At 68.3% G+C, this 45,790-nt stretch carries 36 protein-coding genes and 3 pseudogenes; 13 read left to right on the plus strand and 26 right to left on the minus strand.

Annotated features, from left to right (window positions below):
- Positions 1 to 214 precede the first annotated feature (214 nt).
- From ABTX78_RS33710 to ABTX78_RS33720, 3 genes are all read right to left on the minus strand, one after another.
- Positions 215 to 748: an SMI1/KNR4 family protein gene (locus tag ABTX78_RS33710; RefSeq protein ID WP_352210588.1), complete on the minus strand. Its 534-nt coding sequence runs from the start codon at positions 746 to 748 to the stop codon at positions 215 to 217.
- Positions 749 to 812: 64 nt separating this feature from the next.
- Positions 813 to 5,540: a putative T7SS-secreted protein gene (locus tag ABTX78_RS33715; protein ID WP_352210589.1), complete on the minus strand. Its 4,728-nt coding sequence runs from the start codon at positions 5,538 to 5,540 to the stop codon at positions 813 to 815.
- Positions 5,540 to 5,668, minus strand: coding sequence for a hypothetical protein (locus ABTX78_RS33720; protein ID WP_352210590.1), 129 nt, complete (start codon positions 5,666 to 5,668; stop codon positions 5,540 to 5,542). The genes ABTX78_RS33715 and ABTX78_RS33720 overlap by 1 nt, the downstream gene beginning before the upstream one ends.
- Between ABTX78_RS33720 and ABTX78_RS33725 the strand changes: the two genes are divergently transcribed.
- Positions 5,649 to 5,957, plus strand: coding sequence for a hypothetical protein (locus ABTX78_RS33725; RefSeq protein ID WP_352210591.1), 309 nt, complete (start codon positions 5,649 to 5,651; stop codon positions 5,955 to 5,957). The two genes, ABTX78_RS33720 and ABTX78_RS33725, sit on opposite strands and share 20 nt — an antisense overlap.
- Positions 5,958 to 6,030: 73 nt before the next feature.
- A pseudogene (locus ABTX78_RS36210) lies at positions 6,031 to 6,586 on the plus strand (transposase); the annotation flags it as partial.
- 128 nt (positions 6,587 to 6,714) lie between these two features.
- Here the strand turns inward: ABTX78_RS36210 and ABTX78_RS33740 are convergent.
- Positions 6,715 to 7,593, minus strand: a complete 879-nt coding sequence (locus ABTX78_RS33740; protein WP_352210592.1) for an SCO6745 family protein — start codon at positions 7,591 to 7,593, stop codon at positions 6,715 to 6,717.
- A gap of 117 nt (positions 7,594 to 7,710) precedes the next feature.
- Here ABTX78_RS33740 and ABTX78_RS33745 point away from each other — a divergent pair, with 117 nt between their 5' ends.
- Positions 7,711 to 8,313, plus strand: a complete 603-nt coding sequence (locus ABTX78_RS33745; RefSeq protein WP_352210593.1) for a TetR/AcrR family transcriptional regulator — start codon at positions 7,711 to 7,713, stop codon at positions 8,311 to 8,313.
- Positions 8,310 to 8,477, plus strand: coding sequence for a GntR family transcriptional regulator (locus tag ABTX78_RS33750; protein ID WP_352210594.1), 168 nt, complete (start codon positions 8,310 to 8,312; stop codon positions 8,475 to 8,477). The genes ABTX78_RS33745 and ABTX78_RS33750 overlap by 4 nt, the downstream gene beginning before the upstream one ends.
- Positions 8,478 to 8,810: 333 nt before the next feature.
- Here the strand turns inward: ABTX78_RS33750 and ABTX78_RS33755 are convergent, their stop codons facing one another.
- On the minus strand, positions 8,811 to 9,140 hold the full coding sequence (locus ABTX78_RS33755) for a hypothetical protein (protein ID WP_352210595.1): 330 nt from the start codon (positions 9,138 to 9,140) through the stop codon (positions 8,811 to 8,813).
- Positions 9,141 to 9,452: 312 nt separating this feature from the next.
- Here ABTX78_RS33755 and ABTX78_RS33760 point away from each other — a divergent pair, with 312 nt between their 5' ends.
- Together ABTX78_RS33760 and ABTX78_RS33765 are read left to right on the plus strand one after the other, a co-directional pair.
- The gene (locus ABTX78_RS33760; RefSeq protein ID WP_352210596.1) at positions 9,453 to 10,658 is read left to right on the plus strand and encodes a cytochrome P450; all 1,206 of its coding nucleotides are present in this window, start codon (positions 9,453 to 9,455) and stop codon (positions 10,656 to 10,658) included.
- A gap of 201 nt (positions 10,659 to 10,859) precedes the next feature.
- Positions 10,860 to 11,216, plus strand: a complete 357-nt coding sequence (locus ABTX78_RS33765) for a hypothetical protein (RefSeq protein ID WP_352210597.1) — start codon at positions 10,860 to 10,862, stop codon at positions 11,214 to 11,216.
- 14 nt (positions 11,217 to 11,230) lie between these two features.
- On the opposite strand, the gene ABTX78_RS33770 is transcribed toward ABTX78_RS33765, so the two are convergent.
- Positions 11,231 to 12,060 (minus strand): IS5 family transposase gene (locus ABTX78_RS33770; RefSeq protein WP_352210598.1). Its coding sequence is split into 2 segments (ribosomal slippage): positions 11,231 to 11,706 and positions 11,706 to 12,060, totalling 831 coding nucleotides; the frame shifts between segments, so codons are not numbered across the junction.
- Between the two features lie 393 nt (positions 12,061 to 12,453).
- On the opposite strand from ABTX78_RS33770, the gene ABTX78_RS33775 reads away from it, so the two are divergent.
- A complete protein-coding gene (locus tag ABTX78_RS33775) occupies positions 12,454 to 13,512 on the plus strand; it encodes a type III polyketide synthase (RefSeq protein ID WP_352210599.1) in 1,059 nt (352 codons plus the stop codon).
- 278 nt (positions 13,513 to 13,790) lie between these two features.
- Here the strand turns inward: ABTX78_RS33775 and ABTX78_RS33780 are convergent.
- Positions 13,791 to 14,224 (minus strand): annotated as a pseudogene (locus tag ABTX78_RS33780) (transposase); the annotation flags it as partial.
- Between the two features lie 398 nt (positions 14,225 to 14,622).
- Between ABTX78_RS33780 and ABTX78_RS33785 the strand changes: the two are divergent.
- Both ABTX78_RS33785 and ABTX78_RS33790 read left to right on the plus strand, forming a co-directional pair.
- The gene (locus tag ABTX78_RS33785) at positions 14,623 to 15,297 is read left to right on the plus strand and encodes a GntR family transcriptional regulator (RefSeq protein ID WP_352210600.1); all 675 of its coding nucleotides are present in this window, start codon (positions 14,623 to 14,625) and stop codon (positions 15,295 to 15,297) included.
- Positions 15,298 to 15,370: 73 nt separating this feature from the next.
- Positions 15,371 to 17,983, plus strand: a complete 2,613-nt coding sequence (locus ABTX78_RS33790) for a DEAD/DEAH box helicase (protein WP_352210601.1) — start codon at positions 15,371 to 15,373, stop codon at positions 17,981 to 17,983.
- 1,018 nt (positions 17,984 to 19,001) lie between these two features.
- Here the strand turns inward: ABTX78_RS33790 and ABTX78_RS33800 are convergent.
- The 8 genes and pseudogenes from ABTX78_RS33800 to phoU form a co-directional block, all read right to left on the minus strand.
- Positions 19,002 to 19,666 (minus strand): annotated as a pseudogene (locus ABTX78_RS33800) (hypothetical protein).
- A gap of 2 nt (positions 19,667 to 19,668) precedes the next feature.
- Complete coding sequence (locus ABTX78_RS33805; protein WP_352210621.1) at positions 19,669 to 20,127, minus strand: DUF2199 domain-containing protein; 459 nt, start codon at positions 20,125 to 20,127, stop codon at positions 19,669 to 19,671.
- Positions 20,128 to 20,445: 318 nt separating this feature from the next.
- The gene (locus ABTX78_RS33810; protein WP_352210602.1) at positions 20,446 to 20,841 is read right to left on the minus strand and encodes a hypothetical protein; all 396 of its coding nucleotides are present in this window, start codon (positions 20,839 to 20,841) and stop codon (positions 20,446 to 20,448) included.
- 162 nt (positions 20,842 to 21,003) lie between these two features.
- Positions 21,004 to 22,635 carry a hypothetical protein gene (locus ABTX78_RS33815; protein WP_352210603.1) on the minus strand — a complete coding sequence of 544 codons (1,632 nt, stop codon included), beginning with the start codon at positions 22,633 to 22,635 and terminating at the stop codon, positions 21,004 to 21,006.
- 381 nt (positions 22,636 to 23,016) lie between these two features.
- Positions 23,017 to 23,574: a telomere-protecting terminal protein Tpg gene (tpg, locus tag ABTX78_RS33820; RefSeq protein ID WP_352210604.1), complete on the minus strand. Its 558-nt coding sequence runs from the start codon at positions 23,572 to 23,574 to the stop codon at positions 23,017 to 23,019.
- A gap of 6 nt (positions 23,575 to 23,580) precedes the next feature.
- Positions 23,581 to 25,776 carry a telomere-associated protein Tap gene (gene tap, locus ABTX78_RS33825; RefSeq protein WP_352210605.1) on the minus strand — a complete coding sequence of 732 codons (2,196 nt, stop codon included), beginning with the start codon at positions 25,774 to 25,776 and terminating at the stop codon, positions 23,581 to 23,583.
- A gap of 205 nt (positions 25,777 to 25,981) precedes the next feature.
- Positions 25,982 to 26,650 (minus strand): DUF1707 SHOCT-like domain-containing protein, encoded by a 669-nt coding sequence (locus ABTX78_RS33830; protein ID WP_352210622.1) that lies wholly within the window; start codon positions 26,648 to 26,650, stop codon positions 25,982 to 25,984.
- 1,537 nt (positions 26,651 to 28,187) lie between these two features.
- Complete coding sequence (gene phoU / locus ABTX78_RS33835; protein WP_352210606.1) at positions 28,188 to 28,853, minus strand: phosphate signaling complex protein PhoU; 666 nt, start codon at positions 28,851 to 28,853, stop codon at positions 28,188 to 28,190.
- 360 nt (positions 28,854 to 29,213) lie between these two features.
- Between phoU and ABTX78_RS36215 the strand changes: the two genes are divergently transcribed.
- Positions 29,214 to 29,339 carry a hypothetical protein gene (locus tag ABTX78_RS36215; protein ID WP_502994046.1) on the plus strand — a complete coding sequence of 42 codons (126 nt, stop codon included), beginning with the start codon at positions 29,214 to 29,216 and terminating at the stop codon, positions 29,337 to 29,339.
- Positions 29,340 to 29,869: 530 nt separating this feature from the next.
- Here ABTX78_RS36215 and ABTX78_RS33845 read toward each other — a convergent pair.
- The 4 genes from ABTX78_RS33845 to ABTX78_RS33860 all read right to left on the minus strand — a co-directional run bounded on the left by ABTX78_RS33845 (position 29,870) and on the right by ABTX78_RS33860 (position 34,930).
- Positions 29,870 to 32,140 carry an ATP-binding cassette domain-containing protein gene (locus ABTX78_RS33845; RefSeq protein ID WP_352210607.1) on the minus strand — a complete coding sequence of 757 codons (2,271 nt, stop codon included), beginning with the start codon at positions 32,138 to 32,140 and terminating at the stop codon, positions 29,870 to 29,872.
- An 85-nt stretch (positions 32,141 to 32,225) separates the two neighbouring features.
- Positions 32,226 to 32,993 carry an ABC transporter permease gene (locus ABTX78_RS33850; protein WP_352210608.1) on the minus strand — a complete coding sequence of 256 codons (768 nt, stop codon included), beginning with the start codon at positions 32,991 to 32,993 and terminating at the stop codon, positions 32,226 to 32,228.
- Positions 32,983 to 33,966, minus strand: a complete 984-nt coding sequence (locus ABTX78_RS33855; RefSeq protein WP_352210609.1) for an ATP-binding cassette domain-containing protein — start codon at positions 33,964 to 33,966, stop codon at positions 32,983 to 32,985. Before ABTX78_RS33855 ends, ABTX78_RS33850 begins: the two co-directional genes overlap by 11 nt.
- Before the next feature lie 79 nt (positions 33,967 to 34,045).
- Positions 34,046 to 34,930, minus strand: a complete 885-nt coding sequence (locus tag ABTX78_RS33860; protein WP_352210610.1) for a siderophore-interacting protein — start codon at positions 34,928 to 34,930, stop codon at positions 34,046 to 34,048.
- A gap of 115 nt (positions 34,931 to 35,045) precedes the next feature.
- On the opposite strand from ABTX78_RS33860, the gene ABTX78_RS33865 reads away from it, so the two are divergent.
- The 3 genes from ABTX78_RS33865 (at position 35,046) to ABTX78_RS33875 (ending at position 37,001) form a co-directional block, all read left to right on the plus strand.
- A complete protein-coding gene (locus ABTX78_RS33865; RefSeq protein ID WP_502994047.1) occupies positions 35,046 to 35,888 on the plus strand; it encodes a TetR/AcrR family transcriptional regulator in 843 nt (280 codons plus the stop codon).
- Between the two features lie 226 nt (positions 35,889 to 36,114).
- Positions 36,115 to 36,762: an LmbU family transcriptional regulator gene (locus tag ABTX78_RS33870; RefSeq protein WP_352210612.1), complete on the plus strand. Its 648-nt coding sequence runs from the start codon at positions 36,115 to 36,117 to the stop codon at positions 36,760 to 36,762.
- Positions 36,763 to 36,794: 32 nt separating this feature from the next.
- Positions 36,795 to 37,001, plus strand: a complete 207-nt coding sequence (locus tag ABTX78_RS33875; protein ID WP_352210613.1) for a ferredoxin — start codon at positions 36,795 to 36,797, stop codon at positions 36,999 to 37,001.
- Between the two features lie 97 nt (positions 37,002 to 37,098).
- Here the strand turns inward: ABTX78_RS33875 and ABTX78_RS33880 are convergent, their stop codons facing one another.
- From ABTX78_RS33880 to ABTX78_RS33910, 7 genes are all read right to left on the minus strand, one after another.
- Positions 37,099 to 38,391 (minus strand): cytochrome P450 family protein, encoded by a 1,293-nt coding sequence (locus tag ABTX78_RS33880; RefSeq protein WP_352210614.1) that lies wholly within the window; start codon positions 38,389 to 38,391, stop codon positions 37,099 to 37,101.
- Between the two features lie 26 nt (positions 38,392 to 38,417).
- Entirely contained in the window at positions 38,418 to 39,458 is a 1,041-nt protein-coding gene (acmL, locus tag ABTX78_RS33885; RefSeq protein ID WP_352210615.1) for a 3-hydroxy-D-kynurenine methyltransferase AcmL, read from the minus strand.
- Between the two features lie 57 nt (positions 39,459 to 39,515).
- Positions 39,516 to 40,778: a kynureninase gene (locus tag ABTX78_RS33890; protein WP_352210616.1), complete on the minus strand. Its 1,263-nt coding sequence runs from the start codon at positions 40,776 to 40,778 to the stop codon at positions 39,516 to 39,518.
- Positions 40,779 to 40,851: 73 nt separating this feature from the next.
- Positions 40,852 to 41,694, minus strand: a complete 843-nt coding sequence (locus tag ABTX78_RS33895; RefSeq protein WP_352210617.1) for a tryptophan 2,3-dioxygenase — start codon at positions 41,692 to 41,694, stop codon at positions 40,852 to 40,854.
- Positions 41,691 to 42,584: an alpha/beta hydrolase gene (locus ABTX78_RS33900; protein WP_352210618.1), complete on the minus strand. Its 894-nt coding sequence runs from the start codon at positions 42,582 to 42,584 to the stop codon at positions 41,691 to 41,693. Before ABTX78_RS33900 ends, ABTX78_RS33895 begins: the two co-directional genes overlap by 4 nt.
- Positions 42,585 to 42,588: 4 nt before the next feature.
- Positions 42,589 to 43,221: a DUF6875 domain-containing protein gene (locus tag ABTX78_RS33905; RefSeq protein WP_352210619.1), complete on the minus strand. Its 633-nt coding sequence runs from the start codon at positions 43,219 to 43,221 to the stop codon at positions 42,589 to 42,591.
- 72 nt (positions 43,222 to 43,293) lie between these two features.
- A partial coding sequence (locus tag ABTX78_RS33910) for an alpha/beta fold hydrolase (RefSeq protein ID WP_352210620.1) occupies positions 43,294 to 45,790 on the minus strand: 2,497 nt, incomplete at its 5' end.

A 45,790-nucleotide genomic window follows, 5' to 3' on the forward strand; every position in this document is an offset into this window, starting at 1 on the left:
AGTGAGATCACCACGCCAACGACGAGGGGCCCTGTCCTGTCACGCCCCCGCCCACCAGGTCATTTCCCCCTGCGGGGCAGGATGAAAGAGGTTCAGTAACTCCATTTTCGCGAATCCTCATGCCGTCGTTCACCTACCTAACATCACCCCAGTGTTGACAATCAGCCCTAGCCCAAATTGGGCCGGCGTCCGGAAGCCGCTAGACCGGCGCTCGTCATACCGCGCGGAGCTGACGGAATTCATGTGTAGCGCGGGGGAACAGGGACGAGAGAATGTTCGACTGCAGCTCCCCGTCCAGGGAAGCCGCGAGAAACTGCGTGCAGGACACGGAGAAATGCTCCCATCGGTCGCCACGCGCCTCGTTCACCATGACGGTCCACTGGTCGGGCTCAAGGCCTGGCCGGACGAGCCAGTAGAGGCACTCTCCGTTGTCCGTGGTCGCCCAGGGGATGACTCGGGACCCTTCGACCTCCAGTTCCGCCGGTTTCTTTTCGAACTCCCACAAGTCTTCCAAGTCTTCGGCCTGGTTCTTTGCCCATGGGATCAGGTCGTAGTTCTCGTTGGGGCAAGCGGGTTCCAGGACGTACAGGTAGTCGTCCCAGTTGCTTCCTCCATAGGCGTGAATGAGCTCCTTGTAGTCGGCGGGAAGCTCGACCCCAAGGTTGCGTTCGACCTCGTTCCAATCTTTGTGGCGGGGCTCGCTCGGCGCTGGGGCGATTTCGAGAAGACGTGTAATGGCGTTGGTCATGGGTGGGGGTCCTGTTCTACGGGTCACTGAGCAGAGGGCAGGGAGGTGGCTTCAACTGTTCTCGTTAGCCGCCTCTCTTCTGGTTGGGTATGAATGCAGTGTTTCCCGGCTCGGTGATTCCGGTGCTTCTGTGCTGAGTGAATTGGAATCCGTCCGAGCCGTACGCTTCGATGTCTACTCCCATGGGGATTTTATCGGTCCCATTGTATCGAGGGGTGACGCTGTACTGGATGGTCTCCCCTGACTCGACTGCGGCCCTGACTTGGTTCTCAATGCGCCGCATGACGGGGGAATTGGCGTAGGCGTGCATGGTGACGAAGTTCGCAGGATTGTAGTTGGATCCGCCGAGCTGGGCACCGAGGAGGTGGGCCCGGTTGTAGCCCTTGTCTGTTTCCCAGCCGGGGGGATCACCGTGCGGGTCCGTGGGATTCTTCCCCATCATGTCGTCTCCCAGGGTGGCGTGCATGCCCGTCGGTCGGCCTAGTTCGTCCAGTTCGCCATAGACGACCCTGCCGTCCCATGTCGGGTCGTCTGGCTCGTTCCTCTTGCATCGTAGAAGGCCGAGAGGATCGGCCCACAGCAGAGGGTTGTGGACATACGCCGCTGGGTTGGGGGCTGGCGCGAGGCCGAGGGGGTCCTGGCTGAGGTAGCGGGCTGATTCCGGGTCGTAGTAGCGGAAGTAGTTGTAGTGGAGGCCCGATTCGGGATCGAAGTACTGGCCTGGGAAGCGGAGTGGAGTGTATGCCGTGGCGTCGCGATTCCACGTCGTCGTGCCCCACAGGGTGGTGCGGGTTCGCCACGCCAATTCGCCGCGTTCGTCGACGAGTTCAGTGGGGGTGCCGATCAGGTCTGTGACGATGGCGAAGAAGCGTTCGTCGTCCGTGTCTGTGCGGCGTTCCGTCTGAGACAGGGGTCGCAGACCTTCGTGGTCCCAGGTCAGGACGACGTTCGCGGTCGTCTGCTCGCACAGGGCCGTGCCGTCCCAGGTGAAGTGGACCGTCTCGAACGGGGACTGTTTGGATATTCGACGGCCCAAGGGGTCGTACGCATACCGCCACAACGTTCCGTCCGGTGTCGTCACCGCGGTGAGGCGGTCCTCCGCGTCCCACTCGTAGCGCCAGGTGTCCGGCTTCCGGGAAATTCGGGTCTTCTGGCGCAGGATGATCCGGCCCTGGCCGTCGTGTTCGTAGCGCACGGACCCCGCACTGGCGATCCGAGTGCCCTCGTAGGCGCGTGCGCCCGTCGCGGCATGGGACGGGTGCGTCGCCGGCCATGAGGCCTCGGTCTGGTTTCCGGCGTCGTCGTAGGCGTACCGCTCCGTCCAGCCCCGTGCATGGACGGCCGTAACGCGGCCGGCCGCGTCCACGTCGAAGCCACGGGTACCGGAAAGCGCGTCGGCGATGCCGACAAGACCGCCGCCAGCACCGTAGGTGTATGACCGGTGCTGGAGGCGACTGTTCCTGGAGGTGATCTCCTGGGTCGTCAAGCGGCCCATCTCGTCGAACGACGACGTGAGTGCCACGACGTCCGATATCGTGCGCTGCACTTCGCGGCCCAGGGCGTCGAACGAGAAGGCGATCTCGCGCCCGGATGTGGTGAGCTTGCTCTTGCGGCCTGCCGCGTCGTACGACCATTCACTGACCGCACCGCCAGGCGTCGTCCTCCTTACTCTGCGGCCCAGTTCGTCGTACGCGTACGTCAGCGTTCGACCATTGACCTTCTCAGACTTCAGTCGGCCTTGGCGATCGCGCAGGCGTTCCAGGCAGGCGTCCGGTCCCGTGGCCACCGCGAGGGCGTCGAAGATGTCGTACACGAATGTGGTGACCGCACCCGCGGCGTCCTTGCGCACCACCTGGCCAAGCTCGTTGTGTTCGAATCGCACGACCTGGCCGTCGCCGTTGGTCGTGGCGGCCAGTCGGCCCGCCTGGTCGTAGGCGTATGTCAGGACCCGGTCGTCGAAATCGGTCTCCGACACCAGCTGTCCGGCCGCGTCGTACGCGTAGTCCCAGGTCAGGCCCTGAGGGTTAGTGACCCGGGTCAGCCGGAGGTTGCTGTCGTGGCCGAACTCGTATCGCACGCCGTCCGGGCCGGTGCGGGACGTCAGTAGGTCGAAGTCGGTGTACGTGAAGCGGGTGGTGCCACCCATCGAGTCCGTGTAGCTGAGGCAGTTGCCCTCACCGTCGTACGTCCAGGACTCCATCGTGCCGTCGGGTGCGGTGCGCCGGGACGGCCGCCCCTCGACCGTCCACTCCAGTCGCGTCTCCGCGCCGAGGGGGTCGGTGACTCGGATCGTTCGGCCGAAGGCATCGTGTTCGTAGCGAGTCGTGGCACCGAGCGGATCAGTGATCTCCATGGGAAGACCCCGGCGGTCCAGGAGTAGCCGGGTGATGGCGCCGAGCGGGTCCGTCACCGAGGTGAGCCGGCCGGCCGTGTCATAGGCAAAGGCCGTCGTCGCGCCCGAGGGGTCGGTCACCGACGTGCGGTTGCCGCGCTCGTCGAAGGTCTGGCGGGTGACCTTCCCATCGGTGCCGACCAGGCGTATCGGCATCCCGATTGCGTCGTACTCGGCCTGCGCCTGCCGTCCGTCGGGACGCTCCAGCACGATCAGACGGCCACGCTCGTCGTAGCTGGAACGGCTGACGTGACCCAGCGGATCCGTGCGTGACAGCAGCCGGTTGTAGCGGTCGTACTCGAAGCGAGTAACCGCCCCAAGTGCGTCGATCTCGGCAACGACTTGGGAACGCTCGTCGACCATGAACCGCTTCGTGTGGCCGAGACCATCGGTGAGGGACGTCATGCGCAGGCCGGTGGCCGGGTCTGTGTCGTCCCAGGTGAAGCGTGATTCGATGTGTCCATTGCTACCCGACTGGTATACGCAGCGGTCGAGGTCGTCGTAGACGTATTCGTAGTGGGCGCCGTTGGTGTCGGTCCACGAGGTGATGCGGCCGTGTTCGTCGCATCCGAAGCACAGCGGGGGGCCAGAGGAATTGGTGACCTCGGTGAGGTGGCCGTCGGTGTACCCGTAGCGCAGGATCTCCTGGTCGGATCCGTCCGCGGCCGCTCCTGCGAGATGGAGTGCCACGACTCTGCCTGCGCTCGTGGTGAGCTTCAGGTGGTATCCGCCGTGGTGGACGATCGCGGTCGGGGCACCCGCTTCGTCGTGTTCGAAGCTGATCCACCGGCCGTTGCGGTCATCGATCTGGGCAAGGAGCGCCAGCTCGTCGCTGTGATCGACGAAGTGCCATACCGTGCCGGTCTCGGTGTCGGTGAGGGTGTAGCCATCCTCGACCCGGTCCAGGGGCCACTGCCGGCCGTGCGTGGGCATGACCGGGACGCCTGGGGCCGGGTGTGGATAGGCCAGGAGGCTGCCCTCGTCACAGCTGAAGACCACGCCTTCGGAGTCGATTTCCAGTCGCTGGTCCACCGTGCTCGACCAGGCCGGGCCGAACCAGCGGCCCGAACGGTGCGAGGAGTCAAAGGTGCGGCGAAAGACGAGGGGAAGTGATCCGGGCAGGGCGATGTCCGTCTGCGGCAGCAGCATACGACCGGTCGCCATGTCCACCGGGTCGCCTTCGCAGACGTTGTCGTGACACTGATTGCTGTTGTGATTGGGGTCCTTCTCGTGATCCCCGCGGCTACCGCCCGGCATCTGCCCGTCGGGCAGGTGCTTGGCACCGTTCAGCCCGGCACGCAAACCTCCCCGAACCAGGCCGGTGCCCTTCGTCCCGAGCACCTCCGGCACCAGCCGCCCGAAGAACTCGCCCGGGTCGCCCTTCGCCGCCTCCCACGCGTTCTTCAGCGCCCTGTCCGGGTTCGCCGCCGTCGAGGCCAGGCCCGCAAGCGTCGTGTTGAGGCCCTTCCAGTACTCCGCCGGGTGCGTGATGTTGTACGGGTCGATCGGGTTCACCGAGCGGACGAAGTTGACCAAGCCCGCCGTGCCCTTGATGACGCCGCCGCCGAAGTGGGCCAGCTCGACTCCCTGGCCCATGCCGTAGTCCGCGAGCTCGAGCGTCAGCTTCTCGCGGCCCGTCGGCTCCTTCGGCGCGTGCGCCATCGCCGCCGTGACCGCCGACTTCGCCGTGTCCGCCGCCTCGTTGCGGTGGCGGCGGGCCTCTTTGAGGATCTCGTGCGCCCGCTCGCGCTTGGCGACGCCCGGGTCGGAGAAGGGCTCGGGCCGCGGCGGCGGGTTGTCGCTGTTGCGGGCCGCGTTGTAGGCGTCGACCTTCTTGTTGTACGTGTCCGCCGCCGTCTTGGAGGACTCGTTGCCCTCCTTGTAGAGGGCGATCGCCTCCTTGGCCTTCCCCTGCGCGCTCGTGACCGCCTTCGAGTACGTCTCCAGCGCCTTCGCCGCATCCTCGAACGCGTCCGCCGCGCGCAGCCAGTCCGTGGGCAGGGTCTGGAACTTCTCCCGGAAGGTGTTGGCCGCCTCGCCCTTCCAGTGGCTGGAGTCGAGCTTCTTCATCCCGCCGCCGACCAGATCGAATGCCTTCTGGAAGTCCCGCAGGTTCTTCACGGTGGCGGCTATCTTGCCCGGGTTGCCGTGGACGAGCTCATTGGCCTCCTCGGTCTGGCCCAGCTGCTGTTCGCCCACATCGGCGCCGAGCGAGGAGGCGGTCTCATCGCCCCAGTCCTCGACGGAGTCCGCCCAGTCGTGCGCGCCGACCTTGTCCAGGCCGTCGCCGACCTTGTCCGTCGCCCAGTCGACACCCTCGCCGACCTTCTCCTTGGCCGTGTCGATGCCGCTGTCGATGACATCGATGCCCTTGTCGGCCCATGCTCCCCAGTCCGGCATCAGCGGTTGTCCCCCCAACGCGGCTCTTCGGCCTGGGCGATGGTCTGCTCATCCGGATCGAAGGTCTCCCGCAGATCCGCGTCGGCCGCGTCCCGCACCTTCGAGTCGATGAGACCCGATCGCTCCATCGAGTCCAGCTGGGGCATACCGTCGCCGGAGCTGGTGATCTCGGGCTTCGCCCGGTTGGCACCGGGGAAACTTGCCGAGCTGACGGCGGCCCACGCCTTCGTCTCCGAGGGGCCGGCCAATGACTTCTCCTCGTGGTTCGAAAAGCCGCTTAAGGGCGAGGGGCCGGGGAACCCGCAATGGGTTCGCTCGCCCGAGCTCGACCGTGACGGTAGCGGATACTCCACCTATCTGTGGTTCGACCGTCGCAGCGACACCGTCCGCTTCTGGGCACTCAACCCGTACGGCTAAAACGCCTATCGGGTGCGATCAGCTTGCTGGTTTCGCTCTCACGGTCGCGTCCTGATCCGACAGATCATGGTGTGTGACGCGAGTGCAACTGACCGATTCTGAAAGGGAGTCCATCGCGCCTTACCCGCCCATCGGTGGGTACGGTCCGTACCCTGAGCAGCTGCGGCAGCAGTTCGAGCGCGATCTGGCGGTCAGCACGGGCGGGCAGTAGCGGGAGATGCCGACGGAATTCGGGGCCTGGTCGACCGTCCACAACCGCTTCCGGCAGTGGCGTGACGCCGGCACCTTCGAGGCTCTGCTGGAGGGTCTGATCGCGGAAGCCGCAAAGCGCGGTGAGGTGGACCTGTCCCTGGTCAGCAGCGACTCCACCACCACCCGGCCCCACGCAGCCGGGATGCACCTCGGCGAGAACGTCGTCACCGCCTTGGAGAAGGTTGCCTCCGAAGAGGAAAAGGCCAGGTCAAAGGAGGCGGCCTCAACGAACAAACGGTCAAGATTCCGCGCGGGAAGAACGAAGGCGCATCCGACGACCGCACAAGCTCCGGCTAAAGGCCGCCCTTCTCGGACGCTCCAGAGGCGGGCAGACCAGCAAGGTCCACCTCGCAGCCCACCGCAAGTGCCGCTCACTGCGCCCGCCCTCGCCGCACACCGGGCTGCCATCCGGTAGACGACGGTGAACGCGCGCGGGTCCCTGCGGTGGGCTGAAGGCTGCGCCTCTTCCCGCAGTGCAAGTGGCTCCCGGCCCATACATGACCACTCACTCGTAGTCGTACTTCAGACCGATGCCGAGGGTGCTCTGCGACGGGAGGAGTCCAGCGCCAACGATGTCGAGCACCGGTGGCACGAGCAGTTCGGCCAGCCGAGCCGATTCGCCGGGCGTGAGCGCGTCCCAAGGGGTGGATGCGAGCTCGTCGGTGAGCTTCTCGACTGCAGTACGAACCCCAAGCCCCTCATCAGTGGCCCTGCCGTCCGCTTCCACCAGGCCGCGGGCGGCGAGGCGTTCGCGGGCGCAGATCCACTCTTCGTCGGTCCACTGTCTGCTGTTGAACACCTCCTGCGGCGCGGCGTTGACGGCGGCGTGCGAGACCAGGGACTCGGTGGGGCCGATGCTGTGGGCCTGGAGGGCGGCGATGTGGCCGTCGCCGCGGTGCTCGCGCAGTATGGTGGCGGCCTGCCAGAGCACCATGTGCGGCTCGTCGGGCCAGTGCAGTGCGGCGTTGGCGGCGGCTATGGGGCGGCCTTCGGTGTCCGCCGCCTCGGCAGCGCGGCGGGCCAATTCTGCGGCCTCGCACAGCTCCGGCGAGCCGATCCGGTCGCTGAACAGCTTCCGCAGCGCGCAGTCCACTGCCGCGCTCCGAGCCTCCAGGACCCGCTCGGGCGCGGCGGTCCGCCAGGCCGGTGCAATGTAGCGCTCCACCATCTGCGGACTGAAGCTGTAGAAAAGAGCGTTCACCAGCTGCGGGCCGGCCGGGCCGAGCGGCGCGGCGCGGTAGGCGAAGTAGCTCGGCCAGCGCTCGTCGGTGGCGTAGCCGAGGGCCGCAGCCTCCTGGAAAGCCTCCGGCGCGTAGTACAGCGTGGCATGTATCGGCTCAAGCAACTGCCACATCTTCCGGACCATGCTCAGGTTGTGCGTCATGTCGCTTCCTTCGCTGTCACGCATCAATGGAAACTTGACGTCGACTAGATTGTGCCGCTCCCGCCATCTTGTCAATGCCCACTTGTCGATGGCTAGATACGGGATAGCCTGCTGCCCATGGCTGCAACACGCTCTTACCACCACGGAGATCTGCGCCGGGCTATCGTCTCCGCCACGCTGGAGGTCATCCGGAGCGACGGCGTCGCCGCGATCAGCCTTCGAGATCTCGCCCGCCGCGCCGAGGTCTCGCACGCGGCCCCCGCCCACCACTTCAAGGACAAAGCCGGGCTGCTGACCGCGATCGCTACGGAGGGTTTCGAGCTGTTGGCTGACACTCTGGCCGCGGTGCCAGCCGACGCCGCACGCCGGCTGCGTGAAGTGGGCGCGCGGTACGTGGAGTTCGCCCTGAACTACCCGGCTCACTTCGAGGTGATGTTCCGGCCCGATCTGCTCCACGGCGACGACCCGGAGCTCACGGCCGCCAAGGAGCGCGCCTCTCGCGCGCTGTACTCGGGCGTCGAGGACCTCCCTGCCGACCGGCGCGGCCCCGATGTCCAGCGCACCGGACTGGCCGCTTGGTCGCTGGCCCACGGCTTCGCCACTTTGCAGCTCAGCGGTAGCCTCCCACCGCTGGACGACGATCCTGCCGAGACTTTTCGAAAACTCGTCGACGACCACCCGTCGCAAAGGTCCTATGGCCGACCGCCACTGGAGGGATGAGTGAGATCCAGGAGAGCCCGGCTGAACGGATCGCAGGTGACTTGGCGCTGGCGATCCACCAGGGCTTGATCCGTGGTGGCGAGCGGATGCCGTCCCAGAAGGAGTTGATGGCGGCCTACGGAGTGGCGATGGGGACCGCGGCGGCCTCTAAGCATGCCCAGTAGCGACTGCCCGACCTGTGTGGTGCGTTTGCTGGCCGCGCTGACCGCTTCCGGGGCACGGTGACAAGGTCGCCCGGGTGGCCTGTGGTGACTGTGGGCGGACCGACCCTCTTACCACCCGCACCGGCCCGGAGGGGCGGCTGTGTGAACGTTGCGCCGGCCGACCTGCCAAGAAAGCCGTGCGCCCGCTGCGGGTCTGCCTACCCGCGCAGCTCGAAATACCGCCATCATGGTCGCTCTGGTAGACCTGCCGCCCATGGTCTTCGCCGACCTGCTCGGCATCCACCCCGGGACAGCCGAACGCTGGGCCACGCTCGCCGGTGGGAACTGGTCCGACTACGTGGCGTCGAGGTGCAGGTCGGCCGCAAGCTTGAGGCGCTGGCACTGCAGCAGCGCGCCCTGGTTCAGGGACCTGGTGCGGTCGAGGAACGCGTCGAGGTCGAGGCTGACGGTCGTGCCGAGGCCCTCGCAGGTCGGGCACATGCCCTGGTGGTCGTTGAAGGAGAACGCGCTCGGTGGCAGGCCCGCGGGATCACCGGCCCGGGAGAACAGCAGACGCAGCAGCGGGTTGATGTCGGTAACCGTGCCCACGGTGGAGCGCGGGTTGCCGCCCAGGCGTTTCTGGTCGATGACGACGGCCGCGGAGATGTTCTCGATGGCGTCCATGTCCGGCCGCCCGTGGTCGGGCAGGAAGGTCCGGACGAACGCGCTGAAGTTCTCGTTGAGCTGCCGCTGGGCCTCGGCCGCGAGGGTGCCGATTGAGGCGTTCCCACTGTCCAGGGGTGGTTTCCCTCTGCGTGGCGGTGTCGACCAGCTTTCGCATCTCCGCCAAGCACCCGGGCCAGCCCCAACCGAAACAGCGAGGCTAGGCCAGATGGCCGAAGTGGTGCGTGCCTTTTCAGGTGACCGGGCACCCATTGTCCCGTCCGGTCCCGACACTCTGGACGGCCTATCAGATCCCCCCCTCGGGAGCCACTCATGGAACCTGTCGCCATCCCGCGAGACTGTCCGTTCGACTATGCCGAGGCCCTCGAGTTCGATCCCGTGCTCAAGCACTTGATGACCGAAGAGCCGGTCTCCCGTGTCCGGCTGCCCCATGGCGAGGGGGAAGCATGGCTCGTCACCGGCTATGACGATGTGCGCACGGTGACTACCGACCGGCGTTTCAGCCGCAGCGCCATCATCGGCCGCAACTTTCCGCGTATGACCCCTGAACCCATCGTTCAGGACGAGGCGATCAACGTGATGGACCCACCCGCCAGCAGCCGCCTGCGCAGCCTGATCTCCAAAGGTTTCGCGCCCCGCCACATGCAACGCATGCGGGTCCGCACCCAGCACGTCGTGAACGAACTGCTGGACGGGATGGAGGAGCACGGTTCTCCCGCAGACCTCATCGATCACTTGGCCGACCCTCTGCCCCTGGCCACCATCTGCGAGGTCCTTGACATCCCCGAGGCAGATCGGGCACAACTACGCGCGCACGCACGGACCATGATGGACACCGGCATCGACAACCGTGACAACGCCGTACGGGCAAAGGCTGATCTCCGCGCCTACTTCGACAGTTTGACGGGGCGTCGGCGCGCCAATCCCGGCGATGACCTGATCAGCGCGCTGGCCACGGCTCGGGACGGAGATGAACTCCTCAACGACCAGGAACTGGCTGTTATGGCCATGGTCCTGCTCATCACCGGTCAGGACACCACGACCTATCAGATCGGGAACATCGCCTACGCCCTGCTCACCCGTCCCAAAGAGCTCGCCATGCTGCGCGCCGATCCTGAGATGCTCCCGCAGGCCATTGAGGAACTGTTGCGCTTCATCCCCTTCCGCAAAGGCGTCGGCATTCCACGCGTCGCCATGGAAGACATGGAACTGAGCGGGGTGACGATCAAGGCAGGGGACATCGTGCACGTCTCCTATCTGACTGCCAACCGTGACGGACGGAAGTTCGATCGGGCTGACGAGCTGGATCTGGAACGCTCTGGACCGTCTCACATGACCTTCGGCTGGGGTGGACATCACTGTCTCGGTGCTCCGCTCGCCACCACGGAGCTCCACGTCGCACTTGGAACCGTTCTGGAGCGCTTCCCCGACCTGAAGCTGGCAAAGGCGGCCGAAGAAGTGCGCTGGAACCAATCGTCGATCTGGCGCTATCCGCTTGCGCTGCCCGTTACCTGGTGACCACGGCGCCTCGGATACCGCACGGAGTCTGGGCCTCCGAGGCCCACCCGTGGAACTGCCACGCCCCGCCCCGCGGCGGGGCGCGGCGTGAATCAGGGAACGCTCGGCGGGTTGTGCATCGCCGCTTAGACGTCGTTTCTTTTGGGGCGTCCACCTAGAAGGACTGGCGGTTTCGGTGCTGGTGACACAAGATCGGGTTCTATGTCCCAGGCTGCATATGTTCAGAACACAGACCTCCTGCGCACGAGCGCGTTCGGTCTCTGGAGGCGGCTCAGGAGCCTCCTCGAAGACCAGGGACTCGACCCGGCGACGACCGTGCTGGTCAATCTCTTCCCGGATGGGGGTGACCACGAGTTCGGCCAGTGCATAGATGAGGACGGCCGTGTCTACTCGTTCGACCTCGTCTACGACCGAGAGTCATCGACGGCGGAGAACAGGGCTGTCCTTCGCAACTGGACCGATGTCACCGACACATGGCAGCACCGTTCGTTCGCGGACGAGATCGCCGACGCCTTCATCTGGCGTCCGCCAGCACGCAAGACCGCCCTGCCTACCTGATAGCAGGCGACGTGTCACTCCGTGCCGCTCGAGCTCACTGCCTGGAGGCGGCGGTGGCAGATAAGAACCGCGGCTATGCCGACGAAGGCGAGAAAGTGTTCGGCCTTGCGTTCGTAGCGGCGGTGGAGTCGTCGGCAGCCGGCCAGCCAGGACACGGTTCTCTCGACCACCCAGCGGTGCCGGCCCAGCCGTTGCGAGGATTCAATGCCCTTGCGGGCGATGCGGTGGCGAATGCCGCGTTTGCGCAGCCATCGGCGCAGGCGGTCGTAGTCGTAGCCCTTGTCGGCGTGCAGTTTCGCCGGGCGCCGGCGGCGCGGGCCGCGGCGGGATCGGACGGGCGGGATGCCGCGCACGAGCGGCTCCAGGCCCAGACTGTCGTGCATGTTCGCACCGGAGATGCCCAACGACAGCGGCAGCCCGTTCCGGTCACAGATCAGGTGGATCTTCGATCCCAACTTGCCACGGTCGGTCGGATTCGGTCCCGTCAAAGGCCCCCTTTTGCCGCCCGCAGGCTGACCGAGTCGATCGCACACCGCGACCAGTCCAGCTCACCCCGCGCCCCGAGCTCGTCGAGGATCACACGGTAGAGCCGGGCCCAGACCCGCTCCCGGCTCCACTGGGCAAACCTACGGTAGACCGTCTGCCAGGCCGGCCCGAACACCGGCGGCAACTGCCGCCACGTGCACCCCGACGTCGCCACGAAGATGATCGCAGCCAGGGCCTCACGGTCACCCGTCCGACGTCGGCCACCGCCCTGCGGACGTATCACCTCAGTCGATGGCACCACCCGGCGAAACAGCACCCACAACTCATCCGGTACCAGCCGCTCAACCAGGTCCGTCATGCACGGATCAACGAACGATCATGCCATAAGAAACGACGTCTTAGTTTGACCTGGCGGGAACAAGCTTGCACCAAACAATGCGTGGCCAGGATGGTGCCGGCCTCTCTCGACCCGGGCCGTCTCGACATGCGCCCCTCACTCCCCCGTCGTAGCGTGGTGCGGACGGCTGACCAAGCCGTGGCGGATCACCTCCGCCCGAACGGGGAGAACTCATATCGACGGTCTGCCACGACCGCGCCCGTGCCGGGTGTCGAAACCAATGCCGGAGCTCACCAAAGGGCCGTTTCACGCCCTTTCCGCGCAGCCGGATCCAGGTGACTTCCACCGCAGGACAAACACCCGGTGCCTGGTTGCGGCCAGGCTGTGTGGACCACGTGCGTAGGGAGGCATTTCATGGCGGTTCTCTGCAAACCGGCCATCGAAGTACCCGAGTACGTCATTACCAACGAAGAAACACTCGAGCTGGCACAGCGGTTGCACGGCGACCATCCGCAGCTCGACCTGGTCCTCCGTCTGATCGAACACACCGGGGTACAGAAGCGGCATCTGATCCAGCCGATCGAGAAGGTGCTGCAGCACCCCGGCGTCGACGCCCGCAGCACCACCTACGAGGTCCACACCAAGGCCCGCGTGCCAGCCGTGGTGCGCCGGGCTCTCGAGCACGCGGAGTTGGAGCCGCAGCAGATCGACATGATCATCTACGTGTCCTGCACCGGCTTCATGATGCCCCCGCCGACCGCATGGCTCATCGACACGATGGGCTTCCGACCGGAGACGCGGCAGATGCCGATCGCCCAACTCGGCTGCGCAGCAGGCGGCGCGGCCATCAACCGGGCGCATGACTTCTGCACGGCGTATCCCAACGCCAACGCGCTTGTCGTCGCCTGCGAGTTCTGCTCACTGTGCTATCAGCCCACCGATATCGGGGTGGGGTCCCTGCTGTCCAACGGTCTGTTCGGCGACGGGATCGCTGCGGCTGTGATCCGCGGCAACGGCGGATGCGGGGTCCGCCTGGAACGGAACGGGTCGTACATCATCCCGAGCACCGAGGAGTGGATCTCTTATGCGGTCCGGTCCACAGGCTTCCACTTCCAGCTCGACAAGCGGGTGCCCGGGACCATGGAGCCACTCGCCCCGGCCCTGCAGGCCCTGGCGGAACAGCATCAATGGAACGCCAGCAAGATGGACTTCTACATCATCCATGCGGGCGGTCCGCGCATCCTCGACGACCTGAGCCTCTTCCTTGACGTGCCACCCGAGGCGTTCCGCTTCAGCCGCGCCACGCTCACCGAGTACGGCAACATAGCCAGCGCGGTGGTACTCGACGCGCTGGCCCGCATGTTCGACGAGGGATCAGCCCTTGACGGCCACCGCGGCCTGATGGCCGGCTTCGGGCCAGGCATCACCGCCGAGATGGCCCTGGGTACCTGGACATCGGAATCCGAAACCTGACGCCCTGAAGCTGAGTCAGTTGATCGCCTGCGCCCTGCGGTCCCCGCGAATCTGCGGGGGCCGCATTGGTCCAACTGTTCGGCTAGCTTCAGTTGGAACGTACTGCTCACGGGCCAGTAGCACAGGCCAGACCAACCGAGATTCGAGTTCCGCCGCAGGTTCAGCACCGCGCTGACGGCCCGCACGTCTCGGCCAGGCATAAGGAGCCTGGCCGAGGCCAGAGATTGCAATTGCCCTGTACGACCTGTGGGCTATCTCGTGAGGGCGAGGTCGTGAAGTCAGGCGATGCCGAGCATACCCAGATGGACGCCGTCGCCCTAGAGTCGGCAGTTCTGCACGATCTTCCAGTTCTTCAGGCGGGACAGTGCGTGCTCGACGCGGGCGCGTGCTCCGCGGTGAACCTCGTTATCGGCCTCCTGCTCGGCACTCAGGCGCTGTTGGCCTCGCCGTCTGCGGTGCGGGATGAGCGCATCAGTGCCCCGGTAGCCGCCGTCGGCGAAGAGCGGAGCTCCGCGACAGGCCCGGTCAACGCCCAATTCGGTGAACGCCCGGCAGTCATGGCGACCGCCGGGCAGCGGGAGGCCGATGGCAACCACAAGGCGGCAATGGGTGTCGATAACGACCTACAGGTTCGTCGAGTACCTGTAGTTCTTGCTCGATGCGGAGATGCTGCGGTCACGGTAGGTACCAGCGTGCCGTCCACGATGGACACGGGTGGACTTGCCTGCGCCAGACGCGCCGACGATCGCGGTCAATCCGCTGGCAGGCAGCTCGAAGCTCACATCGGACAGGGTCCACGTCGTAGCCGAACGTGACTCCCGCTTCCAGGAGCTGTGCAGGAGGCGATGTCCTCGAGGACGGCGGCGAACCGGTCGGCGTCTGCCCGGGTCTTGGCGGCGTAGGCACGCACGGCGTCGGCGTCGGCGGGCTGCAGGGTTTGCCGGCGGCGGGGGGCGATTGCCTGCTGTTCACTCAGCGGGGGCTCCAGAACGGCGGATTGCGTGTTTCCCACGGTAGGGGCTGGGCGTGGCCGGAAGGCTCCTGAGGGCGGAATCGGACCCAGCACGAGAACCTATCGAGCGATCTAGATTGATTGGATAGCATGGGGGGATGAGTGAGATCCAGGAGAACCCGGCTGAACGGATCGCAGGGGACTTGGCGCTGGCGATCCACCAGGGCCTGATCCGTGGTGGGGAGCGGATGCCGTCGCAGAAGGAGTTGATGGCGGCCTACGGGGTGGCGATGGGGACCGCGGCGGCCGCGCTGGCCAAGGTGCGGGCCGCCGGACTGAGCCGCTCGGAGACCGGGCGCGGGACGTACGCCGTGGACGCGAACAGTGCGCTGCCGCGACCGGTCATGGAGGTCATGGCGGCAGCATCGCTGTGCCGGCAGCTGTCCGCGACCTCGTTCGGCCCGGGAACGGCCGCGCCGACACTGGACCTCGGACCCTCCCCACGGGAGGACGGTATGGCCGGCGACCGAGAGGCGGCACCCGTGCGGCAGGTGGACGTCTCTGCCCTGGTCGGCCTGGACCGGCAGGTCCTGCGGTGGATGAGCGAGGCCCTCCTCGTCTCTGCCCGGCGGATGGTCGCCGCGGGCCACAGCGCAGTGGACGAGCAGTTGCTCGCCGCGGCGCGTGCCCTGCTGCGCGACGGCGGCCGCCGGCCCGAGGGACAGCCGGCCATCACCCAGCACGGCGGCTGCCTCCCGGCCGTGGAGGACGTCGCCGCCCGGATCTGGCCCGAGCGCACCCGGCCTGCCGGTTCCAACTGGCCACCGTTTTGACCGCCCGACCACATTGCGCACAGGACGCCGTCGATAGCCTGGACTCCATCACGGTCAGGGGAGGACATAGCTCGTGATTAAGCTCCGCGAACACCAGGTGGAAGCGAAACGGCGGATTGTCCGGGCCGCCGCAATTTCTGCACGCTCCGCGCCACGCGACCGCGGTGTGCGGGCAACGGTCGTCTCCGCCACCGGCTCAGGCAAGACCTATACCGCTGCCTCCGCCGCGCTGGACCTTCACCGCCGTGGCCGGATCCTGGTCATGGTGCCCACCCTTGAGCTGCTGGTGCAGACCGCCGAGTCGTGGCGCACGGTCGGACACACCGCTCCGATGGTCGCGGTGTGCTCGATCGAGAAGGATGAAGTCCTCGACCGGCTCGGGGTACGAACGACGACGAACCCGATCCAGCTCGCCCTGTGGGCCGGCACCGGGCCGGTCGTCGTGTTCGCCACCTACGCCTCCCTCGTCGACCGCGACGACCCGCACGACCCGTCGGGGCGGGTGAGGGGCCCGCTGGAGACCGCGCTCGCCGGCGGGCCGGGACTGTACGGACAGAAGCTGACCCCCTTCGACCTGGCTATCGTCGACGAGGCGCACGGAACTGCGGGTGACCTGGGCAAGCCGTGGGCCGCCATCCACGACAACGACCGCATTCCGGCGGGCTTTCGCCTGTATCTGACCGCGACGCCCCGGATCCTCGCGCCCGCCCGGCCCGCGCGGGGCACCACGGGTGAAGAGACCGTTCTGGCGACGATGGCGTCGGACCCCGACGGTGTCTTCGGTGAGCGGATCTACGAGCTCGGCCTGGCCGAGGCGGTGGAACGCGGCATCCTGGCACCGTTCGAGATCGACGTCCTCGAGATCGAAGACCCCGACCTGCACGTCGGCCTCTCCGAAGACGCGATGCGTGGCCGCCGCCTGGCCCTGCTGCAAGCGGCTCTGCTGGAGCATGCCGCGAAGCTCAACCTGCGCACCGTGCTCACCTTCCACCAGCAGGTCGAAGAGGCCAAAGCCTTCGCCGCGAACCTGCCCGACACCGCCACCGACCTCCACGACACGCAGGTGTCCGAGCACGCGCTCGCGGAAGCCGACGCCCGCCCCGCATCACCCATCCACGCCGAACCGGCGGAGCTGGAGGATCTGGCTGCGGGCCGGCATGTGCCCGCGGACCGGGTGTGGGCCGACTGGCTGTGCGGAGACCACCCCATCGCCTACCGCCGCGAGATCCTGCGCCAGTTCGCGAACGGCATCAACGCCGATGACAAGCGTGTGCATCGGGCGTTCCTCGCCTCCGTCAAGGTCCTGGGCGAAGGCGTCGACATCGTCGGCGAACGCGGCGTGGAAGCCGTGTGCATCGTCGGCGCTCGCGGGTCGATGGTGCAGATTGTGCAGAACATCGGCCGGGGCCTGCGCCCCAACCCCGACGGCACGGCCAAGACGTGCCGCATCATCGTGCCGGTCTTCCTCTCCCCCGGCGAAGACCCCACGAACATGGTCGCCTCGGCCAGCTTTCAGCCCCTCGTCGACATCCTCCAAGGCCTGCGCTCCCACGACGAACGCCTGGTCGAACAGCTCGCCTCCCGCAACCTCACCCGCCAGACCCGGGAGAAGAAGCACCACGTCACCACCGGCACGGGCGAAGCGGGCAGCGAGGACGAGACCTCAGAGCCGGGGCCGGTGAGCGTGATGATGAACTTCGCCTCCCCACGAGACCCGTCCACGATCGCCGCGTTCGTCCGCACCCGCGTCATCCGCCCCGACGCCACACTCTGGCTGGAGGGCTGGCAGGCCCTGAACACCTGGCGCCATGACAAGGGGATCACAGGCCGGTTCGCGGTACCGTACGAGACGACCATGACCCTCAACGGGGAGCCGTTCAACCTCGGGGCATGGATCAGCGAGCAGCGCCGCAACTACCGCGCAGGCCTCCTCAACGACCACCGCCGCCAGCTGTTGGACGAGGCCGGCATGGTGTGGGAACCCGGCGACGAGGCCTGGGAGACCAAGCTGTCCGCGCTGCGCTCCTACCACCGGGCTCACGGGCATCTGGCCCCGCGGCAGGACGCGATGTGGGAGGACACCGAGAGCGGCGAGAGCGAACTTATCCCCGTCGGCCAGCACATGGCCAACCTCCGCCGCAAAGGCGGCCTCGGCAAGGACACCGCGCGTGCGGAGCGGCGCGCGGCACAGCTGACCGCGATCGACGCGGACTGGAACTGCCCCTGGCCACTGGACTGGCAACGCCACTACAAAGTGCTCGCCGACCTCGTCGACGCCGACGGCGCCCTCCCCGCCATCGAACCGGGTGTCCTCTTCGACGGCGACGACCTCGGCAAATGGATCAACCGGCAAGCCCGCGACTTCACCCACCTGTCGCGCGAGCAGCAGAAGCGCCTCGACCGGCTGGGGATCAAACCCGCGCCGAAGCCCGCGCCGGCCGCCCGGGCCGCCAGGACGCGGCCGTTGTCGGCAGGGTTCCAGCGCGGCCTCACTGCTCTCGCGCAGTACATCGCACGGGAGGGAACCACGACAGTTCGCCGGCCTCACCGCGAGACCATCGTCGTCGACGGCCAGGAACACGAACTCGCCCTCGGCATTTGGTACGCCAACCAAAGACAACGCCGTGACAAACTCTCCGAACCCCAGCAGACCGCCCTCGCCGAGCTGGGTGTGGAATGGGCGTGATCAGGTGCCCAGCCGGTCCGTGACACCAGTCGGGCAGGCGTAGGCCCGCCCGCGAGCGCGAGACCGATCGCGGTCAGGGTCGACCGCAGCCACCCGGTCCGCTGCCCACACCTGCGGGGCCAGACCCGGTATCTGTGCCACGAACGTGCGCCTGTCGGGGTACAACCTCGCCTCCCCAGTTGTGTAGGGATGAACGTCCCCATCTACGGTTCAGGAGTCACAGAGCATTGGAGGATTGGGTAGGAGCTGTGGGACCAGAACGTCGCACCATACGGAGAGGGGCTGGAGGGGGTGGGCAACAGCACGCGGGCAGACCTCGTGCTGGACGTGGTGGCATCGACACTTCCGCTTTTCCAGCCGCCCTTCGACGACTGCTTCCCGGGACCGCACCGCGAGCTGGTCAAGTCCGCACTGAGCCTGCGCGCACAAGCTCCAACGAGCTGGTGGGACGACACCCGGGAAACTTCCTGACTCGCTACGACCTTCTGCCGGATGTCCCCACCAGGCCAGCAGTCGGTCCCTTCCTGATGGCGCTGGTTCGACTCTTCGAAGTGCCTGGCGGCTTCCTGTCGGCCGACGAAACGCTGGAGTGCCTGTCAGCCTGTCCAGCTGCTACGAGGCAATCCTGGTAGCCCAGTTGACTGGGCGAGTCACAGCTGAAGACGAGAAGCAGAACTCAACGTGCCAGCAGGCCATTGCGCTGCAGACGGTCCTCGTCCTGGGAGCACTCGAATGAAGCCGTGCGATCGCCGAGTGTCACCGATCGCAGGGTGGGGCGTATCTTCCGATCCGACGAGGAGATATTCCACGTCGAATCGCCGGCACGGATCAAGCCACGTCGGTGTCTCGGTCGATGGCCATGAGTCGGTTTCTTGAGCCGGTAACTGGGGCCGTTGACGGAGATCACGTCGCGGTGGTGCAGGAGGCGGCCGAGGATGGCTGGCGAGGACTTCGCCACCCACCATCTGTCCCCATTCTCTGGCGGTCTTGTTTGAGGCTCAGATCCGGCACCCGCGCGTCAGTGCCCGTGGAGACCCCAATCGACGAGGCCGCCGTAGATGTGAGCCTCAAGCATTGCGGGGCGTCAAGGCCCACGGCTTCGCCTCGGTACAGGGCGATGAGGGAGTCCTTGCCCCGCCACCAGGTGTCGGTCACACCCTGCACTTCGGGCACCGACTCGTAGCCGCCGAGGTCCAATGACTCGACAGCCTTGCCCGAGATCCTGGTGACGGTCTTGGCCCAGCGACGGGCATGGGCGGCGAGCGCCAAGCACTCCACCCATCCGTCTGTGCTGGCGTGTAGGGGCGTCCAGCAGTAGGCGTCGATCCCGAAGGCCCCGTCGGGGCCGATCATGAATCCGTAGGCCATGGACACCCGGCAGCTCCCCGCCGGGAACGACCAGCCCTCTGCGACTGCCCACTCGGGACAGTCGGCGTCCAGGATGCGCGGGCCGCCCTCGTAGAACGGGGCCGGCGGCAGGGCGAGGCCGCCCCAGCGGTCCTGGAAGGCGGCGGCCCGGTCGATCTCCGCAGCGGGGACCCCATGCCCGATCCACGCGTCGCGGTGTCGCCGGATGTCCTGCCGGCGGACCCGGATGCCGTCCACTTCGACGAACCCCTGGGCTCTGCGGCTCAGGCCGGCGGGCTCGACCTGGATGGGTGATACAGAGTCGTCAGCCGTCACCGCTACTCGCTGTCCCCGGAGTGGAGCACGGCCGCCGCAATCTCGCGCACGCGCTCCAGGGTGATCCCAGTGTGCTGTTCGACGGCGAGGGGGTGGTCGGTGGGCTCGAGCTCGACGAAAGGGCGCTCACCGACCGGGCGTGTGTGGACGTGCGTCTTCAGGTTGAGTGTCGTGGTCGGGTAGACCGTCAGGTCCGTGGTGAGCCAGCCGAAGGAGGGTTTCTCGGCCTCGCGGCCGGGGGTGTCCCACCGATCCGCGGCCCGGGAGAAGTTCTCTCGGCTGAGCGAGACCCAGACGCCCCAGGAGAACACCTCGTCGCGGCCGATGACCGGTATCTCGATCAGACCTTTGACGAAGTAGTGCTGCCCGCGAACCACGCACTGATCCGCGGTGAGCAAGCAGTCGCCGGCACCAGCGAAGGTCGGATCCCACACAGCCGGGGCCTCGGCCGTGTAGTTCATCGGCAGCTCAGGGTGGCGGGCCCCGCAGCAAGTACAGGTGAATCCGAGGTCACTGGTCATGGTGCTGGAGCCTACTGACCGGCTCCCGTAACCGCCTCGGGCGGTTCCCTTTCCGTCGCCTGCTCGGTCGGTGCGATGGCCGGGGTGCCGCTGTGGGCCAACTGTCGCGCTCAGTCACAGTTGTGCCGAGGCTCGGTAGTTGTGGCTCTGTCCATGAGAACGGAGAACGGGCAGCAGATGTTCACGCCTTCGGGAGGCACCAGAGCACACCGAGAATTCGAACGCTGCTTTTCAGAGTCGCACAGGCGGCCTGGACGCTCAGCGGTCGCCCGTGTGCGGGCGCACGGGACGTGGCAGTGGCTGACGCCAGTCGCCCAGCCTCGTGAGGAGAAACTGGCGGGCGAGAGAACGTACGTCGTCCCACGCCGGATCTGTGGCCAGGGCGTTGCCCCAGAGGCCGACGCGGCCAGTGGCGTCGATCTCGCCGAGGCGACGCCCGACGGCCCGAAGATCGCGCAAATTCTTGGGCTCGAAGACTCCGCGCTCTGCAAGGCCTTCGGAGATGCGGCAGAGGAGCTCCACCTCTTCAACCACGTCCTTCGTCTCAAGATCGCGCTCGCCCAGCCAGGCAAGCTGACCCTGGGGGTCGGCTGCCAGGAGGGCCATAAAGCGCAGCGTCCAGGTGCGCAGGCGCGCGTCGCCGAGATGGTTCATACGTGCAGGATCGCACCGATCTTCCGCAAACGTGTTCGATGGCGTGGAGGGCGGCAACGGTCGGCGCGGCGGTTGAAGCGTGACTGCTGCGGTAGCAATCGAACAGTGCCACTTTCCTGCCGCGACCACTGCAAGCCGCTCGGACGCCACGCCTGCAACCTGTTAGCGGTCTGCGGCCCCGAGGGTGAGGCCGGGGTGGAGTTGGCCGCAGGTTTCGTTGGGGTTCGTCTTGTACTGGCTCAGCAGCTTTGGCACCTCTCGGGCTGCCCATGACCGGGTGCTGGCGAGCTGCCGTGGATCCGATACCGCGGCTGCTCGCACCCAGTCGCCGCCGGTGCCCTCTGGGTAGATGCGGACGTAGCCCGCGGCTACCAGCCGAGGGACGGTCAGGCCAGGAGTCGTGACCCAGTGACCGTGGGTGTGAATGAAGGTGGGCCTGAGGGTTTCGAAGACGTGGCGCCGCAGAGCAGGCATGTCTTTGTCGGCGTAAGCCTCAGCGATGGTGGGCTCGGTCAGACCCGCGAGGTCCCTGACGGCGAGGTTGCTCGTCAGGAGAGTGCCTCCAAGGTCCGGGACGAGAACGCTGGCGTTGGTCAGCTTCAGGCGCTGCGCGTACTCGTTGAACACCGCTCCATAGCGGTAGGCCACATGGCACACGGGCAGCGTGGGGTGGGCTTGGAATGAGGCGGCCCGCTCCCGCTGCCCACCCCAGGACACCAGCAACGCCGTACCGACGGTCACACAGGCCACAACCCTGGCGCGCAGTGATCCCCGTTCTACCTGGTCCATAAGCGCGACGCCAACGGTGAGCGATGCCAGAGCCCATACCGGCGTGGCGAACCGGAACATGCGCATCCAGTCCGGATTCAGCACACCGAAGGCAGCGAGGGTAAGCACAAGAGGCACAAGTACGCCCGGCAGTGCCGTCCGTGCAGGCCCGGAGCGCCCAAGGGCCGCTCCGGTCACCAGAGCGCCAGCCAACACTGCTGTCCACCCGGCGAACGACAGGAGAGACCCCGTCCCGGAGAACGACTCCCACGTCGGCGTGTCCTGAGCCTTCGCCAGCGCAGTGTTGGGCACGAGACGGGCGAAGACGGCGTAGCGCCACACGAGGAATGCGGCATATGGCACGACGAAGGCAGCGACGGCACAAGCCGCCGCTCGCGCAGACGGGCGCAGCGTCATCCGGTTTACCCGCAGCAGCACCACCATCGGGTAGGCGGCTGCCAGGACCGCTCCGTCTGGGCGGGTCAGGGCCGCCGCCAACGCCACAAGACCCGTCACCACAGCGGTCCCCGTCGCGGTGAGCCGGTCGTTCAGCAGAGCCCGCGCGAGCACAGCGGCCAGCAGTGTGGCCAGCAGGGCGTACAGCGGATTCTCCAAGCCGGAGAACATCCAGGCTACAAATGACATGTTGACGGTTAGAAAGGCGCTGCAGAACAGCACCACCGCCCAGGAGTTGGTCACCAACTGGCGTGCCACGCATGCAACAGCCATCAGGGTCCCCAGCGCGCACAGGACACCGAGGCCTTTCGGATACAGAACCTGATCCGGCACGCCGAAATAGGTGCGGTGATCAAACAGTCCCAGACGTCTACCGAGAACGAGCAGAGCCAACCAGGCCGGATTGGAGTAGCCCTCGACCGGCGGGGAACCGGCCTGCTGCACCGGCCCGAGACCCTCGTCGATGCTACGGGCGTACGCAAAGGTGATCGCGGCGTCATCGACCACCCAGCGCCCCAGCTGCGAGCCACGTACCGCGATCAGAACCGTGCCCAGCAGAACGGCCGCCATGTCGCGAAGCGAGAGATGCAGGAGCGCGGTGTCACTCGCAATCCATCGCCACACGACCTTTCGATCGGCAGGGTGGACTGTGCGGACGCTGAAAATTGGCAAGGCGCACCCATCACTCAACCCGGGCATATAGGAGAGCAACGGCCGACCGCGCCCGCCAGTTACGCCCAGTACGGCATTGGGGTGAGCGCTGAGGCCGAAGTCACAGGCCAACCCGGGGCTGTGCCGAGCAGGTCGTCGAACTATCTGAATACCGCAGCTGTATTCACAGCTACGTCGCCCCTCGTACGGAGCAGTAACAGTTGAGAAATCCGCCGCAAGCAAGGTATGGGGGAACCCTGAGATCTAGAGGAAATCGTCGGACACTCGCGCGATCTCTATCTAGAGTTCGAACTCGATGTGCTCGACGTCGGTGAAGCGGACTTCTTCCAGGCTGCCCGCGCGGCGGCCGCCGTCTTGGAAGTAGACCTCTTTGAGGGCGTCGGCCGCGATCTCCTGCAATTGCCGTTCGGTGGCGCCTTGTTCCTGGGCGGTGAAGAGGCGGGCGGCGTACTGCGGCGGGAGGGCGACGGTGAGGTGGCGGATGCGGTCCTGGTCGGTGGAGCCGATGGGGGCGGTGTAGCCGAGGCGGGCGCGGAAGTCGATGACGATGCCTTCGCTGGTGGCCGCGGTCTCCTTCGCCTTCTGGCGGATCTGTGGCTGCCAGCGCTTCTTCACCTCCCTCTCTAGCCGCTGGGCGAGGTCGCGGCGGGGCTTTTTGATCTGGTCTTTGACGTAGCGTTCGACGGTGCGCTGGGAGATCCGCAGCATCTGGGCGACCTGCTTGGTGCTCTTGTACTGCTTGACGAGGTAGCGCATCTGCGCGCCGGCGGACTTGGGGATGGGGCGGGTGAACGCCTTCTGCACGGCCTGCTCGAGCCCGTCGCCGAACATGGTCATCGCGGGCTACTCCCCCGTGTCCGTGTGGATGATGCTGCCGTCCTTGATGTAGCGGGCCAGGTTGAGGTCCGCGCCGTGCTCTTCGCGGACTCCTTCGCCCCACAGGACGCTCTGGGTGCCCTCGTGCTTGACCATGCCCGGGGAGACGCCGAGGCGGAATCCGCCCGGCAGCGGCTTGCCTTCCCGGTAGGGCAGGAAGTCGAGCGGGCTGGGCCCGTCGGCTGCGTAGACGGCGCAGTCGGACAGGACCGCGATCGGGTACTGGCCGGTGAAGGCGGCGTGCTTGAGCATTTTGCGGTGCATGTTGGTGCGGGTCTTGGAGATGACCGCGGCGCGGATGTCGGGGCGCCAGGTCGGCCGGGACAGGGCCCGCCACGGCTGCCCGGGCTTCCAGCCCTCACCGCGCGGCCTTTCGCGGAGCTTGCCGATGCCGCCCTTCACCGTCGCCTTGACCGCGGAGACGACGATCGCCATGTGGGGATCGTTGTCGCGGTAGCCGTCCATCGCCGCCAGGAACTCATCCGGGGACAGGTCGGCGGTGACGCCGAGGTCGGCCATCGTGGCGACGTAGGCGTCGCGGAGCCGGTTGTACCAGCCGTCCAGGTAGCGGCCGTTGTCGTACCGGACGTATGCCTCGCTCGGAGCTACGGTGTAGCCGAGCTCGACCGCGTACGCCACCGTCGGCGTCGCGTACCAGGCCGGCCCGTCGGGCCGCTCACCCTTCGGCGTAAACGGCGAGGGCAGCAGATCCGCCTCCAGCTGCACCCATTCCTTGCCGGACTTCACGCGGGACAGGTCGACGTGCGAAAGGTCGACCAGCCAGGACCCGGGCAGCTTCGGATCGAACACCGGATTGGTGACGTGAGTGGGGGCGCCGAGGCCGACGACGGTACCGTTCGCACCCGCGGCGAACGCCATGTTCACGTCGATACCCACCAGATGCCGCTTCGTGCACTCATCATCGGTCAGCGGGCGCGCCCAGTCGTACGCCTCCTCCACCAGCACCTCGCCCGGGCGGCGCTGGTGAAAGCGCGGCAGACCGGCGAGGAGGGGATGCCCGTCCGGGGCCTCACACGGCGCGCAGTCGACCGGATCCTTGCCCAGCGAGCCGGGGTTGTGCTCGCTGTGCCGCTTCCCCGACGCGTCCGGCTCGGACGCGCGAGTCGGCGGATGCAGCGCCGTCATCAACTCCAGGCCGGTCACCGCGGTGGAGCCGCGCGGCGTCATCACCCGCGATGCATACGTGCCCAGCAGCCGGGCGAGATCAGCCGGCGGAAGGTGCGCCGCGTCCAGCCAGTGACGGGCATCCAGCGCGTTCCAGGACGGAATGCACAGCTGCACACACTGCCGCTCCGAGCCCTGCGCCGGACGGTAGATCCGGGCCCACGGCCCGAACCCGCGCTTCGTCAGCTTCCACTCCGCCCGCGCCAACTGCCTGACGACCTTGTGACTCTCCGGAAGCCGACCGGACAGGCGCTCCTCGTCACTGAGCCGGGTCGGGAGGCTGTAGCGCTCCAACGCGGCTTCGGTGAGCACGATCAGCGGGTCGGCGTCCTTCCCCGGCCCTGCCAGCTTCGGCTGCCCGAGACGCGCCTCGGCAAGGGTCCACGCGACCAGTGCCGGCAGTGACGTGGCGGGCACATCCAGGACCAGGCCACCTACGCAGTACGCCAGCGTTTGCCCGTCCTCAACATGGATGACCGCGAGCGGCCCATTCTCGAAGCGCGGGTCAGCGGAGGCCGACGTGGAAGCAGGCGGCTTCGCTGCGGCCTTCCTCACGCCCGGGCGCCCCGACGACTGCCTCCCGCTGCTGTCCGCTGCACGCGGCCGCGGGGCGACGGGAGCCGATGCCGGTGCCGCCTGCTGGTCGACGACAGCAGACGGGGCCGGGCCGGTGAACGCCTCCGGAACTTCGGGCACTTGGGCGGTAGGCGTCTTGTCGGGTTCGGCGGGGAAGCGCGCCGCGAGGCCCTCCAGGAGCCGGGCGTAGGCGGCGCGCTTCGGCGGCCGCGGCTCGGTCCGCCCCGCCTCCCAGTTCCCCACCGCTTCCCTACGAGCCTCCAGCGCCGCGGCGATCTGCGCCTGACTGAGCCCCGCCGCCTCACGCAGCCGCTTACGCTCCGCCGGCGACGGCAAATCATCCTGCGCCACCTGCTCCAACAGCGCATCGACCGCACTGAACAGCTCGTTGTCAGTAGACACTGAGGTCACCTCCGAGCCGCCACCCTACCCTCATCGCATGTCGGATCGCGCAGCAAAACGCACATCAATCGCGCACGATGCGACGCGTCGCACGTGGTTGTAACACTGGCCGTCCACCATCTACCTGATCTGTTGCAGTACAGGCTGAGCGTTTCTCAGCGAAGCTTGAGGGGTGTGGGTCACTGCCGTTTCATAGGCGATGGAGTCAGGCGCCTGGGGAAAGGGACGCGGGCCTGCGCAGCAGCCACTGCATGAACGTCCGACGCCGGGGCCGCACGACTACCTTGCCGTGGGCCTTCTGGCCGACCAGTTCGACTCGCAGCATGGTCGGTGCCTCCGGGGGCGTCCACATGCGGCGGTGCCTGAGCTTGCAGTGGACCAGGGTCAGGCCGTCGACATCGACCTCGATGCCTGGCTTCGTGATCAGCGTCAGGCTTTTCCCTGCCATGGCCACGTCGATCCGAAAGGTGTCCTGCGTGATCACGGCCTCGGTGAGGTCGAGCGTCACGTCGCACCAGGTCACTGCGAGCTCCAGCCGCCGCGGCAGCACCCAGCGGCCCGTCCGCTCGACCGTGCCGCTGAAGACCTGCTCGATCCGGACAACGTCCTTGACCTCTGCAACCTCGGCGGCAGTGCCATCAGCGGCGAAAGAGACGGCTGGCAAGTCGACGGTGAGTACGGCCAGTTCGCTCAGAGTCCGCGCTGACAGGGCAGCTTCCAGGCGCTCGTCCAGTTCGTCCGCGGTCAGCATGCCGTCCCCCGCCGCGATTCGCAGCACATCCACCGTCCGGTCCCGGTCCGCATGAGAGGCTCGCAGTTCGGGCGGTGAGCCGGGGTCAGAGGGCTTTCCGGTGGGTGAAATCTCTCCCGGCATGCTTCCGTCCCGGTCCTGTCGAAGGTCTCCGCGCGACACGGGCAGTGGCGCGAGTGGAACACTAACGCCATATCGCGATACAGATCCCTGCTGAGCCCATCGCGGGCCGCACCGCCGATGTCGGCAGCGAGCCGGCCACCGAACGTTTTGCCATGAACACCGGATTGGAGCCGCCGACGTTTACAAACTCCAGCCGATCGCCGAACGGGCCCGCTCAGTTGCGGTGAACGCCTCCGCGGTCGGTCCGCTCGTCGACATCGTCCCCGGCGCGGACATCAACCACCCGGGTTCGACTGTCGGCCAGCGACAACGCTCAACCTTCGCTTCGAGAGATCACTACCACCCGGCTCGGCCCGATCTCGCTCGGTCTCCCGCTAGAGGGGCGGCCCTCGGCTGAGCCCGGCGGCCAGCAGTTCGTGGACCGCCGCACGGTTGGCACGGGCGCGGTCAGCGAAGCGGTGTCCCCTCGGCCAGGGCGAGCCGTAAGGGTCTTCGAACTTCTGCGGATCGGGGGCAGGCTGGACTGGATCTGGCGCCAGGACCTGTAGGCATCCGCGGTGGTCTGCGACGCACCGCTCCGCAGCCTCGCTCAGGTTGTGCCAAAGATGCCACCTGTCCGCGACCTGCACTGCCTGCGGTGCCGAGACGGCGGCACCTTCGCCGAAGTTTCGCTCCAAGCCGCGAGGCTGGACGCCTCCCGGTCGGGCGGCAGGTCCACTGGACGCCGGCTTTCGACGTCGACCAGGCCAGTCCCGTAGTGACGCCCCTTGCGGGTCGCGTACTCATCGACGCCGAACACCCATGGGGCTGGAACGTCGGGGTCGGGTAACGCTTCGACCAGCCGCAGCACCGTGCTGCGACTTACGGACACCCCAAAGACGCGCGCCAGGCGGGCACCGGCCCGACCGGCGAGCGCGAGCCGACCGCGACCAGCGTCGACCGCAGGCGCTCCGTCGGCCGTATCGACAGGTCAAGCCCGGCAGCCGTTCGGCGACGGCCCGCCGCCCGCACGAGATCACCGGGCAGAGGAACCTGCGGACGCGCAAACCAAAAGGGACCCGTCTGCCTCCGCTGGGCACATCAGCGGACAAGCGCAGGTAGGAGCTGTGAACCCGGCGTGACCAGATCTTGCATCCGGGACAGATGGCCCCGGGCACCGTGCTCCGGCCTCTATGTGTACGGCCTCGTCGTTCACGGTGACGGACAGCACCGTCACGTCGACTGGAACAGTAAGTCCTCCAGCCGGAGCACCATTTCTTCCACGGGCCGAACTATCAGCTACACCGCACCCAGTACGGGCCAGTTCCAGGCAACTTTCCCAGGACTCGACCGCCCGACAACCGTCACTCAGCGTGCAACTTCACGGAAAGTGAGCCAGAACCGTGATCCGTGAACAAAAGCAGCCGTGCAGTAGCGGCGGGTCCAGCTTCGTACGGCCGCGCTGAAGCGGAACGAGGGCCGGCGGCTGACCCGACGCAAGGCCCGGCTCGCCGAACGGCGCGACATCACCCCGTGCCACCCCGCCCAGGCAGCCTGCTCACCCCTCCTCGTCCGCCAGTCCGTCCGCATGCTCGCCCGTGACCAGGAAGACCACGCGACGGGCGACCGACACCGCATGGTCGGCGAACCGCTCGTAATAGCGGCCGATCAGCGTGACGTCGACGGCCGTCTCCACACCGTGCTGCCACCGGTCGTCCATCAAGTGCTGGAAGACCATGCGGTGCAGCTCATCCATCCGGTCGTCGTCCTTCTCCAACTGGAGCGCGGCGTCGACGTCATGAGTGATGAGCACTTCGGCTGCCTGCGCCATCAGACGCTGCGCGAGCTGCCCCATTTCCAAAATGATGCGGCGCAGATCCCGTGGCACCGCATGCTCGGGCGAACGCAACCGAGCCAGCTTAGCCACATGCTGGGCCAGGTCACCGCTGCGCTCCAGGTCCGCGCTCATGCGCAGCGAGGTGACTACGACACGCAGATCCGTGGCCACGGGCTGCTGTCGCGCCAGCACCGCGATCGCCCGGTTCTCCAGATCCCGCTGCAGATCATCCACCTTGTCATCGGCAGAGATCACGCTCTCCGCAAGCTGGAGGTCAGCATCCAGCAGAGCAGTGGTGGCCCGGCCCATGGCGGAACCGACGAGGTGGGCCATCTCCACCAGACCATCCCTGATGGACTCCAGTTCCTCGTGATACGCCACCCGCATCAGGTCCTCACCGCCCAGTCTCGTCTCTACTGACCGCCACACTCGCACACATCCGCGCGAATCGACCGGTGAGATCGACTGGGACGTCTCGGTCGACTCCACCATCGTGCGGGCACATCAGCACGCGGCGGGTGCTCGCACCGAACCGCCGCCGGCCCCCGCGTCAAAGGGGGGCGAAGGGCCGGAACACCAGGACGAAATGCCGTGCCAGAGCCTGGTCGCCCGCTTGGTGAAGGTGGTGCGGGAGGTGAGGGCCTGAGCCGTTCGCGCGGCGGCTTCACCACCAAGCTCCACCTGAGTGCGAACGGCCGCTGCCGCCCTCTGTCCCTGATCGTCACGCCAGGTCAGCGGGCGGGCCGCATGCAGCTCAAGCCGGTGCTCGAGAAGATCCGGGTCCCGAAACTCGGGCCGGGCAGGCCCCGTAAGAAGCCGGACAACGTCGCCGCGGACAAGGCCTACAGCAACGGACCCGCCGCGAATACCTGAGACGGCGCGGCCTGCGGCACACGATCCCGGAGGAGACCGACAGCCAGCCCGCCTGCGCGCTGATCGCGGCCCTCCCAGAGCCCCTGCACGCCCCGGGCGACGCCTGGACCCACCTCGACATCGTCCTGCGCGGCATCCGGGCCTAGCCGGCAACCGCGATCACCATCGACGGATGCCAGGTCGAAGCCATCCCGCCCTGCACTCCGAGCACGGTTGCCGAAGGCGCGCACATCCTCAAATGCTTGCCAGAACCACGTTCACTTGTACGCCGACAAGTGCGCCAGCCGCGTGACCGCCATGCCCCGGACCCGCTCGGGGCCAGAAAGCCTCCTGCGGCTCCAGCCCTGCAGACGGCGAGATCATCGACGCCACGGCGCATCGCCAAGCGACAGGTATCCATCGCAGCTCACAACGACGCGGTGCGAGCGGGTCGGAGGTTGGCCGAGATGGGGATCGAACTTGCACCCGAGGCGCCTCAGCCGGCGCGACGAGCACGCCGGCTCACAACGTTGCCGCCACGGCCCCGATGATCAGACGCGTCCCGCATGCGAGAGGTCCTGCCGGAGGTGTGCGGCGGTGTGGGAGTCGGGGGTCTTCAGAAGATCGGCCGGAGTTCCTTCGAACAGGATTCGTCCGCCGCCGCTGCCCCCTTCGGGGCCGAGGTCGATGATCCAGTCGGCGCTCTTGACGACGTCGAGGTTGTGCTCGATGACGATGACGGTATTGCCCTGGTCTACGAGGCGCTCGATGATGCCGAGGAGGCGGTGGACATCCGACATGTGCAGACCCGTGGTGGGTTCGTCCATGACGTAGACGCTTCCGACGCGGTGCAGGTCGGCCGCAAGCTTGAGGCGCTGGCACTCGCCGCCGGACAGGGTGCTGAGCGGCTGGCCGAGCCGCAGGTAGTCCAGCCCCACCTCGTTCAGGGCGTGCAGGACGGGGCGGAGCTTGGGCTCCGTGAAGAAGTCCGCCGCCTCGGCCGTCGTCATCTCCAGGACGTCGCTGATGGACCTGCCCCGCAGCCGGTGGCCGAGGACGTCCTCGGAGAAGCGGCGGCCCTGGCAGACCTCGCACACTGACTTCAGCGTGTCCATGAACGCCAGGTCGGTGTAGAGGACGCCGAGCCCCTGGCAGTTGGGGCAGGCGCCCTTGGAGTTGGCGCTGAACAGGGAGGCGCTGACCTTGTTGGCGTTGGCGAACAGTTTGCGGATCGGGTCCATCAGGCCGGTGTAGGTGGCGGTGTTGGAGCGCCGGCTGGTGGTCACCGCCGACTGGTCGATGACGATCGCGTCGGGGTGCCGGCTGAGGAACTCGTCGTTGACCAGCGTGCTCTTGCCCGATCCGGCCACGCCGGTGACGACCGTCAGGACGCCGGTGGGGAAGCCGACCGTCACGTTCATCAGGTTGTGGCTCGTCGCGTCGGTGACGGTGAGCGTCCCGGTGGCGCGCCGGGGTTCGGTCTTGAGAGGCAGCCGGTGCTTGAGGTGGCGTCCGGTGAGGGTGTCGGCACGGGTGAGTGCGTCGAAGCTGCCCTCGAAGACCACTTCGCCGCCGAGCGTCCCGGCTTTCGGTCCCAGGTCGACCACGTGGTCCGCGATGGCCATGATGTCGGGGTCGTGCTCGACCACGAGCACGGTGTTGCCCTTGTCCCGCAACGCGATGAGGAGTTCCTTGAGCCGGTGCACGTCCCGGGGGTGCAGGCCGATGCTCGGTTCGTCGAAGACGTACAGCATCTCGGTGAGACTGCTGGACAGGTGCCGGACCATCTTGATCCGCTGGGACTCGCCGCCCGAGAGCGTGCGGGTCTCCCGGTCCAGGCTCAGGTAGCCGAGTCCGATGTCGACCAGGTGGTGCAGACGGGTGGTCAGGTCGTCCAGGACCGGTTTCACCCGGGGCAGGTCCAGCTCCGCCAGGACGAGTGCGAGGTGCTGGGCCTCCATCGCGGTGAGGTCTGCGATGTGGTGGCCGCCGATCCGGGGGGCCAGCGCGGCGGGCGCGAGGCGGGTGCCCTCGCAGTCGGGGCAGGAGGCGGTGCGGGCGAACCGCTGGAACACCCGGCGGCCGCGCTCGGACATGTCCTCCTTCTTGACGTAGAGCCGGGTGAACTTGTCGACGAGGCCTTCGTAGCGGACGTTGAGGGTGTTGCCCTGCCAGACGAGGCGGAGCTTGTCCGGCAGTTCGCCGTGCAGCAGCAGCTGCCATTCCCGCTCGGTGAAGTCGGCCAGCGGCTTGTCGTCGTCGAACAGGCCGGACTCCACGTAGCTCAGCCAGTACCAGCTGTCGGTGGAGAAGTCCGGGTGCAGCAGCGCGCCCTGGTTCAGGGACCTGGTGCGGTCGAGGAACGCGTCGAGGTCGAGGCGGACGGTCGTGCCGAGGCCCTCGCAGGTCGGGCACATGCCCTGGTGGTCGTTGAAGGAGAACACGCTCGGTGGCAGGCCCGCGGGATCACCGGCCCGGGAGAACAGCAGACGCAGCAGCGGGTTGATGTCGGTAACCGTGCCCACGGTGGAGCGCGGGTTGCCGCCCAGGCGTTTCTGGTCGATGACGACGGCCGCGGAGATGTTCTCGATGGCGTCCATGTCCGGCCGCCCGTGGTCGGGCAGGAAGGTCCGGACGAACGCGCTGAAGGTCTCGTTGAGCTGCCGCTGGGCCTCGGCCGCGAGGGTGTCGAACACCAGGGACGACTTGCCCGAGCCGGAGACACCGGTGAAGACGGTCAGTTGCTGTCTCGGGATCTGAAGCGAGACGTTCTTGAGGTTGTTCTCCCTGGCACCGGTCACCTTGATGGCGTCGGTCCTCACATGTGCTCCTTGGTGGTGCGGGTGGGCTCCCCCTCCGGGGGATGTAAGGGGGAGCCCGGTCTCGGGTGGCCTGCGGGCTGTGCCGTCAGGCGTTCTCCTTGCGGAAGGTCCGCGTGCCCCACAGCAGGGCGAGGACGGCCATGACCAGCAGCACGAGGGAGCCGGTCAGCAGCCCCGTGGCGCTCATGTCCCCCCGGAACGCGGCACGTTCGGCGTCGACCACATGGGTCAGGGGGTTGATCCGGGCCAGGTTGTACAGCCAGCCGGGGGCCAGTTGCTCAGAGACCGGCAGCAGCACCCCGGACAGCAGCAGAAGCGGCAGGAGCACGGCGTTCATCAGCGCGGGGAACGCGGCCTCGCTCTTGAGGACCATGGCCAGTGCGTACGATCCCGAGGACAGCGTGATGGCCAGGACCGCGGCGATCGCCAGGCTGAGCAGCAGCCCGGTCAGTGAGGCGTCGAGGTCGAAGACGAGCAGCGTCACCAGCACGATCAGTACGGACTGCGCGGTGGCCTGCACTGCCTGGGCCAGAACCTTGCCGAACAGCAGGGCGGCCCTGCTCGCGGGCGTGCCGCGGAAGCGGTCGACGACGCCGACCCGGTACTCGGTGAGCAGCCCCACCCCGGCGAAGGAGCCGCTGAACAGCGCCGTCTGGACGATGAGGGCCGGGGTGAGGACCTCCCAGGCGCCGCCGGGCGGGAAACCGGGGGTGTGGTCGACCACGGACACCATGAGTGGTCCGAAGAGGAACAGGTACAGCAGCGGCTGCATGATCCCGATGAGCAGCCAGGTCGGGCTGCGCAGCGCGAGCTTCATGTCCCGCACGAAGATCAGTTGGGTGTCACGCAGCATGGGCGGCCTCCCTGGCCTCGGGCGCGGGGTTGCCGTCCCGCAGGGAGTGTCCGGTCAGGCTGAGGAACACGTCGTCGAGGGTGGGCCGATTGACCTTGACGGAGGCCATGGTGATCCCCCGGCCGTCGAGGGCGCGTAGCAGCTCCGGCAGGGCGGCGTCGCCGCGGGGCACCCGGAAGCGCACCGTGTCGCCGTCGACGCTGACCTCGCTCGCTCCGGTCAGCCGCCCGGCGACGTCGGCCGCATCGGCGACCTGGTTGGTCACCTCGATGGTGATCGCGTCGCCGGCGACCCGGGCCTTGAGAGCGTCGGGGGTTCCCTCGGCGACGATCGTGCCGTGGTCGGTGACGAGGATCCGGTCGCACAGCGCGTCGGCCTCGTCGAGGTAGTGGGTGGTGAGGAAGACGGTCGTACCCTGCTCTGAGCGCAGGCGGTGGACGTGGTCCCAGAGGTTGGCCCGGCTCTGCGGATCGAGCCCGGTGGTGGGCTCGTCGAGGAAGACGAGCGTCGGTTCGTGGACCAGTCCGAGCGCGATGTCGAGCCGGCGGCGCTGACCGCCGGAGAGCGTCTTGACGGGGCGCTGGTCCAGGCCGGCGAGGTCGAGTCGCTCGGCGAGCAGGGCCCCGCGCCGTTTGGCCTCGGTGCGGGACAGGCCGTAGAGCCGGGCCTGGAGTTCGATCTCCTCGGCGACCCTGGACTCGGGCCAGGTGGCGCCGCCCTGGTGGACGCAGCCGATCCTGCGCCGGACGCCTTGGGGGTCCGTCAACAGGTCGCAGCCGGCCACGGTGCCGGTTCCGCCGGTGGGGCGCAGCAGGGTCGTGAGCATCCGTAAGGTCGTGGTCTTGCCCGCTCCGTTGGGGCCGAGGAATCCCACCACCTCCCCGGGCGCCACGTCGAAGTCGATGCCTTTGACCGCTTCGACACTTTGGCCGCGCACGGTGAACCGGCGGGCGAGACCTCGTACTGTGATCATGAAATCCTTCTCTCGGCCCGGCAGTCGTCCGGCCGACTCGCGCCGCCCGGCCGGGATGCCGGCTTCGGCGCGCGGCTCGTCAGGACTGGCCATCGGCCGCCGCCTGGTACTCGGCGAGGCGCTCCTGCGCCTCGGCCATGTCCTCGGTGGTCGGGGCGTCGTCCTGGGTGAGCTTGACGCGCCAGTAGCCGCTGAAGTCGATCGCGCGCTTGTCGAGACCCCGGTCGTTGACCAGGTGGCGGCGCATGGTCCGGACGACGCCGGCCTCGCCGGCCAGCCAGGCGAAGGGGCGACCGGGCGGGAACTCGGCGCCGCGGACGGCGTCGATCAGAGCTTCGCTGCGGCCGGCCTGGGTTCCGTCGCGGTGCAGCCAGTGCAGGGTGACGTCGCCCGCCGTCTGGAAGGTCTGCTGCTCGGCGCGGTCGGCGACCTCGATGTAGACCTGGGCGCGGGCTCGCTCAGGCAGGGCCTCCAACAGGGTGCCGATGGCGGGCAGCGCCGTCTCGTCGCCGACGAGCAGCAGCCAGTCGGCGGAGGTGATCGAGTCCGTCAGGGACACCGGTCCGGCATAGAGCGCGGAGGGGCCGACCATGCCGAGCCGGTCGCCGGGGCGGGCGGAACCGGCCCAGGCGCTGGCAGGGCCGCTGTCGCCGTGCAGGACGAAGTCGACCTCGACGGTGTTCGTCCCGGGCAGGCGCCGGCGGAGGGTGAAGCTGCGCATCCAGGGCCGCTCGTCCTCCGGAATGGCCAGAAATGCCTGGTACCAGCCCGTCGCGTCGTCGCTCTGCTCCGGCAGGACGGGCCGCTCCTGGCCGGGCCGGGGGAAGCAGAGCTTGAGCTGCTGGTCCGGGGTCAGGCCGACGGAGTCGTCGAGGTGGTCGGCCTCGAACGTCACGCGGGCCATCCGCGGTGTGATGCGTGTGATGTCGGTGACCTGGATGAACGTGACGGGGAGCTCTGCCATCGAAAACCTTCCACGAACGTACGGGCAGACCGGGGCGGGTGGCCGCCCAGCTGGTATCCTTACAGCGTAAAGAGTTGCGCCGGTGAGGTTACTTTATGCGGTAAGGAGTTGCAAGGTGGTTGTTTTCGCCGGACAGGGCGATGCCCGCCGGTCCATGTCCCTGCTATGGCGATCGACTGAATCCGGGGGGCCCGCTCCCAAACCCGGTCCCAAACCCGGACTCGACGTGGACACGATCGTGGCCGCGGGTGTCGCGGTGGCGGACGAACAGGGAATGGCGGCCCTGTCCATGCGGGCGGTCGGGACCCGGCTCGGGCGGACCGCCATGGCGCTCTACACGTACGTGCCGAGCAAGAGCGAACTGGTCGACCTCATGCACGACTGGGTGCTGGCCGAACTGCCCACGGAGTACGACACCGGCGCGGGGTGGCGGCCGGCGATCACTGCCTGGGCCGACGACGCCTGGGCGTTCTATCTGCGCCACCCCTGGGTGCTCCAGGTCTCGCAGGCCCGCCCCGTACTCGGGCCGAACGAGTACGCGCGGCTGGAAACGGTGGTGCGGATCCTGGGCGGAATCGGCTTGGAGCCCCTGCACGTCAGACGGGTCATCGCAGTGTTCTTCCAGTTCGTGCGGGGTATGGCCCTGGTCGCGACGGAACACCGGCAGGCGGCGCCGGAGACAGGGGTGCCCGACGAGGAGTGGTGGGCGCAGCGGTCCGCACTGATGGCGGAGTTCGCGCCGGACTTCACCGAACATTTCCCCGCCCTCGCGGCCCTGGAGTCGACCGCGAGCCTCGCCGCCATGACCGAGGCGGAGGCGGGCGGCGCCGCGTCACACATGGAGCAGGAGGCGGCGGAGGCGTTCCGGGTGGGCCTGGACCTGATCCTCGACGGCGTCGAGGCGGCGGTGCGAACGGACTCCGACGGCACGCTCCACGCCTCGGCCGGCACCCCCTGACAGGGTCGTGCGGGCCCGGGCGGGCCCGCACGATTCGGCACCTGCCGCACCCCCGAAGCGGTCGGTATCGAAGCCGATTGCACCCCAATCGGCCATCTCCGGCCAGAAATATTCATTGACGGTATCTCAGACGGTGACTACCGTTTTTTGAGCTTGCGCCCTTGATGGCTCGAGGGCGCGATGAATGGTGCGAGATGCATCATGCCCCGATTTCAGGAGAAAGCCGGTGCAGCACATCGCAAAGTACGACCGGAGTGACCGTCAATTACCAGTCGGCCGCCGAGCGACCGAGGCGGCCCGCCCTCGCAGGCCCGGCGAGCAGGAACGAATCTTTACCACCCGGGTCGGCCTCAAGATACCCACCAGCCTCACGTACGACCGATGGGAGAAGGCCGGACAGCACATCTTCCAGATCGCCGACTCCTCCGCCTGGTGCCTGGGCGACTGGCTCGTCTACGGCCAGGACCGCTACGCCGACCGCTACCAGACCGGAGTCCAGTCCGCGGGCCTCGACTACCAGACACTGCGCAACTACGCCTGGGTGGCACGCCACTTCGAGCTCTGGCGTCGGCGCGAGACGCTGAGCTTCGGCCACCACGCCGAGGTCGCCTCCCTGCCGCCGACGGAAGCCGACACCTGGCTCGACCAGGCGGAGCAGCACGGCTGGTCTCGGAACCAGCTCCGACTGCGGCTACGGGAGAGCCGCAGAGGAAACCGGCCGGCCAGACCCGCGCGGGCCAGCCAGCTCCGGATCAGCGCCCCATGTGACCACGTCCAGCGCTGGCGGGAGGCCGCGTCGAGGGGAGACCGGGACTTCGAGGAGTGGGTCCTGCTGACGCTCGACCGTGCCACCGCGCACGAGCTCGGTCATTGAAGCCCCCGCCCGACCACCGGAGACCGCCCCTGATGGAGATCCGCATCGACCACCGCACCTGTATCGGGTCCGGACAGTGCACCCTGACGGCACCCGCCGTCTTCACCCAGGACGATGACGGGTACGCCACGCTCGTGCCCGACGGAGCGCGGACGGCGACCCCGCGGCAGGTCACCCAGGCCGCGCTGGCCTGCCCCGTCCAAGCCATCGCCGTGGGAAACGACCCACCTGACGCCTGACGACGCAACTCCCCCCAGAGCTGAGGGCTCCACGGTGCAGACCGCGGAGCCCTCAGTGCTGCGCACACCTCATAGCCTGAAGAAGGCTGTGCTCACTTCAGGAGCCGAGCCGCAGACGCAACGCGTCCAGCCGCCAACTGCCGGGCAGCCGGGCGCGTTCCCGCTCCGGATCGCCGTCCGCGAGCGCGAGGTCCGGGTAGCGGGTCAGCAGCCGGGCGAGCGCCACCTCGCCCTCCTGCCGGGCCAGCGTCGCGCCCAGGCAGTAGTGGATGCCGTGGCCGAAGCCCACGTGGTTCTCGGCCTGTCCGTCCGGCTGACGTGTCAGGCGCAACCGGTCCGGGTCGGTGTAGTGCCGCGGATCGAAGTTGGCGGAGACCAGAACCGGTTGGACCGCGTCGCCGCGTGCGACACGCGTGCCGGCGATCTCCAGGTCCTCGACGGCGTAGCGCAGTCGGGCCACCTGCACCGAGCCGCACCAGCGCATCAGCTCGTGCACCGCCGTCGGGAGCAGCGCCGGGTTCTCCCTGAGCCGTGCCAGCTGGTCGGGATGGGTGAGCAGGGCCACGGTGCCGTTGCCGATCAGATGCGTGCTCGTCTCGTGGCCGGCCAGCACCAGGGTGAGCACCATGGTGACCATCTCCGTGTCGCTGAGCCGTCCGCCGTCGTCGTCCTGTGCCCGGATCAGCTCGCTCAGCAGATCGTCCCTGAGCGCGGCGCGACGCTGTTCGATCAGTTGGTGGCAGTAGTCGATCATCACGGGAAAGGAGTGCTGGAGGCGTTCGGGCCGCATCGACACAAGGTCCCCGCCCCATTCCCGCCACCGCTCGAGGTCGACCGCGGGGATCCCGACCAGCCGGCAGATCACCGTGATCGATAGGGGGTAGGCGTAGTGCTCCAGCAGATCCACCGTTCCGTCCTGCGCCCGGTGGGGCAGTTCGGCGAGCAGCCGGTCGGCGATCTGTTCGATGGCGGGACGCAGATCGAGGATACGGCGGGCCGTGAACGCCCGGGTCACCAGGCGGCGCAGCCGCGGATGGTCCGGCGGGTCGCTGTCCAGGATGGATCCGAGCAGGTAGACCCGTAAGTGCTCGGGGACCTTGAGCAGTTCCATCATCCCCTCACGCGGATCGACGCCCTGTGCGCCGGGCACGTGGGAAGGGGTGTTGACGAACCGCGGGTCGCGCAGCACGGCGCGGACGTCGTCGTAGCGGGTCACGAACCACACCGGCGTGCCGTCGACGAACCGGCCGCGAACGACCGGGCCCTGCTCGCGCAGCCGGCCGTAACCGCCGAAGGGATCCGCGAGCAGGTCGGGGTCCATCATGTGCGGGCCGGCGGGGCACGCCGCTCCCCCACCGGCCGGCTGGCCGTCCTGGAACGTGGAAGACATGGTCGGCTCCGGTACTCGCTGGGGCGTCACTTGACCGCGCTGATCACGCCGTGCGGCGTCCACCGGCCGCCGGGCAGCCGCTCGGGCTTCACGAACCCAGCCGCGGCGAACCACTCCTCGTACTGGCCCCACCGGTAAATCGTGCTGCTGGCAGCCGGTAGCGTCGCGAAGTACACGTTGTCCAGGGCCGCGTACAGCGGGCCGTCCCCGCTGTCGTCGGACATGGCGTTGAACACCAGCACCCGCCCGCCGTCCGGCAGCGCCGCGTGCGCCTTACGCAGCAGCCGTATGTTCTCCTGCGGTGACCAGATCACGAACTGATTGGCGAAGAGCACGCAGTCGTGGCCCGTCGGGTAGGTGTCGGCGAAGATGTCCGCGGCCCGCACGGAGATCCGGTCGGACAGACCGTGCTCGGCGACCTTCTTGCGGGCGATCTCCACCGTGCCGGGCAGGTCCACGACGGTGAACTCCACGCCCGGGTTGGCCTGGGCGAGGGCGATAGCGTTGACGCCGTCGCCGCCGCCCACGTCGAGCACGCGCCGCACCCCGGTGAGGTCGGCCTTCTCGACCAGTACGGGGTTGGACAGCTGGGACCAGGACCGCATGCAGCGGTAGAACAGCTGCTCCAGCCCGGGGTCCGCGGACAGCCGGTGGTAGAGGTCCTCCCCCGTGCCCTTGATCCGTCGCAGGCCGACGTTGGTGTTCTCGCGCAGCGACGCGACGAAGTCCACCTCGGCGGGCCGGACAATCCGCTCCTCGTACTCGACGAGATCCTCAATGATCTCCCAAGAGCCCTCCAAGAAGAAGCCGTTCAGCACGTCGGCGTTCCCGTAATCGTCGCCCTGACGCACCGTCAACCCGAGGGCGGTGGTGCCGAGCAGCAGGATCTGTACCGGCCGCTCCTCCAGGTCGAGTTCCCGGCCGATTTCCGGCGCGGTCAGGCCCGGTCGCCGGTGCAGCAGGGTGAACAGGCCCAGTTCGCTGCCCGCGCGGAGCATCTGAAAGGCCGAGGAGCCGAACAGGATCTGTACCAGTCCGTCGGTGGTGAGCGGGGATGCGTGAGCCATGTGCACTCCGAATCGGCTGAGGTGGAGAGGGTGGTGTGCGGACAGGGGGGGCGGAGGTCAGGTCACCCGGGCGAGGCCTGCGGGCCGGGAGGCGTAGGCGCCCTCGGCCACGACGTCGCGGATACGGGCCAACGCGTCCCAGACGTCGGTGAACCGGGTGACCAGAGGGGAGAGACCGATACGCAGCCGGTCCGGGACCCGGTAGTCGCAGACGACCTTCGCGTCCGCGGCCAGCGCCTGGCAGATCCGCCAGGCGTCGGGGTGGTACAGGGACAGATGCGAACCGCGCCGCTCCGGCGGACGGGGCGAGGCGGGCCGGAAGTCCAGCGGAGTGAGCCAGGCGTCCGCCAGATCGTCGGCCAGCCGGCCCAGCCTCAGCCCCTTGGCCCGGATCCGCGCCAGGCCGGCCTCCTCGACCAGGGCGACGGCGGGATCAATCGCCGCCAGCGACACCAGCGGCGGGGTGCTCACCAGGAACCGCTCGATGCCCGGCACCGGGTCGTAGTCGGGCCCCATCTCGAACTGCCCGCGCTGCCCGTACCAGCCCCACACCGGCTGCCGCAGCCGGGACTGCAGGGCGCGCCGCACATAGAGGAAGGCGGGTGAACCCGGGCCGCCGTTGAGGTACTTGTACGTGCAGCCGACGGCGAGTTCCGCGCCGGTGCCGGCCAGGTCCACGGGGACGGCTCCGGCGGCGTGCGACAGGTCCCACACCACCCGCGCGCCGGCCGCTCGGGCAAGGTCGTTCACGTGCGCCATGTCCAGCAGCGCGCCGCTTCGGTAGGACACCAGAGACAGCACCACCAGCGCGACGTCACCGTTCAGCGCGGAGCGCAGCGCATCGAGGTCGAGGCCGCCGTCGAGGTCGGACGGCAGCCGCACCAGCCGCAGCCCGCGCTGTTCGGCGAGGCCCTGGACGATGTACCGGTTGGTCGGGAAGTCCTCGGCGTCCATCAGGACGGTGCCGCGTCCCGGTGCCGCGTCGAGGGCGGCGGCGGCCAGCTTGTAGAGATTGACCGACGTGGAGTCGGAGATCACCACCTCGCCGGGCGCGGCGCCGAGCACGTGCTCGGCGAGGCGGTCGCCGAGCCGGGCGCCCCAGTCGATCCAGCCCTGCCACGACCGCACGAGTCCGCCGCCCCAGCCCTCCTCGACCACCTCCCGCAGCACCTCCGGCGTGGCGGCGGGCAGCGGGCCCAGCGAGTTGCCGTCCAGGTAGATCAGCTCCGGATCGGCGATGACGAACCGCTCGTGGAACGCGGCGAGCGGATCGGCCGCGTCCAGTTCCTCGGCCACCGTGCGCGGGATCCCGCTCACCATCGGCCCTCCTTCTGTCTCGTGTCGTCCGTGTCCGCGTGTCCCCGCCGTATGCGGGAGGCCGTGGGCAGCCCGGTCAGAGCGTGGAGCGCACCGACCACAGTTCCGGGAAGAAACGGTGCTCACTGATCCGGGCGAGCCAGGCCACGCCCTCGGTGCCGCCGGTCCCGGGCTTGGCGCCCAGCATCCGCTGCACGGTCACCAGGTGGGTGTAGCGCCAGCGGGCGAACTGGTCAGCGGTGTCCATCAGCGCCTCGGCGAGCAGATGCAGGTCGCGATGGCGCCCGGGGTCCCGGTAGACCGACCGCCAGGCCTCCTCGACCTCCGCGCCGCCGCGGTGCGGCCGGGTGACGTCCCGGTCCGGGGAGTCGTCCGGCGTGAGCAGCCCGCGGCGCGCCAGCAGCGCGAGCGCGGCGTCGTACAGGCTCGGCTCGTGCAGCTGGCCGACCACCGCGTCGTAGCCCGCCGTGTTCCGGTGCGGCTCGGCCATCGCGGGGTTCTTGTTGCCGAGGAGGAACTCCAGGCGCCGGTAGCCGGCCGACTGGAAGCCGGAGGCCGACCCCAGGACGTCCCGGAACTCGGCGAACTCCACCGGGGACAGCACGGAGAACGTCTCCCACGACACCAGCAGCACCTGCTGCACCCGCGCGGCGCGGCGCAGCGTCCACAGCGCGTCGTCAAGCAGGTCGTTGACCAACTGGTCGCGCGCCGTGCTGAATTCGGTGTGCAGCAGCTTGAACAGCAGCTCCTTGACCTGGCTCATGATGATGAACCCCGGCTCGGTGCGGGCCGAGCTGAGCGGATGCTGCAAGCCCAGCAGCTCGTCCATCCGCGCGTAGTGGGCGTACGGGGTCGTGTCCGACGGGGATCCGACGGACAACGGGCACGCGGGGCTCCGGGTCGACTGTTCGGTGGTCATGCGGTCCTTCCTTCCAGTCTCATCTGCGCCAGGACCGCGTCGCCCAGCCCGGTACCCGGAACGCCCAGGTCGTAGGGGAGGTCGAAGTGGTCGCGCCGGTCGGCGACGACCTCCGTCACCACCGCCCGGGAGCGCAGCGCCGTCACCATCCGGTCGTGTTGGCGGACGTACTCCTCGGTCTCGTTCCCGCCGCGGGCGACCACCGTCTCGGGCAGCCGCGCCGGCAGCCGGCGGATCGGGCTGTTGCGCAGGGCCGCGGACTCGTCCAGCCGCAGCGCGTCGTTGACGTAGGACAGGCGGACCGGCTCCAGGTTGTACATGCCGCTGAGCAGCACCGCCCCGGCGATCCGGTCGGACACGCCCGGGCCGGCCGACGCATCCGGAAGCAGGGCCATGGCGGCTAGGTGCGCGCCGGCCGAGGTGCCGCACAGGTGGAGGCGGTCCGGGGCGAACCCGAGCCCGTGCGCGTGCCGCAGCAGCCAGTCGACGGCCCGGCGCACCATGCCCGCCATGGCGTCCAGGCCGACGTCCGGCGCCAGCCCGTACTCGATCACCGCGACCGCCGCGCCGGCGGCCAGCAACGGCGGCACCGGGAACGCCGATTCGGCGCGGCCGAGTGCCTGCCAGTTCCCGCCGTGTACGAACACCAGCAGCGGAGCCCGCCCGGCCGCCGGTCCGGGGAAGTAGTCGAGCCTCTCCGCCGGGTGCGGGCCGTAGGCGAGGGAGCTCCGCACCGGGTGGTCCCGGCGCGCGGCCTCGCTCAGGCGCTCGTACTCGCGCAGGTAGGCGTCCAGGCTCGCCACGCGGGAACTCGGCGAGTACTGCCGGTCCAGCGTCGCCTGGTCCATGCCCCGGTACACGGCACCTCCGGCCGGCGGTGCGTCGCGCATGCGCTCAGCTCCCCGGCGCGTAGCCGGCACGGGCCCGCTCGTACATCTCGGTCAGCAGCGGGTCGATGCCGTGAGACCCGGTGCGGTAGCGGGCTCCGAAACGGCTCGCGTACTCCTCGAACCACTCCCGCCGGTCGGCCAGGAACAGCACGTCGTGGATCGCCATCGACCGCACCGCCATCATCGGCACCGGGGCGTGGCTCACCTCGAACGCCGGGTTGCGCGCGGCCTTCTCCTCGCACTTCTCGTGGAACTGGGCGATCATCAGCCCCCGCCGCACACTCTCCGGCTTCAGCGCGGTGTGCGCCGTGTCCAGCAGGTGCAGGTGCTCGGCCGGCAGGTCCGGCAGGACGAGCAGCAGCGAGCGCAGATTCGGGTTGCCGGACTTCCAGTCGACCTCGCTGAACTCGTCGAGGCCGCAGCGGACGATCTCGTCGATCAGGGTCTGGCTCGGGGTGGGGCCGACGAGCCTGACGCGGATCTCCAGCGCGTCGGCACGCTGGGCGGGTTCGACGAACGGGCACACCGGGCCGGTGCGTCCGAGTTCGCCGTGCGGTCGGCGGATGTACTCGCTCAGCCATTCGTCCACGGCGGCCAGGGCCTCGGCCACGTCGACGGAGAGCACGTCGGTCAGCATCAGTGTCAGTCCTCGGGTGTCGGTCCTCGCGGACGGCGGACGGCGGGTTCCTGGTGGGCGGCCCGCTAAAGGTCACTCGTCGCCGGTGAGGTCGTGGAGCTTGGCCGAGAGGATGCGGCCGATCTCGACCAGCGTGTCCGGGCGGGTCAGCATCGACCCGTGGTCGCCGGGCACCACATGGGCCTCGACGGAGCCGCGCACGTACGGCTGCCAGGCCTCAGCGGTCACCGGCGGGTCCTGCTCCTCCGAGCAGGCGATCAGCAGCACGTCCCCGTCGATCGGGCCGGGCCGGTAGTCGACGGTCAGATGGGTGTTGTTCGCCGAGATCTCGGTGATCGTCGTGAGCCGGTCCTCCTCCAGGTTGGCCAGCACACTGCCTTGCCGGCGCAGGATCTCCCGCGCCTTGGCGAAGGTCATCTCCTCGTTGACGTGGTGGCTGCCGTCGTCGACGAGACCCACGTGGTAGAGCAGCATCACCCGGTCGTCCGGGGCGGGCACGTCGGCGTGGGTGAGGCCCTGCCAGTCGGGGATCACGTCGAGCACCGCGACCAGCGCCACCGGCTCGCCGCGCCGCTGGAACTCCGCGGCCAGCGCGTGCGCGCACAGCCCCCCGAACGACCAGCCGGCCAGGTGATACGGCCCGTGCGGCTGCACCCGCTGGATCTGGTCGGCGTAGTCCACCGCCATCTCCTCCATGCTGGCGGGCCGCGGTTCCGGCCGGGCCAGACTGCGCGCCTGGATGCCGTACAGCGGGTACTGCGGCCCCAGATGCTTGATGAGCGCGCTGTACGACCAGCTGATGCCCCCGCCCGGATGGACACAGAACAACGGCGGCCTGCTGCCCCCGGTGCGCAGGGGCAGCATCACCTCGTACGAGCCGTCCGCGTCGTCGACGTCGAGCCGGGCCGCGATGCCCGCCGGTGTCGGCGCCTCGAACAGGCTCCGCACGCCCAGCTCGACACCGAAGGCCGCGCGCAGCCGGGCCATCAGCCGGGTGGCCAGCAGCGAGTGCCCGCCCAGGTCGAAGAAGTCCTCGCTCACACCGACCACCGGTCGGCCGAGGACCTCCGCGAACAGCTCGCACACCACCTGCTCCTGCGGGGTGGCCGGCGCCCGCCCGATGTCGTCGCGCTCCGGTTCGAACGCCGGCAGCGCGGCCCGGTCGAGCTTGCCGTTGGAGGTGAGCGGCAGCCGGTCGAGCGGAACGACGGCGGCGGGGCGCATGTACTCGGGCAGCCGACGGCGCAAGTGCTCCCGTACGGTCATGAGCAGGGCGCCGGTGCTCCGGCCGGTGGCCGGGCTGGTGGTCCAGGAGGACAGCGGGGTGCCGGGGCCGGCCGCGCCCGTGGGCGCGTAGGCACCGACGGGCACCCCCCCGCCGAGCAGTTCGCGCTTGACGTACGTGAGATCGAGAGCGGCCGGGTCGTGCCCATTCCAGCTGATCGCCGTCCAGTAGCCGTACTTCTCGCCCAGACGGTGCAAGTCCTCCGGATCGACGCCGGCCGTGTCCCGGACGTCCAGTGCCGTACCGGACTCGAGCGCGCGTTGTGCGGCGAGGTCGGCCGCGATGCGCGCGTGGGGTACCCCGGTGACGCGCAGCCGGTCGGGCTGCGCGCTGCCCAGATGATCGGCGAGGGCACCCAGGTCACGGGTCCAGGGTCGGGTGGGGGCGTCGTCGAGGGGATGGGTGGTGATGCCGGTCTTGTAGAGGGTGGCGTCGTAGCGGTAGCGGGTGAGTTCGTTGTGGGCGGTGCCGCGCTTGAGCTGGATGTCGGTGCCCGCCAGGTCGGGGACGTGGTGAGCGAGGGCACCGAAGTACTCGGGGTCGACGAGGAGTTCCTTCTCCAGCACCAGGCTCTGCTCCACGGCACGGCGGATCGCGGCCGTGTCGGTCGGGTCCTCGGCACGCGCCGCCTGCACACCGGAGACGAAGGTCCGCAGCAACCGCGGATGACGCAGGTCGCCCAGGAACAGGGCGCCACCAGGCGCGAGCAGACGGAAGGCCTGCTCGACGACCTGCGTCAGATATCCGCCGTTCGGGAAGTACTGGGCCACGGAGTTGAGCACGATCGTGTCGAAGTGGCCCTGCGGAAGGTCGCCGTGCTCGTGGGCGGCCTGCACCCGAAGCCTGACCCGCCGGGCCAGCTCGGGGTCGGCTTCGACATGGCGCCGCAACGCCTCCACGACGACCGGGGAGAAGTCCGTGCCCCAGTACTCCGCACACTCGGGCGCCAGTCCGGACAGCAGCAGACCGGTGCCGACACCGACCTCCAGGACTCGGCCGGGCTTGAGGGCCCTGATCCGCTCGAGCGTGGCCGCACGCCACTCCCGCATCTCGGGCAGCGGGATCGGATCGCCGTCGTAACTGCTGTTCCAGCCGGAGAAGTCCTCACCCAGCGTCGAACCGGGCGCCGAGTACAACGAGTCGTAGAGATCCCGCCACTCGCCGATCTGGTCCCGCTCCTCCTCGTCCCCCGTCGGTCCGCCGGTGTCGGGGACGACATAGGCGATCAAACGGGTGCTGCCCGGCTGGTCGTGGTGGGCGACCACAGCGGCCTGCCCGATCGCC

Source organism: Streptomyces sp. NPDC096193 (assembly GCF_040302905.1).
In the GTDB taxonomy this organism is placed as follows: domain Bacteria; phylum Actinomycetota; class Actinomycetes; order Streptomycetales; family Streptomycetaceae; genus Streptomyces.

Bases quoted from the DNA above. Each gene is read 5' to 3' on its own strand.
- ABTX78_RS33745 (WP_352210593.1), top strand. From the start codon at position 7,711: ATGGCTGCAACACGCTCTTACCACCACGGAGATCTGCGCCGGGCTATC.
- ABTX78_RS33715 (WP_352210589.1), bottom strand. From the start codon at position 5,540: ATGCCGGACTGGGGAGCATGGGCCGACAAGGGCATCGATGTCATCGAC.
- ABTX78_RS33775 (WP_352210599.1), top strand. From the start codon at position 12,454: ATGGCGGTTCTCTGCAAACCGGCCATCGAAGTACCCGAGTACGTCATT.
- ABTX78_RS33860 (WP_352210610.1), bottom strand. From the start codon at position 34,930: ATGGCAGAGCTCCCCGTCACGTTCATCCAGGTCACCGACATCACACGC.
- ABTX78_RS33905 (WP_352210619.1), bottom strand. From the start codon at position 43,221: ATGCTGACCGACGTGCTCTCCGTCGACGTGGCCGAGGCCCTGGCCGCC.
- ABTX78_RS33785 (WP_352210600.1), top strand. From the start codon at position 14,623: ATGAGTGAGATCCAGGAGAACCCGGCTGAACGGATCGCAGGGGACTTG.
- ABTX78_RS33810 (WP_352210602.1), bottom strand. From the start codon at position 20,841: ATGAACCATCTCGGCGACGCGCGCCTGCGCACCTGGACGCTGCGCTTT.
- ABTX78_RS33880 (WP_352210614.1), bottom strand. From the start codon at position 38,391: ATGTCTTCCACGTTCCAGGACGGCCAGCCGGCCGGTGGGGGAGCGGCG.
- ABTX78_RS33855 (WP_352210609.1), bottom strand. From the start codon at position 33,966: ATGATCACAGTACGAGGTCTCGCCCGCCGGTTCACCGTGCGCGGCCAA.
- ABTX78_RS33895 (WP_352210617.1), bottom strand. From the start codon at position 41,694: ATGACCACCGAACAGTCGACCCGGAGCCCCGCGTGCCCGTTGTCCGTC.
- ABTX78_RS33805 (WP_352210621.1), bottom strand. From the start codon at position 20,127: ATGAACTACACGGCCGAGGCCCCGGCTGTGTGGGATCCGACCTTCGCT.
- ABTX78_RS33765 (WP_352210597.1), top strand. From the start codon at position 10,860: ATGTCCCAGGCTGCATATGTTCAGAACACAGACCTCCTGCGCACGAGC.
- ABTX78_RS36215 (WP_502994046.1), top strand. From the start codon at position 29,214: ATGCAGCTCAAGCCGGTGCTCGAGAAGATCCGGGTCCCGAAACTCGGG.
- ABTX78_RS33725 (WP_352210591.1), top strand. From the start codon at position 5,649: ATGAGACCCGATCGCTCCATCGAGTCCAGCTGGGGCATACCGTCGCCG.
- ABTX78_RS33900 (WP_352210618.1), bottom strand. From the start codon at position 42,584: ATGCGCGACGCACCGCCGGCCGGAGGTGCCGTGTACCGGGGCATGGAC.
- ABTX78_RS33815 (WP_352210603.1), bottom strand. From the start codon at position 22,635: ATGGCGGCCGTTCTGCTGGGCACGGTTCTGATCGCGGTACGTGGCTCG.
- ABTX78_RS33740 (WP_352210592.1), bottom strand. From the start codon at position 7,593: ATGACGCACAACCTGAGCATGGTCCGGAAGATGTGGCAGTTGCTTGAG.
- phoU (WP_352210606.1), bottom strand. From the start codon at position 28,853: ATGCGGGTGGCGTATCACGAGGAACTGGAGTCCATCAGGGATGGTCTG.
- ABTX78_RS33830 (WP_352210622.1), bottom strand. From the start codon at position 26,650: ATGCCGGGAGAGATTTCACCCACCGGAAAGCCCTCTGACCCCGGCTCA.
- ABTX78_RS33760 (WP_352210596.1), top strand. From the start codon at position 9,453: ATGGAACCTGTCGCCATCCCGCGAGACTGTCCGTTCGACTATGCCGAG.
- tpg (WP_352210604.1), bottom strand. From the start codon at position 23,574: ATGACCATGTTCGGCGACGGGCTCGAGCAGGCCGTGCAGAAGGCGTTC.
- ABTX78_RS33720 (WP_352210590.1), bottom strand. From the start codon at position 5,668: ATGGAGCGATCGGGTCTCATCGACTCGAAGGTGCGGGACGCGGCCGAC.
- ABTX78_RS33755 (WP_352210595.1), bottom strand. From the start codon at position 9,140: ATGGACGCCATCGAGAACATCTCCGCGGCCGTCGTCATCGACCAGAAA.
- ABTX78_RS33850 (WP_352210608.1), bottom strand. From the start codon at position 32,993: ATGCTGCGTGACACCCAACTGATCTTCGTGCGGGACATGAAGCTCGCG.
- ABTX78_RS33890 (WP_352210616.1), bottom strand. From the start codon at position 40,778: ATGGTGAGCGGGATCCCGCGCACGGTGGCCGAGGAACTGGACGCGGCC.
- ABTX78_RS33710 (WP_352210588.1), bottom strand. From the start codon at position 748: ATGACCAACGCCATTACACGTCTTCTCGAAATCGCCCCAGCGCCGAGC.
- ABTX78_RS33750 (WP_352210594.1), top strand. From the start codon at position 8,310: ATGAGTGAGATCCAGGAGAGCCCGGCTGAACGGATCGCAGGTGACTTG.
- ABTX78_RS33875 (WP_352210613.1), top strand. From the start codon at position 36,795: ATGGAGATCCGCATCGACCACCGCACCTGTATCGGGTCCGGACAGTGC.
- acmL (WP_352210615.1), bottom strand. From the start codon at position 39,458: ATGGCTCACGCATCCCCGCTCACCACCGACGGACTGGTACAGATCCTG.